Origin of the sequence: Pseudomonas sp. MOIL14HWK12:I1, from assembly GCF_000510705.1 — a bacterium.
Taxonomy (GTDB): domain Bacteria; phylum Pseudomonadota; class Gammaproteobacteria; order Pseudomonadales; family Pseudomonadaceae; genus Chryseomonas; species Chryseomonas oryzihabitans.
Genome location: NZ_AZNY01000009.1, coordinates 110,649 through 153,151 on the forward strand (window position 1 = coordinate 110,649; position 42,503 = coordinate 153,151).

36 protein-coding genes, 1 tRNA gene and 1 other RNA gene (1 of these 38 only partly in view) are annotated in these 42,503 nt (G+C 67.5%); 7 read left to right on the plus strand and 31 right to left on the minus strand.

The genetic code is table 11. The annotated features are described in order from the left end of the window. The 7 genes from PSEK12I1_RS0107815 to PSEK12I1_RS0107845 form a co-directional block, all read right to left on the minus strand. Positions 1-270: the start of a GTP-binding protein gene (locus PSEK12I1_RS0107815; protein WP_027601196.1), read on the minus strand. The gene continues 720 nt to the left of window position 1, outside the view; 270 of the gene's 990 nt are visible here — the first part of the coding sequence; it begins with the start codon at positions 268-270; the stop codon falls past the left edge of the window. Beyond that, positions 267-566 carry a hypothetical protein gene (locus PSEK12I1_RS0107820; RefSeq protein ID WP_027601197.1) on the minus strand — a complete coding sequence of 100 codons (300 nt, stop codon included), beginning with the start codon at positions 564-566 and terminating at the stop codon, positions 267-269. The genes PSEK12I1_RS0107815 and PSEK12I1_RS0107820 overlap by 4 nt, the downstream gene beginning before the upstream one ends. A gap of 9 nt (positions 567-575) precedes the next feature. Next, on the minus strand, positions 576-1,325 hold the full coding sequence (locus PSEK12I1_RS0107825) for an SDR family NAD(P)-dependent oxidoreductase (RefSeq protein WP_027601198.1): 750 nt from the start codon (positions 1,323-1,325) through the stop codon (positions 576-578). Positions 1,326-1,335: 10 nt separating this feature from the next. Further along, positions 1,336-2,106, minus strand: coding sequence for an SDR family NAD(P)-dependent oxidoreductase (locus tag PSEK12I1_RS0107830; protein ID WP_037006823.1), 771 nt, complete (start codon positions 2,104-2,106; stop codon positions 1,336-1,338). 11 nt (positions 2,107-2,117) lie between these two features. Further along, positions 2,118-3,476: an MFS transporter gene (locus PSEK12I1_RS0107835; RefSeq protein ID WP_027601200.1), complete on the minus strand. Its 1,359-nt coding sequence runs from the start codon at positions 3,474-3,476 to the stop codon at positions 2,118-2,120. A gap of 25 nt (positions 3,477-3,501) precedes the next feature. Then, a complete protein-coding gene (locus PSEK12I1_RS0107840; RefSeq protein ID WP_027601201.1) occupies positions 3,502-4,383 on the minus strand; it encodes a polysaccharide deacetylase in 882 nt (293 codons plus the stop codon). A 73-nt stretch (positions 4,384-4,456) separates the two neighbouring features. After that, positions 4,457-5,812: an amidase gene (locus PSEK12I1_RS0107845; protein ID WP_037006824.1), complete on the minus strand. Its 1,356-nt coding sequence runs from the start codon at positions 5,810-5,812 to the stop codon at positions 4,457-4,459. Positions 5,813-6,098: 286 nt separating this feature from the next. Here PSEK12I1_RS0107845 and PSEK12I1_RS0107850 point away from each other — a divergent pair, with 286 nt between their 5' ends. Further along, the gene (locus tag PSEK12I1_RS0107850) at positions 6,099-7,112 is read left to right on the plus strand and encodes a GntR family transcriptional regulator (protein WP_027601203.1); all 1,014 of its coding nucleotides are present in this window, start codon (positions 6,099-6,101) and stop codon (positions 7,110-7,112) included. A gap of 173 nt (positions 7,113-7,285) precedes the next feature. Here the strand turns inward: PSEK12I1_RS0107850 and PSEK12I1_RS0107855 are convergent, their stop codons facing one another. From PSEK12I1_RS0107855 to PSEK12I1_RS0107885, 7 genes are all read right to left on the minus strand, one after another. Then, positions 7,286-7,939, minus strand: coding sequence for a methionine ABC transporter permease (locus PSEK12I1_RS0107855; protein ID WP_027601204.1), 654 nt, complete (start codon positions 7,937-7,939; stop codon positions 7,286-7,288). Then, complete coding sequence (locus PSEK12I1_RS0107860) at positions 7,932-9,026, minus strand: methionine ABC transporter ATP-binding protein (RefSeq protein WP_027601205.1); 1,095 nt, start codon at positions 9,024-9,026, stop codon at positions 7,932-7,934. Before PSEK12I1_RS0107860 ends, PSEK12I1_RS0107855 begins: the two co-directional genes overlap by 8 nt. Then, positions 9,023-9,865: a MetQ/NlpA family ABC transporter substrate-binding protein gene (locus tag PSEK12I1_RS0107865; protein ID WP_027597733.1), complete on the minus strand. Its 843-nt coding sequence runs from the start codon at positions 9,863-9,865 to the stop codon at positions 9,023-9,025. The genes PSEK12I1_RS0107860 and PSEK12I1_RS0107865 overlap by 4 nt, the downstream gene beginning before the upstream one ends. 63 nt (positions 9,866-9,928) lie before the next feature. Then, positions 9,929-10,957 (minus strand): ABC transporter substrate-binding protein, encoded by a 1,029-nt coding sequence (locus tag PSEK12I1_RS0107870; protein WP_027601206.1) that lies wholly within the window; start codon positions 10,955-10,957, stop codon positions 9,929-9,931. A 204-nt stretch (positions 10,958-11,161) separates the two neighbouring features. Beyond that, positions 11,162-12,127 (minus strand): ABC transporter substrate-binding protein, encoded by a 966-nt coding sequence (locus tag PSEK12I1_RS0107875; RefSeq protein WP_027601207.1) that lies wholly within the window; start codon positions 12,125-12,127, stop codon positions 11,162-11,164. A gap of 5 nt (positions 12,128-12,132) precedes the next feature. Continuing rightward, complete coding sequence (locus tag PSEK12I1_RS0107880; protein WP_027601208.1) at positions 12,133-13,086, minus strand: ABC transporter substrate-binding protein; 954 nt, start codon at positions 13,084-13,086, stop codon at positions 12,133-12,135. Then, positions 13,083-13,862: a class II aldolase/adducin family protein gene (locus tag PSEK12I1_RS0107885; protein ID WP_027601209.1), complete on the minus strand. Its 780-nt coding sequence runs from the start codon at positions 13,860-13,862 to the stop codon at positions 13,083-13,085. Before PSEK12I1_RS0107885 ends, PSEK12I1_RS0107880 begins: the two co-directional genes overlap by 4 nt. A gap of 250 nt (positions 13,863-14,112) precedes the next feature. On the opposite strand from PSEK12I1_RS0107885, the gene PSEK12I1_RS0107890 reads away from it, so the two are divergent. Further along, the gene (locus PSEK12I1_RS0107890; RefSeq protein WP_027601210.1) at positions 14,113-14,715 is read left to right on the plus strand and encodes a cysteine dioxygenase; all 603 of its coding nucleotides are present in this window, start codon (positions 14,113-14,115) and stop codon (positions 14,713-14,715) included. After that, a complete protein-coding gene (locus PSEK12I1_RS0107895) occupies positions 14,712-16,280 on the plus strand; it encodes a rhodanese-related sulfurtransferase (protein ID WP_027601211.1) in 1,569 nt (522 codons plus the stop codon). The genes PSEK12I1_RS0107890 and PSEK12I1_RS0107895 overlap by 4 nt, the downstream gene beginning before the upstream one ends. On the opposite strand, the gene PSEK12I1_RS0107900 is transcribed toward PSEK12I1_RS0107895, so the two are convergent. Then, a complete protein-coding gene (locus tag PSEK12I1_RS0107900) occupies positions 16,277-16,924 on the minus strand; it encodes an alpha/beta family hydrolase (protein ID WP_027597726.1) in 648 nt (215 codons plus the stop codon). The genes PSEK12I1_RS0107895 and PSEK12I1_RS0107900 overlap by 4 nt on opposite strands. A 112-nt stretch (positions 16,925-17,036) precedes the next feature. Between PSEK12I1_RS0107900 and hemN the strand changes: the two genes are divergently transcribed. Together hemN and fnr are read left to right on the plus strand one after the other, a co-directional pair. Beyond that, complete coding sequence (gene hemN / locus PSEK12I1_RS0107905; RefSeq protein WP_027597725.1) at positions 17,037-18,419, plus strand: oxygen-independent coproporphyrinogen III oxidase; 1,383 nt, start codon at positions 17,037-17,039, stop codon at positions 18,417-18,419. A 63-nt stretch (positions 18,420-18,482) separates the two neighbouring features. Then, positions 18,483-19,214, plus strand: a complete 732-nt coding sequence (fnr, locus tag PSEK12I1_RS0107910) for a fumarate/nitrate reduction transcriptional regulator Fnr (protein ID WP_007162251.1) — start codon at positions 18,483-18,485, stop codon at positions 19,212-19,214. 38 nt (positions 19,215-19,252) lie between these two features. Here the strand turns inward: fnr and PSEK12I1_RS0107915 are convergent, their stop codons facing one another. From PSEK12I1_RS0107915 to PSEK12I1_RS0107965, 12 genes are all read right to left on the minus strand, one after another. After that, positions 19,253-21,670 carry a TonB-dependent siderophore receptor gene (locus PSEK12I1_RS0107915; protein ID WP_027601212.1) on the minus strand — a complete coding sequence of 806 codons (2,418 nt, stop codon included), beginning with the start codon at positions 21,668-21,670 and terminating at the stop codon, positions 19,253-19,255. 78 nt (positions 21,671-21,748) lie between these two features. After that, positions 21,749-22,678, minus strand: a complete 930-nt coding sequence (locus PSEK12I1_RS0107920; RefSeq protein ID WP_027601213.1) for a DUF4880 domain-containing protein — start codon at positions 22,676-22,678, stop codon at positions 21,749-21,751. Continuing rightward, positions 22,675-23,184 carry a sigma-70 family RNA polymerase sigma factor gene (locus PSEK12I1_RS0107925; RefSeq protein ID WP_027601214.1) on the minus strand — a complete coding sequence of 170 codons (510 nt, stop codon included), beginning with the start codon at positions 23,182-23,184 and terminating at the stop codon, positions 22,675-22,677. The genes PSEK12I1_RS0107920 and PSEK12I1_RS0107925 overlap by 4 nt, the downstream gene beginning before the upstream one ends. A 104-nt stretch (positions 23,185-23,288) precedes the next feature. Next, complete coding sequence (gene recR, locus PSEK12I1_RS0107930; RefSeq protein WP_027601215.1) at positions 23,289-23,888, minus strand: recombination mediator RecR; 600 nt, start codon at positions 23,886-23,888, stop codon at positions 23,289-23,291. Between the two features lie 62 nt (positions 23,889-23,950). After that, positions 23,951-24,277, minus strand: a complete 327-nt coding sequence (locus PSEK12I1_RS0107935) for a YbaB/EbfC family nucleoid-associated protein (RefSeq protein WP_007162246.1) — start codon at positions 24,275-24,277, stop codon at positions 23,951-23,953. A gap of 33 nt (positions 24,278-24,310) precedes the next feature. Next, the gene (gene dnaX, locus PSEK12I1_RS0107940) at positions 24,311-26,329 is read right to left on the minus strand and encodes a DNA polymerase III subunit gamma/tau (protein ID WP_081737533.1); all 2,019 of its coding nucleotides are present in this window, start codon (positions 26,327-26,329) and stop codon (positions 24,311-24,313) included. A 178-nt stretch (positions 26,330-26,507) separates the two neighbouring features. Then, positions 26,508-26,789, minus strand: a complete 282-nt coding sequence (locus PSEK12I1_RS0107945; RefSeq protein ID WP_027597719.1) for a hypothetical protein — start codon at positions 26,787-26,789, stop codon at positions 26,508-26,510. A gap of 186 nt (positions 26,790-26,975) precedes the next feature. Next, positions 26,976-27,072: signal recognition particle sRNA small type (gene ffs, locus PSEK12I1_RS24285), an RNA gene on the minus strand. A gap of 88 nt (positions 27,073-27,160) precedes the next feature. After that, positions 27,161-28,927, minus strand: coding sequence for an ABC transporter ATP-binding protein (locus tag PSEK12I1_RS0107950; protein WP_027597718.1), 1,767 nt, complete (start codon positions 28,925-28,927; stop codon positions 27,161-27,163). Next, a complete protein-coding gene (locus tag PSEK12I1_RS0107955) occupies positions 28,924-30,045 on the minus strand; it encodes a beta-glucosidase (RefSeq protein ID WP_027601217.1) in 1,122 nt (373 codons plus the stop codon). The genes PSEK12I1_RS0107950 and PSEK12I1_RS0107955 overlap by 4 nt, the downstream gene beginning before the upstream one ends. Before the next feature lie 8 nt (positions 30,046-30,053). Continuing rightward, entirely contained in the window at positions 30,054-31,232 is a 1,179-nt protein-coding gene (gene glf, locus PSEK12I1_RS0107960) for a UDP-galactopyranose mutase (protein ID WP_027601218.1), read from the minus strand. Further along, entirely contained in the window at positions 31,223-32,401 is a 1,179-nt protein-coding gene (locus tag PSEK12I1_RS0107965; RefSeq protein WP_027597715.1) for a glycosyltransferase family 1 protein, read from the minus strand. Before PSEK12I1_RS0107965 ends, glf begins: the two co-directional genes overlap by 10 nt. 359 nt (positions 32,402-32,760) lie before the next feature. Between PSEK12I1_RS0107965 and galE the strand changes: the two genes are divergently transcribed. Continuing rightward, positions 32,761-33,849: a UDP-glucose 4-epimerase GalE gene (gene galE / locus PSEK12I1_RS0107970; RefSeq protein ID WP_027601219.1), complete on the plus strand. Its 1,089-nt coding sequence runs from the start codon at positions 32,761-32,763 to the stop codon at positions 33,847-33,849. 214 nt (positions 33,850-34,063) lie between these two features. Here the strand turns inward: galE and ligA are convergent, their stop codons facing one another. The 3 genes from ligA to smc form a co-directional block, all read right to left on the minus strand. Then, a complete protein-coding gene (ligA, locus tag PSEK12I1_RS0107975; RefSeq protein ID WP_027601220.1) occupies positions 34,064-36,448 on the minus strand; it encodes an NAD-dependent DNA ligase LigA in 2,385 nt (794 codons plus the stop codon). A 116-nt stretch (positions 36,449-36,564) separates the two neighbouring features. Continuing rightward, positions 36,565-37,464 carry a cell division protein ZipA gene (gene zipA, locus PSEK12I1_RS0107980; protein WP_007162238.1) on the minus strand — a complete coding sequence of 300 codons (900 nt, stop codon included), beginning with the start codon at positions 37,462-37,464 and terminating at the stop codon, positions 36,565-36,567. Positions 37,465-37,669: 205 nt separating this feature from the next. Beyond that, positions 37,670-41,155: a chromosome segregation protein SMC gene (gene smc, locus PSEK12I1_RS0107985; RefSeq protein ID WP_027601221.1), complete on the minus strand. Its 3,486-nt coding sequence runs from the start codon at positions 41,153-41,155 to the stop codon at positions 37,670-37,672. A gap of 168 nt (positions 41,156-41,323) precedes the next feature. Between smc and PSEK12I1_RS0107990 the strand changes: the two genes are divergently transcribed. Continuing rightward, positions 41,324-42,319 (plus strand): sulfate ABC transporter substrate-binding protein, encoded by a 996-nt coding sequence (locus tag PSEK12I1_RS0107990; protein WP_027601222.1) that lies wholly within the window; start codon positions 41,324-41,326, stop codon positions 42,317-42,319. A gap of 91 nt (positions 42,320-42,410) precedes the next feature. On the opposite strand, the gene PSEK12I1_RS0107995 is transcribed toward PSEK12I1_RS0107990, so the two are convergent. Continuing rightward, positions 42,411-42,486 (minus strand) — tRNA-Gly (locus PSEK12I1_RS0107995). Positions 42,487-42,503: the final 17 nt, after the last annotated feature.

Below are 42,503 nucleotides of genomic sequence, written 5' to 3' on the forward strand. Positions count from 1 at the left end.
GGCCGGGATCTCGCCGCGACTGCGCCGCCCGTGCAGGGTCAGCAGCGCCGCCTTGAGATCGCCGCGCACCGAGCAGCAGACGCAGCCGCTGGGCAGCAGCACGGTGTCCGGGGCCACCTCTTCCACCAGCAGGTGGTCGATGCCGACCTCGCCGAATTCATTGATCAGCAGCGCCGTCTCGCCCAGGGCCTCCTGGGCCAGCAAGCGGCGCAGCAGGGTGGTCTTGCCGCTGCCGAGAAAACCGGTGATGACATTGACGGCGAGGCTCAAGACACTCCCTCCAGCGGCGCCAGCACCCGCAGATCCAGGGGATCGAGCGGTCGCCCCAGCACCGCTTCGGCCTGGCGCCAGAGGTCGTCCAGCCCTTCGGCCAGGGCCTGGCGCCCGGTCGGTCCCTGGATCAGGTAGGAGGCGCCCTGGACGTCGCTCACCGTCAGCCGGAACGGCGCCACCACCCGGTTGATGGCAGCGACCCGGCGCAGGCGCTCGCGCCGCCGGGGCAGGTCGTCGCCCAGCGGATCGCTCCAGTGGAGATCCGGCCCGAGCAGGCCGCACAGTCCGCACATAGCTACCTCCTAGGGCATGACGTCGCCGGAATTGGGGCCCAGGGTCTGGCCGACGAAGAGGTTGCCCCCCGGATCGCTGGCCAGCAGCAGCGCCACCGGCGCCACCTCCTCCGCCCGGCCGAAGCGGCCCAGCGGCAATTCGCGGGCCTTGGCCGCCTTCCAGTCGGCGCTGATGCCGTCCACCAGTGGGGTCTCGATGGGTCCGGGGGCGATGGCGTTGACCAGCACGTTGTCGCGGCCCACTTCCAGCGCCAGCGACTTGGTGAAGCCGATCACCCCGGCCTTGGCCGCGGCATAGTGGCAGAGTTCGGCGCCGCCCTTGATGCCGAGCTGGGAAGCGACGTTGATGATGCGTCCCCAGCGCTGCGCCTGCATGAACGGCAGGGCGCGCTGGCTGGCGAGAAAGACACTGGTGAGGTCGACGCGCAGCATGTCGTTCCACTGCGCCAGGGTCAGCTCGACGCAGGGCGCCTGGGTCAGCATCCCGGCATTGTTAACCAGGATGTCGATGCCGCCATGGGCCGCCACGCAGGCGTCCACTCCGGCCCAGGCACCCTCCGGCTCGCCGACGTCGGCGACGGTCTCGGTCACCACGGCCCCCAGGGCGCGGCATTCCGCGGCCACCTGCGCCAGGCGCTCGCTGTCGCGGTCGGCCAGCACCAGGCGCGCCCCCGCAGCGGCATAGCTGCGGGCGATGGCGGCGCCGATGCCGCTGGCCGCACCGGTCACCAGGGCGCGGCGGTCTGTCAGCTCGAACATCTTCTGCTCCTCAATCGGGCCAGCGGACAGTGAGACCGCCATCGACGATCAGACTCTGGCCGGTGATGTAGCTGGCTTCGGGGCTGGTCAGGAAACGCACCAGCGCCGCCACCTCCTCGGGTTTGCCGACCCGCCCCAGGGGAATGCTGCGGGCGGCCTTGGCCAGGCCCTCCGGCCCCAGGGAGTTCTTGGCGTCCAGCGACTGGGGCGTCTCGATCAAACCGGGGATCACCGCGTTGCAGCGGATGCCCCGCGGCGCCAGTTCGACGGCCAGCGAGCGGCACAGCCCGGGCACCCCGGCCTTGGCTGCGGCGTAGTGGGCATGGTCCTGCCAGCCGTAGACGCCGCCGGCGATGGAGGAGATGGCCACCAGGGCCCCGCCCTCCCCCAGGTGCCGCGCGGCGGCGCGAAAGGTGCGCATGACCCCGGTGAGGTCGACGTCGAGCATCTCCTGCCAGCGCGCGTCGCTCATTTCCAGCAGCGGCGCGGCGCGCAGGAGACCGGCATTGGCCACGGCGTAGTCGAGGCGGCCGAAGTGCGCCAGGGCGGCATCGGCCAGGGCGTCCACCGAGGCGCTGTCGCGGACGTCCAGGGGTTCGAGCAGGCAGTCGCCCCCCGCTGAAATCACCTTCTGGCGAGTCTCTTCCGGGTCATGGGGATCGCCGGGGTAGTAGCCACCGACCACCCGCACGCCCCGCTGGGCATAGGCCACGGCCAGGGCCTGGCCGATGCCGCTGGCGGCACCGGTGATCAGGGCGACGGGAGAGGTATGAGCTGTCATGGAGGCTCCTGTCATTTGAGACTGGTGGGTTCGACATGGCGCGCGGCCCACATCACCAGGCCGGAGAGAAAGCACGGCAGCGCCCCGAACCAGAGCGCGGCGCTGTGCCACTGGCCACCGCTGCCGAGCACGCTGGTGATGCCGAGACCGGCGAGGATGGCGCCGAGCGGCCCCATGGCGTGGACGATGGCGCCACCGGTGGCGCGGATGCTGGTGGGGAAGCTTTCGCCCATGAAGAACAACATGGCCGAATAGGGTCCGGTGAGAAAGAACAGTCCCAGGCTGTAGAGCGCCACCACCGGTACCAGCTGGCTGGGCGCCTGCAGCATGGCGAAGAAGGCCAGGCCGCCACACATCCAGCCGAGGGCCACGGTGTTGCGCCGACCGATGCGATCGCCCAGCCAGCCATGGAACAGGTAGCCGATGAAGCCGACGGCGTTGGACAGCACCAGGATCCACAGCGAATTCTCGAAGCTGAGCTTGTGCACGCTGACGATCACCGAGGTCCCCAGCACGCTGAACACCTGGATCGCCGACCAGTTGAGCAGGATGGCCAGGCTCAGCACCAGGGTCGGTCGCAGGGCCTGGCCCTTGAAGGCCATGGCCACGCCGGCCTTGGCGTGCTCTTCGTAGTCCACGCCGTATTCCCGCGCCAGGCTGCGGGCGTCCTGCTCCTGGCCTTCGCGGCGCAGGCGCTGGATCCGGGCATGCACCTGGAATTGCGGGCTTTCCTTGAGCTTGCGCGCCAGCACGGCGATGACGAAGGCCGGCACGGCGGCGAACACGAAGCAGCCCTGCCAGCCGATATGTGGCAGCAGCAAGGCGGTGAGGCCCGCGGCGATCAGCGCGCCGATCGGCCAGCCACTCTGCACCAGGCTGTAGATGAAGCCGCGGCGGCGGATCAACCGCGGATCGTCCGAGGCGGCATAGACCTCGGTCAGGTAGGTGGCGTTGACCCCCTCCTCCGCATAGCCCAGGCCGGCCACCGAACGCACCAGCACCAGCGGCACCTTGCCCATGCCGGCGCACAGCGCGGTCAGTGCCGAGCACAGGGCCGTGCCGCCGATGGTGACGATGATGCCGCCGCGGCGACCGATCCGGTCCACCAGCGGGCCGATGGCGAAGGCGATGATGGCCCCGCCCAGGGCTACCCAGGTGGCGAGTTCGGCCTGCTCGGCTTCGCTCCAGTTGAAGTGCCCGCCCATCACCGGCAGCAGGGTGCCGAACAGGATGAAGTCGTAGACGGCGAACACCCAGGCGAAGAAGGCGATCCAGGTGGCGTAGCGGACATCAGCGGAAGACAGCGGCTGCGGTTTCCAGGCAGCCGTGGGGGTTTCCGGGTGGAGCGAAGAGGCGGCAGGGAGGGTCATGATCCTGTACCTGTGGGCTGGGCGCTTAGCGCTGGCGCGGCTGGCGCCGCAGGAAGTCGTCGGCGATCTCGTCCATGGTGGCGAAGCGCACCCCGGCGTGACCCTGGATATGCTCGATCAGGCGTTCGAGCATCAGCAGCACCTGCGGCCGCCCCGAGACATCGGGGTGGATGGTGATGGGGAAGACGGCGTAGTCCAGCTCGCGATAGACCCAGTCGAACTGGTCGCGCCACATCTCTTCCAGGTGGCGCGGATTGACGAAGCCGTGGCTGTTGGGCGCCTTCTTGATGAACATCATCGGCGGCAGGTCGTCGAGGTACCAGTTGGCCGGAATCTCCACCAGATCGGTTTCCTGGCCGCGCACCAGCGGCTTCATCCAGCTCTCGGGCTGCTGGCTGTAGTCGATCTTGGTCCAGTTGTCGCCGACCCTCACGTAGTAGGGAGAGAAGTCGTTGTGCATCAGGCTGTGGTCGTACTTGATGCCCTTCTTCAGCAGCAGCTCGTTGGTCACCCGGCTGAATTCCCACCAGGGCGCGACATAGCCGGTCGGCCGCTTGCCGGCCAGGGCGGTGATCAGCTCGATGGACCGATCCAGCACCGCCTCCTCCTGCTCGGGGGTCATGGCGATGGGATTCTCGTGGCTGTAGCCATGGATGCCGATCTCGTGGCCCGCCGCGGCCACCGCCTGCATCTGCTCGGGAAAGGTCTCCACCGAATGGCCCGGAATGAACCAGGTGGTCTTGAGGCCGTAGCGCTCGAACAGCTTGAGCAGCCGGGGCGACCCCACCTCGCCGGCGAACAGGCCGCGGGAGATGTCATCGGGCGAATCCTCGCCGCCGTAGGAACCGAGCCAGCCCGCCACCGCGTCGACGTCGACGCCGATGGAAACGAAGATTTCTTTGGCCATCGTTGCACTCTCCAGTACCCGGAAGAAAGCCAGGTCGATGGCGGAGCCGGGCCCCCGCCACCGCCGCTTGAATTCAGGCGCTGACCAGGGCTTCCACGGCCGTGGCGGCATCGAGTAGGCGTTCGTCCGCGGCGGCGGGGGCCACCAGCAACAGCCCGGTGGGCAGGCCCTGGGCATCGCGACCGCTGGGTAGCGAGACACCCGGCGCGCCGAGCAGGCTGCCGGCCATGGTCAGGCGCAGCAGCTCCAGATTGGTGGCGGCGAAGAGGTCGGCGTCGGCTTCCAGAGGGGCCAGCGGCGGCGCCACCCGGCCGACCGTCGGCACCAGCAGCAGCGCCTCGGCGAATTCGGCGGCAAAGGCTGCCCGCAATCGGTCGCGGCGTTCATGCAGGACCGCCAGGTGACCGTCGGGCAAGGCCCGCGCTCGCTCCAGGCGCTGCCGCACCCGCGGATCCAGGCGTTCGGCCGCGGGACCGTCGAGCACTTCGCGGTGCAGGGCGAAGGCTTCCAGGGCCCCTGGCCAACCTTCTGCGGCGAGAACGTCCAGGGCCTCGGCAAAGACCGTGCGGGCGCGGCGCTCCACGTTCACTCCGCCGCGGGCCAGCCGCTCGGCAGCGGCCAGCAGATTGGCCCGCACCGCCGGCTCCACCCGGGCGTCGTCCAGCACGCTGAGGTCCAGCACCACCCGCAGTTCCGTTGGCGCCGGCAACGGGCGGGCAGCCGCGCCCGTAAGCAGGCGATCCAGGCACTGCACATCGCGCAGGCTGCGCGCCAGCGGACCCGGTACGTCATAGGACGCGGCCAGTGGAAAGATCCCGGTCGCCGGATAGCGCCCCAGGCTGGGCCGATACCCCACCAGTCCATTGAGGGCGGCCGGCAGGCGCACCGAACCGGCGGTGTCGGTACCGAACGCCAGGGGCACGATGTCGGCGGCGACGGCCACCGCCGAACCCGAGGAAGAGCCCCCCGGTATGCGCACCTCGCCCTGCGCCCGGGGATTGGCGGGCGTGCCGAAATGGGGATTCGACCCGACGCCGGAATAGGCGAATTCGCTGAGATTGACCTTGCCCAGACTGACCAGGCCGGCCTGGCTCAGGCGCTGCACCAGCACGGCATCGGTGGTGGCCGGTGGCGCCAGGCGGCGCAGCTCGGCGCCGCAGGTGGTGACCTCGCCCTGCAGGTCGAAGAGGTCCTTCCAGGCCAGCGGCACCCCATCCAGCGGCGACCGCGGCTGCCCGGCCTGCCAGCGCTCGCGCGCCGCCAGGGCTTCGGCGCGTCCGCGCTCGGCGGTCAGGGTGATTAATACGGCCGAGGATGCCTGGGCGCGCGCCAGTGCCGCCTCGAAGACCGCGACCGGATCGAGGGTGCCGGCGGCATAGGCCTCGCCAAGCGCGACGGCATCAAGGGACAGGGCGTGGGCGGGTTCCATCGGCGCTCCTTAAACGTACATTTTATAATTTGGTACGTTTAACAGAGCAGGCTTTGTGCCAGCTTGAAAAAACAGGACGCCGCAGACTCGAAACGCTGACCTCTAGCGGTCGCCTGGGCCTTTTCCCGGTATCACCCTATAAAATGTACTTAAATTAAATAGATCCATTTTTGTGCAGAACCGTAACGCCTGCCCCGTTACCGTGCGTGCACCTGGCCCAGCCGGTAACGCGCGAAAGGCCGTAGGCCTGTGCCACAATTCTCATCTCGTTTCCGGAAGGTCCCCGATGTCGGCAGCAGTCCCCGCCCCCCTCGATGACAGTCGTACCGCCGCGCGCTACGCGATGATCCGCAGTGCCCTGCGCGAAGCCATCCTGGCCGGTCGCGCGGCGCCAGGGCTGGTGCTGGTCGAGGCGCCGCTGGCGCAACTGTTCGGCACCAGCCGGGTGCCGGTGCGCCAGGCGCTGACGCTGTTGCAGGAGGAAGGCCTGATCCGCCGCTTCGAGGGGCGCGGCTATCTGATCGATCCGGGCGGCACCGCGGGCGAGCCGCAGCGCCAGCCACTGACCCGCCAATTGCTCGGGCTGGACAGCAGCGATGACCTGATCGATACGCGCTCCCTGGGCGAGCGCGTCGGCGACGAGATCGCCGCCTGTGTCAGCCACGCCCTGCTCTTCGGCCATTTCCGGCTGGACGAGCAACGGGCGGCCGACCACCTGGGCGTCAGCCGCGCCGTGGTGCGTGAAGCCCTGATGCGCCTGCGTGACCGCGGCCTGGTGGAAAAGGAACCCTATGGCCAGTGGCTGGCCGGTCCGCTCACCGCCCAGGCCATCCGCGACGACTACGAGATCCGCGCCCTGCTGGAACCCGAGGCGCTGTTACAGACCGCGCCGGGTCTGGCGCGTAGCGAGCTGCTGGCGATGCTGGAACGGCTGGAGCAACTGGCCGCCCACCCTGCCCCCACCTCCTGGGCGGCGGTGGAGCGCATCGAGGCGGATCTGCATGGGCGGTGCCTGGCCGGCCTGCGCAATCGCAAGCTGGCCCAGCTGATCGCCCACAGCCAGAGTCCACTGAACGTCTCGCGCATCTTCCACCAGTCGCTCGGCACGCCGCTGGACGAGGCGGTGCTGGTGGAGCATCGCCTGGTGCTGGAATCCCTGCTGGTGGGCAGTCCGGACTCGGCGGCCAGCCAGTTGCGCAATCACCTCCTGCGCGGCCGCGATCGCACCCTGCAGCGGCTCAAGGTGCTCTCGGTATTGCCCGACCCGGAATTGCCGGCCTACCTGGAGCGCCTCAGCTAGTGTGGTGTTTCAGACGTTATCTGCACAATTTTGGCGGCGCTTTTTAGGCCCCGGCGGCGTTCCCACTCCTCGCCATAGCCCTGCTATGACTCGTCGCGGCGCCTAGCCAGCTCGGAACGCCGAACCGCCAAAAATCACTCGCCAACTCTTGCGCGAACGTCTGAAACACCACACTAGCGTGCCCGCAGGTGCCGCACGTAGCGGTCGCCGATGAACTGGATGCCGCACACCAGCACCACCAGGATGACGATCACCACGGCCATCATCTGGGTGTCGTAGCGCTGGTAGCCATAGCGGATCGCCAGGTCGCCGAGACCCCCTGCGCCTATGGCACCGGCCATGGCCGAGGCGCCGATCATGGCCACCAGGGTCACGGTGAAGCCGCCGATGATGCCGGGTAGCGCCTCCGGCAGGAGCACGTTGAAGACGATGTGGCGCCGCTCGCAGCCCAGCGCCTGGGCCGCTTCTATCACCCCACCGCCGACCTCGCGCAGGCTGACCTCGGCGATCCGGGCAAAGAACGGCGTGGCGCTGAGGGTGATGGGTACCACCGCCGCCCAGACGCCGATGGTGGTCCCGGTGATCAGCCGCGTCAGCGGGATCAGGGCCACCAGCAGGATGATGAAGGGCGTGGCGCGAAAGGCGTTGATCAGGGTGCCCAGCACCCGGTTGAGGGTGGGCGCGGCAAAGATGGCGCCGCGCCCGGTGGTGACCAGCACCACTGCCAGGGCGATGCCGGCGAACCAGACGATGGCCGCCGACACGCTGACCATGGTCAGGGTATCGAGAAAGGCCTTCCACAGCGCCTTGAGCATGAAGTCAGACATAGCCCAGCACCTCCGCCCGGGCGAACAACCCGGTCTGGGTCAGGAAGCCTGCCAGCCGCCGCTCCGGTGCCGCGGTCGCCACCAGCAGGCGGCCCAGGGCGTGGCCCTGGATACGGTCGATACCGCCATGCAGCAGTTCGACCGGTGCGCCGAGGGCCTGGCCCAGCGCCTGGAAGTCGGGCTCCACGCCCTGGCCGTCGTAGCTGAGTTCCAGCACCGCGCGGGCACCCGGTTGCCGGGTGGCACCGAGCCGCCTGGCCAGATCCGCCGGCAGCTGCGCCGCCAGGGGTGCCAGCAGCGCCCGGGTGGCTTCGGCCTGGGGCGCGCCGAACAGCTGCCACACCGGGCCCTGTTCGACGATGCGGCCGTGTTCCAGCACCACCACCCGGTCGCAGATCTGGCGGATCACCGCCATCTCGTGGGTGATGAGCACGATGGTCAGTCCCAGGCGGCGATTGATGTCCTGCAACAGCGCCAGGATCGACTGGGTGGTCTCCGGATCCAGCGCCGAGGTGGCCTCGTCGCAGAGCAGCAGCTCGGGCCTCAGCATCAGCGCGCGGGCGATGCCCACCCGCTGCTTCTGGCCCCCGGACAGCCGCGAGGGATAGACCTGTTCCTTGCCCTGCAACCCGACCAGCTCGAGCAGTTCCCGCGCCCGGGCTTCGATCTCGTCGCGGCGAAAGCCGGCGGCCTTCAGCGGCAAGGCCAGATTCTCCAGCACCGTCTGCGAGGCCAGCAGATTGAAGTGCTGGAAGATCATGCCGATGCGCCGCCGCAGCGCCACCAGGCGATCCCCCTTCAGGGTGCCGATGTCGACGCCGTCGACCAGGACCTGACCGGCGCTGACGTCTTCCAGGCGATTGAGGGTGCGAATCAGACTGGACTTGCCGGCGCCACTGCGACCGATGATGCCGAAGATCTCGCCACGGGCGATGCTGAGGTCGATGTCCGCCAGGGCGGTCACCGGCAGCGCGCCGCCGGTGTAGATCTTTTGCACGCCGCTCAGGCGTAGATGCTCGCGCGCGGGAGCGGCCTGGGGTTCGGCGGGCGGCTGCGCCGGTGCGGTTCTGAGTAGTGCATTGCTCATCGGGCGGCCTCCTGCCGGTTCAGCCAGGCCAGGCTGTACAGCTGCGGATTGCCATAGGCCTGGGCGATGGCCTCGCGCACCCGCGGATCGTTCTGGAACACCTGGATGAAGGTGCGGATCGCCGGGTCATCGGCCTTGTCCGGCTTGGTCACGAATCTCAGGGCATAGAGGTGACCGCTGGCCTCGTCGTCGCTGAACAGCAGGGCGCTGTTGGGATCCGTGGTGCCGGCGGCGAGGATGTGCGAGGGATAGCTTTGCGCCAGGGTCACGTCGTCCAGCACCCGCGCCAGTTGCGGACCGGGCAGTTCGATGAATTTCAGGTGGCGCGGATTGGCGACGATGTCCTGCAGGCTGGCCTTGGGCCCGGTACCGGGCTTGAGCTGGATCAGGCCGGCCCGGGCATAGAGGTGCAGCCCGCGGCCCTGGTTGACCGGATCGTCGGCCACCGCCACGGTGGCGCCGTCCGGCACCTCGGCGAAGCTCTTCACCCGTTTGGAATAGAGACCGACCTTGTTTTCCACGCCATAGGCGATGGGCACCAGGCCATAGCCGTTCTGGGCATTGGCGTTTTCCAGGAAGGGTTGATGCTGGAAGTAGTTGACGTCGATGTCGCCGTGGGCAAGCGCCAGATTCGGCGTGTTCCAGTCACTGAAGGCGACGATTTCCACCTCCACACCCCGCTCCCGCGCCACCTCGGCGGCGCGCTCCAGGGCGGCGTTCTGCGGACTGTCGTTGATGCCGAGGCGGATCTTCTGCGGCTCGGCGGCCTGGGCGGACAGCGCCAGGGTGGTGCTCGCCAGGAGCAGCCCGAGGCGCTGGAAAAGTGGAGGAATAGCCATGGGAGACCTCGAGATGTCGAGGGCTCGTCCGGTGGTCCGGTGGAACCCGTAAGGGAAAGGGGATCAGCTGCCCTTCTGGTCGGGCGTGTCGACGAAGAAATAGTCCTGCCAGCTGCTGGGCTGGTTGCGGATGGCCCCGATGCGGTACATGAATTCCGCCAGCTTCAGGGTGTTCTGCGGCGCCGTGTCGAAGTTGACCTCGGGGCTTTCGATGATCTGCTGGATCAGCGCCGGATCGAGGCGCGAATTCTCGACCTTCACATAGGTACGGGCGGCGGCGGCCTTGTCCTTCTCGATGATCTGTCCGGCCTCGACCAGCGCCTCGCGGAAGGCCTTGTAGGTCTTGGGATTGTCCCGGCGGAATTTCTCGGTGACGAACACCAGGTTGGGCGAGACGGCCCCACCCAGCACGTCATAGGAACTGAGCACCTTGTGCACCTTGCCGCTGGCCAGTTCCTGCTCCTGGAACGGCGGATTGGCGAAGTGGCTGTTGATCTCGGTACCGCCGGAGATCACCGCCGCGGTGGCATCCGGATGCGGCACCGCTACCGTCAGGGGATCCAGGCGATTCCAGTTCTTCTCGCCAAAGGCCTGGGCGGCGGCGTACTGCAGGAAGCGCGACTGCACCGAGACGTTGACCGCCGGCACGGCGATGCGGTCCTTGGCGGTGAAGTCGGCCAGGGTCTTCACCTGCGGATTGTTGGTGACCAGGTAGTTGGGAAAGGCCCCCAGGCTGGCCACGGCCTTGACGTTCTGCCGACCATAGGTGCGGTCCCAGAGCGTGAACAGCGGCCCGAGCCCGGCGGAGCCGACGTCCACCGCCCCCGACAGCACCGCCTCGTTGACGGCCGCGCCACCGGACAGCTTTATCCAGTCGACCTTGATGTCGACGCCCTCTTGCTTGCCGTGCTTTTCGATCAGTTGCTGGTCACGCAGCACATGCAGGATCACATAGGACACCCCGAATTGTTCGGAGATGCGCAGGGTGCCCTCGGCCTGGGCTGCCTGGGGTGCGGCGACCAGTCCGGCGAGCAGGCTGGCGGCGAGCCCCAGGGCCAGGGGACGACGGGTGACGGGAAGACGTGGGGGCATCGGGGTGCGCTCATCCTTGGAAGTGGCTTATAGCCTACTCAAGCTGTTCAGCGTTTTTGAAATAAGGATGGGTTATATGGATAGGTCGAGGGGCGGTGTGGCTTTTCCCTCAACCCAACCCTCTCCCACAGGGAGAGGGGGCGCTCCACCGTAAGCAGGTTGGCGCTGAGCGAAGCGAAGCCCAACACCACGCCGCATCCCACCCTACTCCCGCGCCGCCTGCCGCGGCGCGTCCGGTTTGCTCACCTGGAATCCCTCGGCGAAGGTCGCCCGGGCCTCCAGGCGCTGCGGTATCAGGCCGCTGCGGTGGTAGAAATCCGCCGCCGCCTGCTGGTCGGCCACCACCTGCGGGTCGATGGGATCCCAGTGCAGCTGACGGCGCTCGAATTGCAGCCGGGCCACCGCCTCGGGAAAGCCGATGATCTGCGCCAGGGTCCTGGCATAGCCATCGAGGTGGGCATAGCCCCAGCGCTGGGCGGCGGCCAGACGGTCGAGATAGTCCTGCAGCGCCGCGCGCCGGGCCGGATCGGCCAGGGCCGTGTCGGTGGCCGCCAGGAAGCTGTTGCCCGCCCAGAGCCCGCGACCACTGACCAGCACCCGGGCGCCGTCGACCTGCTCGGCCTGGGCGGTGTAGGGCTCCCAGGTCGCCCAGGCGTCCACGGAGCCATTGGCCAGGGCCATCTTGGCGTCCACCGGGCCGAGGAAGCGAAAGCTCACGTCCTGGGCGGTCAGGCCCACCGAGTCCAGCGCCTTGAGGGCGATGTAATGACCGATGGAGCCACGCCCGGTGGCGATGCGCTTGCCCTTGAGATCGGCCGCCGTCCGCAGCGGCGAGTCACGCGGCACGATCACCGCCGTGCCATAGGGATCGGACTTGTCCACGGCGATGGCCTTGACCGGCGCGCCAGCGGCCAGGGCGAACAGCAGCGGCCCATCACCGATGATGCCGGCGTCCACCGCGCCGGCATTGAGCGCCTCGGCCAGGGGCGCGGCGGCGGGAAATTCCGCCCACTGGATGCGATAACCCGGCAGGTCGCGCAGGCCGTCGGCGGCCTCCAGCTGGGCGCGCATGTTGCCCTTCTGGTCGGCGATGCGCAGGGTCAGGGGCTCGGCGGCCAGGGCCGCGCTGGCGGCGAGCAGCAGCGGTAGCGCCAGCAGGGTACGGCGGATAAGGGTCATGGTTTGGCTTCCTGGGTAAAGACGGAGGCATCGGCCAGGGCGGCGACGTCGACCGGTTTGGGCAGCACCTGGAGTTCGCTGAACAGATCGGCCACCTGCTGCACCGCGGCGACGTCCGCCGGCTGCACCGGGCGCAGGCCACGGGAGGTGCGGGTGGAAATGGCCACCGCAGCGCCTTCCGGCAGGCGCGTCAGCTCGGCATAGACCCGCGCATAGTCCTGCGGATGGGCGACCGCCCAGGCCCGTGCCTGGGCCAGGCGCCCGGCGAAATCGGCGATGGCGGCGCGCTTGGCCGGGTCCTCCAGCGACGCCGGGGTGGCGGTGAGAAAGCCCAGGGCGGTGGTCAGCCCCTGGCCATCGCGCAGCAGCCGGGCGCCGTGTTGCTCGGCGATGCCGAGATAGGGATCGAAGGTCGCCCAGGCGTCGATCTGCCCGGCATTGAAGGCGGCACTGGCGTCGGTGGGCAGCACGAACTTGACCGTGACGTCCTCACGCTTGAGCCCGGCCTCTTCCAGGGCGGCATAGAGCAGGTGCTGGGAGATGCTGCCCTTGGCCGAGGACACCACCACGGTGCGCCCCTTGAGATCCCTCACCGAACGGATCGGTGAATCCTTCTGCACCAGCAGGCCGTTGGCCTGGGGGTAGCCGACATTGGTGGCGATGAGCTTGAGCGGCACGCCGCCGGACGCGGCCATCAGCACCGGCAGGTCACCGGCATAGGAGGTATCCACCGCGCCGACGCGCTGGGCCTCGAACAGTGGTGCGGCGCCCTGGAAGTTGGCCCAGCGATACTGGTAAGGCGCGCCTTCGAGGGTGCCGGCGGCTTCCATCATGGCGCGCAGACCGCGGGCCTGGTCGCCCAGTACCAGGGTCACGCCGGAGAGATCCGGCGCGGCCTGGGCCTGCCCCAGCAGCAAGGCCAGGCCAAGGGTGGCGAGCAGTCGCTTCATTGCGCGTACTCCCGGCCTTCGTGACGCTCCAGTTGGCGCACCGCCGCCTCCCAGTGACGGACATGGGCGCCGCGCGCCAGATTGCCGGGGATGAGGTCGCTGACCTTCTGCGCGACGGCGTCCGCAGCGATAACCAGCTCGGCGCCACCGCTCTGGGCCGCCAGTTGCGCGGCGCAGGAGCGCTCCAGGTAATAGAGGTGCCAGAAGGCCTCCTCCAGACTCGCGCCCACGGTGAGCAGGCCATGGTTGCAGAGGATCATCGCCGGGTGCGCCCCGAGGTCGGCCACCAGCCGACTCTGCTCGTCCAGGTCCAGGGCCACGCCCTCGTAGCCGTGATAGGCCAGGCGGCCGAAGAATCTCATGGCGTGCTGGGAAATCATCAGCAATCCATCGCGCTGGGCGGAGACGCCAATGCCGGCGGCGGTGTGGGTGTGCAGCACCGCATGGAGTTCCGGCTGGGCACGGTGGATGGCGCTGTGGATTACGTAGCCAGCCGGATTGATGCCCAGTCCGGTGGGGTCGAGGACGATCTCGCCATCGATGTCCACCTTCACCAGCGAAGAGGCGGTGATCTCGTCGAAGGTCTGGCCGAAGGGATTGATCAGGAAGTGCGCCTCCGGGCCTGGCACCCGCAGCGAGAAGTGGGTGTAGATATGGTCGGTCCAGCGTTCGCGGGCAGCCAGCCGATAGGCGGCGGCGAGTTTGACCCGCGCCTCCCATTCGGCGGCGGACACCTGGGCGCGGACGCTGGCGAGGGCGTTGTGGAAGGCGGTCATGCGGCGGCTCCGGAAGCAGAAGGGGCGCCAGGGCGACGGGCGTTGCCCTGGTCTGCTTAGAACCTAACGTTGGGAGTTGCCGAGACGGAAATATCGATTGCGCATAACCTAATATGCACAGCATGGATAACCCAAACAGATAGTTATGCGAATAATGGTTTCAGCACAGAACCAATCGATCTAAGGTGCTGGGCGCCGGCCTTGCTTTAATGGCCGTCATCGCCCACCCGGCTTACTCGTGGAGCCCTCCATGACCCTTAGGCTCGACCGCCTGCGCCTGTTCCTGCATGACCTCGCCACCCTGGTCGACGAACACCCTGCCGAGCCGCAGCTGCTGCAGCGCGGCGCCGCCCTGCTCGGCGAACTGGTCCGCCATGACGACTGGCTGCCCGAGGACTGCGCCCTGCCCCACCCCGAGCGCTATAGCCAGTACCTGCTCTATGCCGATGCCCGTCAGCGCTTCTCGGTGGTGAGCTTCGTCTGGGGGCCGGGCCAGGCCACGCCGGTGCATGACCACCGCACCTGGGGCCTGATCGGCATGCTGCGCGGCGCCGAGACCGCTCAGGACTTCGCCCGCGATCCCGCCGGCCGCCTGCAGCCGGAAGGCGCTCCCGTGCGTCTGGAGCCGGGCCAGGTGGAAGCGGTCTCGCCGCGGGTGGGCGACATCCACCAGGTCAGCAACGCCTATGCCGATCGCACCTCCATCAGCATCCACGTCTATGGCGGCAACATCGGCGCCGTGCGCCGCGCCGTCTATGCCGCCGATGGCCAGGAAAAGCCCTTCATCTCCGGCTACACCAATCGCCAGCTGCCCAACCTGTGGGACCTGTCCCAGGAGACCGCCACACCATGACCGCCATCCGCACCGCCGAGGACATCCGCCAGGCCCTCCTCGCCGGCACCGAAGTCGCCCTGCTCGACGTCCGCGAGGAGGATCCCTTCGCCGCCGGCCACCCGCTGTGGGCCGCCAATCTGCCGCTATCGCGCCTGGAACTGGAGGCCTGGTCGCGGCTGCCGCGGCGCGATGTGGCCATCACCCTCTATGACAATGGCGAAGGCCTGGCGGAACGCGCGGCCGAACGCCTGCACGCCCTGGGCTACACCGACGTGGCCCTGCTCGAGGGCGGCCTGGCGGGCTGGCGCGCCAGCGGCGGCGAACTCTTCATCGACGTCAACGTGCCGAGCAAGGCCTTCGGCGAGCTGGTGGAAGCGCGCCGCCATACCCCCTCGCTGCCCGCCGAGGAGGTCAAGGCGCTGCTGGATCAGGACGCCGACCTGGTGATCCTCGATGCGCGCCGCTTCGAGGAATACCAGACCATGAGCATTCCCGGTGGCGTCAGCGTGCCGGGCGCCGAACTGGTGCTGCGGGTCGCCGAGCTGGCACCCGATCCGCGGACCCGGGTCATCGTCAACTGCGCCGGCCGGACCCGCAGCCTGATCGGCGCCCAGTCGCTAATCAACGCCGGCATTCCCAATCCGGTGGCCGCCCTGCGCAACGGCACCATCGGCTGGACGCTGGCCGGCCAGACCCTGGAGCACGGCCAGCAACGCCGCTTCGGTGCGGTGAGTCCGGCGACCCAAGCGATCGCCGCGACCCGCGCGCGTCAGGTCGCCGATCGCGCCGGTGTCGCCCGGCTGGCCTTCGGCGAACTGGCGGCCTGGCGCACCGAGGCGCGGCGGACGAACTACCTGATCGATGTGCGCACCCCCGAGGAATTCGCCACCGGCCACCTGCCCGGCGCCCGCTCGACGCCGGGTGGCCAGCTGGTCCAGGAGACCGATCACAGCGCCCCGGTACGCGGTGCCCGCCTGGCCCTGGTGGACGACGACGGCGTGCGCGCCAACATGAGCGCCTCCTGGCTGGCGCAGATGGGCTGGGAGGTGGCGGTGGTCGACGCCATCCCGGCCGGCGCCCTGAGCGCCACCGGTCCCTGGCAGCCGCCCGCTCCCGTCCCCGGGCCGGTGGAGCGCATCTCGGTGACGCGCCTGCAGGAATTGCTGGCGGAGCCCGGCACCCTGGTGGTGGATGTCACCGCCAGCGCCAACTATGTCCAGAGGCACATCCCGGGCGCCGCCTGGGTGCTGCGCGCCGATCTGCCGGCAGCGCTGCCGCCGGCCGAGCGCTATGTCTTCACCTGCGGCAGTGGCCAACTGGCCGCCTTCGCCGCCGTCGATGTCCAGGCCATTACCGACCGGCCGGTCTTGCTGCTGGAGGGCGGTACCGCGGCCTGGCTGGCTGCGGGTCTGCCGGTGGAAGGCGGCGAAACACGGCTGCTGTCGACCCGGCGCGATCGCTACCGGCGCCCCTATGAAGGCACCGATGCCCCGCGCGCGGCCATGCAGGCCTACCTGGACTGGGAATTCGGCCTGGTCGAGCAGTTGCGGCGCGATGGCACCAGTGGCTTCCGGGTGATCTAGCCGCTGCTCCGCACGAAGGCCGCCACCCAGGCCGCCGTTTCCACCAGTGCCTGGGTCTGGCTCAGGCCGCTGCTCTTGAGCGGCTTGAGATCGTGGTCGGCGGTGGCGATCCACTGCACTTCGAGCGTGGGCGCCAGGGCATAGCCGGCCACCTCCGTACGGGTGCCCAGGGCATCCCGCTCGCCCTGGACGATCAGCGTCGGCGTGGCCAGGGTCGCCAGGTGCTCGGTGCGCAGCCGCTCGGGCTTGCCGGCCGGGTGGAAGGGATAGCCCAGGCAGACGAGGCCCGTCGCGCCCAGGTCGTCGGCCAGCAGACTGGCCATCCGCCCGCCCATGGACTTGCCCGCCAGCCACAACGGACCGCTTTCTGCCGCGCGCCAGGTGGCGACCATGGCCCGCCAGTGCTCCAGCAGGACCGGCGCCGGATTCGGCGGGCGGCGCCGGCCTTCGGCGCGGGCCCGCGCCATGTAGGGAAAGTCGAATCTCAGGGTGCGGATGTCGCGCCGCGCCAATGCCTCGGCCAGCTGCTCCATGAAGGGGCTGTCCATCCCTGCCCCCGCCCCATGGGCCAGCAACAGGGTCGCCAGCGGCGGACCCGCGGGTCGGCATTCGCGAAAGCTGTCGAGGTACAACTCGTCTGCCATGGGCTACTCCTCGTCCAAACGCCAAAGCTTAACCGGCTATCCATTGATCTGGATCAATAAAGCGCAGGCCGCGCCCCTCACACTGGGCACCTCGAAACCATTGGAGCCCGGCATGACAGCCGCTCTCGTCTGGGACGCCGACCTCATCGCCCGCTACGATCGCGCCGGCCCCCGCTATACCTCCTACCCCACCGCCGTGCAATTCCACGACGGCATCGGTCCCTTCGACCTGCTCGGCGCCCTGCGCCTGAGTCGCCAAGCCGGACGCCCGCTGTCGCTCTACCTGCACGTGCCCTTCTGCGCCAACATCTGCTACTACTGCGCCTGCAACAAGGTCATCACCAAGGACCGCAGCCGCAGCGTCGCCTACCTCCAGGCCCTGCGTCAGGAGATGGCCCTCACCAGCCGGCACCTGGACGGCGGGCAGCGGGTGGAGCAGCTGCACCTCGGCGGTGGCACCCCGACCTTTCTCAACCCCATGCAGCTGCGTGAGCTGATGGCCGACCTGCGCCGGCACTTCACCCTGGCCGACGGCGACCGGGGCGACTACTCCATCGAGATTGATCCGCGCGAAGCCGACTGGAGCACCATGGGGCTGCTCCGCGAGCTGGGTTTCAACCGCGTCAGCTTCGGCGTCCAGGACCTCGACCTACAGGTGCAGCTGGCGATCAATCGCCTGCAGCCCTTCGACGACACCCGTACCCTGGTGGAGGCCGCTCGCGCCCTCGACTATCGCTCCATCAACCTGGACCTCATCTACGGCTTGCCGCGGCAGACCCCGGCCAGCTTCGCCCACACCGTGGAGCGGGTGCTGGAATTGCAGCCGCATCGCCTGTCGGTGTTCAACTACGCCCATCTGCCGCAGCGCTTTCCGCCGCAACGGCGCATCGAAGCCAGCGAACTGCCGGACCCCGCGGCCAAGCTGGAGATGCTGCAGCGCACCGTGGAACAGCTGCTGGCCGCCGGCTATCGCTACATCGGCATGGACCACTTCGCCCTGCCCGACGACGACCTGGCCATCGCCCAGGAAGACGGCACCCTGCAGCGCAACTTCCAGGGCTACACCACCCACGGCCACTGCGACCTGCTGGGCCTCGGGGTCTCCGCCATCAGCCAGGTCGGCGAGGTGCTCTGCCAGAACACCCCCGATCTCGCCCGCTACCAGGACCGCCTGGGCCAGGGCGAACTGGCGGTGGCCCGCGGCCTGCGCCGTTCGCGGGACGACCGCATCCGCGGCGCGGTGATCGCCCAGCTGATCTGCCATTTCCAGCTGGATTTCGCCGCCATCGAGCGCAGCTGCGAGCTGGATTTCCGCCAGTATTTCGCCGACGCCTGGCCGCACCTCGAGGCCATGGCCGCCGACGGCCTGATCCGCCTCGATGCGCGCGGCCTGCAGGTGCTGGCGCCGGGCCGCCTGCTGATCCGCGCCCTGTGCATGCTGTTCGACCGCTATCTGCCAGGCCACGACAACCAGCGCTTTTCCCGGGTGATATGACCCATGCCTGCCACGACTGCTAAAGTTAGACTTTTGGAACCAGACGAGAAGCGACCCGCCCCCATGACCGAGCCCCTCAAGCTGCGCAACGCCCAGGCCCATTGCAAGGATTGCAGCCTCGCCTCGCTGTGCCTGCCGCTGTCGCTCGATCTGAAAGACCTGGACGCCCTCGACCAGATCGTCAAGCGCGGCCGGCCGCTGGCCAAGGGTGACCACCTGTTCCGCCAGGGCGATACCTTCGGCTCGGTCTACGCGGTGCGTTCCGGCGCCCTGCGCACCAGCAGCCTGAGCGATGCCGGCGAGGAGCAGATCACCGGCTTCCACCTGCCCAGCGAACTGGTCGGCCTGTCGGGCATGGACACCGAGCGCTATCCGGTCTCGGCCCGGGCGCTGGAGACCACCACCGTCTGCGAGATCCCCTTCGAGCGCCTGGACGAACTCTCCGAGCAGCTGCCGCAACTGCGCCGCCAGCTGTTGCGGGTGATGAGCCGGGAGATCCGCGATGACCAGCAGATGATGGTGCTCTTGTCGAAGAAGAGCGCCGACGAGCGCATCGCCACCTTCCTGGTCAATCTCTCCGCGCGCTTCCATGCCCGCGGCTTCTCCGCCCAGCAATTCCGCCTGAGCATGTCGCGCAACGAGATCGGCAACTTCCTCGGCCTGGCGGTGGAAACCGTGTCGCGCGTCTTCACCCGCTTCCAGCAGAGCGGAGTGCTGGCGGCGGAAGGCAAGGAGGTGCGCATCCTCGATTCCGCCCGCCTCTGCGCCCTGGCCGGCGGTCAGCTGGAAGGTTGAGGCCAGAGGTCCTGCCTGAGTGGCAGGACCCCGAGCCCCTAGAAGCTGTAGCTGACCGTCGCGGTCACGTTGCGCTCCTCGCCGAAGTAGCAGAAGTCCAGGCTGTAGCAGGACGCCACATAGTCCTTGCCCAGCACGTTGTTGGCATTGACCCGTGCCGTGAGCCCCGGCAGTCCCAGGCGGGTGAAGTCATAGGCGAGCATGGCGTCCACCAGGGTGTAGGCCGGTACCTTGCGCGTATTGGCCTTGTCCGCCCAGCTGGTGCCCACGTAGCGGGCACCGGCGCCGACGCTGAAGCCCGCCAGGGGCCCCGCCAGTTCGTATTGCCCCCACAGCGAAGCCTGGTGCCGCGGCGCCTGATTCGGCGTATTGCCCTGGGTGCCGTCCAGCGCCTGGGTGTACTCGATATCGGTGAAGGTGTAGCTGCCCAGCAGCTTAAGCCGCTCGGCCATTTGCAGATGGCCCTCCAGCTCCAGGCCCCGGGAGCGGATCTCGCCCACCGAGGAATAGAAGTCTTCCTGGGGCAGCTTGGTCGCCACGTTTTCCTGGGTGATGTGGAACAGCGAGGCGGTGTAGAAGCTGGCGCTGCCCGGCGGCTGGTATTTCAGGCCCAGCTCCCACTGCTTGCCCTCGGTGGGCTCCAGCGGATTGCCTGCGGCGTCGTTGTAGGCATTGGGATTGAAGGAGGTGGAATAGCTCAGGTAGGGCGCCAGGCCGTTGTCGAACAGATAGAGCGCCCCGGCGCGCCCGCTGGCCTGGCCGCGGCGCGCGCTGCTGCGGGTCCCCGCCTGGCGATCCTCGATGCCGATCTCCACCCAGTCCTGGCGCAGGCCGAGCGAAAAGCGCCAGCGATCCAGTTCGATCAGATCCTGCAGGTAGATACCGGTCTGCTCCAGTTCGCGGCGGTATTCGCTGCCCGGGTAGACGGTCACCTGGCCACCGTAGCTGGGCTCGAAGGCGTCCAGCGGATCCGCCGTGCCACTGGGCCAGTCGACGTGGGTCCAGCGGCGCTGGTAGTCCAGGCCGGCCAGCAAGGTATGGCGACTGCCCGCCCAGTCGAAGTCCGCCTGCACCAGGTTGTCCAGGGTATAGGCGTGCAGATTCTCGCGGCCGCCGGAGTAGTAGCGATTGAGCAGGTCGCTGCTGCCGACATAGCCGTAGCCATAGACCTGCTCCAGCTCGACCCGCGACTTGGCATAGCGGAAATTCTGCCGCGCGCTCCAGACGTCGTTGAATCTGTGCTCGAACTGATAGCCGACCATCTGCTGGGTCCGCTCGAACTTGTCGTGATCGGGCTCGCCGTCGAAGAAGTGGTTGCTGATGTAGCGGCCATTGCGGCGATAGAGGCTGCCTTCGGCGGGGACGCCACTGTGGTAGCCGCCATCCGGATCCTTTTGCAGATAGGCCTGCAGGGTCAGGGTGGTGTCGTCGCTCAGGTCGATGGCCAGACTGGGCGCCAGCGCATAGCGCTCTTCCTCCACGTGATCGAACTGGGTGTCGCTGTGCTGGGCCAGCCCCACCAGGCGATAGGCGATATGCCCCTCCTCGTCCAGCGGTCCGCCGAAATCGAAACCGGCGCCGCGCTGGCCGAGATTGCCCAGGGTGGCCTGGACCTGGTGGTAGGGCTGGTACAGCGGCTTCTTGCTGGTCAGGGCCACCAGGCCGCCCGGCAGGCTGCGGCCATAGAGCACCGAGGCCGGTCCCTTCACCACGTCGATGCGTTCGAGGAAATAGGGATCGACCTGCAGCGAGCTGAAGGTGCCGCTGTCGCCCATGGTCTTGAGGCCGTCGAGAAAGACGTTGTCGACGCTGTTGTCGGCGAAGCCGCGCATCACCACGTAGTCGTAGCGATTGGAGGCGCCGATCTGGCCGGTGAAGATCCCCGGGGTGTACCTCATGGCCTGCTGCACGGTCTTGGCGCCCTGGTCATCGATCTGTTCGCGGGTCACCACCGAGACCGACTGGGAGGTTTCCAGCAGTCCCTTGCTGGTCTTGGTGGCCACGTCGCTGTGGGTCGCCAGGTAGCCATCGGTCTCGCCCAGGGCATTGCCCAGGGCGAAGCCGGTCACCGTGGTCTCGCTGAGGGAGGTCACACCGCTCGCGGGTATAGCCTCTAGGCGATAGCTGTCATCCGGCTGGCGCACCGCCTGCAGGCCACTGCCCTGGAGGATCTGCTGGAAGCCCTCGGCCGGCGTGTAGCGACCCTGCAGGCCCGGACTGCGCCGACCTTCCAGCCCCTGGGCGGGGGCCGACAGCAGTACACCGCTCTGGGCGGCGAAGGTGCTCACCACCGTGGCCAGACTGCCCGCCTCGATGCGGTATTCCTGCGCCAGGGGCACCGCCTGGGCCAGGCCCTGGGACGTGGCCAGGCCGGTGATGCCCAGTGGCATGGCCAGGGCGAAGACGCGCAGGGCGCGGCGCAACGGATGCAGGGTGAAACGGGTTTGGCGATGCATGAGGGGCCTCGAAGCGGAGATCGTTTCCCCCAAGCCCCGCGAGCGCGCCAAAGGGGAACCGCTCGCCGCAATTTTTTTTCAGGCGGGTACGATCTGCACCCACCAGGGCAGGCGCCGCTCCACCCGCACCGGCAGGCTGTCGGCCAGCGCGGCCAAGGCGCGGTCGGTGTCAGCCAGGGGATAGCTGCCCACCACCCGCAGTTGCGCGACCGTGGCGGTGCAGGTCAGCAGGCCTGGGCGATAGCGCCCCAGCTCCGCCACCAGCGCCGCCAGCGACCAGTCGTCCACCACCAGCCGCCCCTGGCGCCAAAGTTGCCGTCCCGGATCGACCGGCCCCAGTGGCCGCACCGCGGTCGTGGTCATGAGGGCCTGGTGGCCCTGGGTCAGGACCTGAGCACGGGCCTGGAGTGGCGCCAGCTGCAGGGCGCCGTCATAGGCCGCGACCTCCAGCCCGTCGTCACGCAAGCGCACTGAGCAGCAGCCCGGACCGGATCTGACCTGACCGAACGCCGTGTCCAGTCGCAGCGGCGCCGCCCCGTTCCGGCCTTCCAGCAGCACCTCGCCGCGCAGCAGCCGCCAGCGGTCTGCGGCCTCCTGCGCCAACCGGCTGTCGGTGTTGAGCCAGACGCGCACCCCGGCGGTCAGGTCGAGGGCACGGATCTCGCCGACCGCCGTGCTCAGGGTGGCGCCCTCCCCCAACCGCCAGTCGTCCGGCCGCGCCCAGCCCAGGGCCAGTCCGCCCACCGCCAGACCCAGCACCCTGAGCGCCCGCCGCCGGCCCAGGGATTCGCGCCGCGCCAGGGCCAGGCGCCCGGACGGCGGCAGACCGGTGAAGCGCGCACTGATTTCCTCCACCCGTGCCCAGGCCACCGCGTGGCGGCTATCCGCCTGTAGCCAGCGCTCCCAGGCCCGCTCGGTGGCCGGATCCACCTCGTCGGCAGCCAGTTCGGCGAACCAGTCCGCCGCTTCTGCCAGAGGTCCGCCACCGCCAGGCGTCAGCGCATTCAAGACACCAGTTCCAGGCAGTGCAGCATGGCCTGGGCCATGTACTTCTTGACCATCCGCTCCGACACGCCCAGGCGCTCGGCGATGACGGCATAGGTGAGGCCTTCCAGCTGCGCCAGCAGAAAGGCCTGGCGCACCCGAGCAGGCAGGCGGTCGAGCAGCGCATCGAGTTCGGTCAGGGTTTCCAGGATCAGCGCCTGGGCTTCCGGTGAGGGCTGCACGGCCTGAGGTCGGGCCGCGAGCGCCTCGAGATAGGCGCGCTCCACGGCCTGGCGCCGCCAGTGGTTGGCCAGCAGGCCCTGGGCGACGGTCGCGAGAAAGGCGCGAGGTTCGCGCAGGCGCTCCAGTTCCCCTTCCCGGGCCAGCAGCCGCACGAAGGTGTCCTGGGCCAGATCGGCCGCCTGCCCCAGGCAACCCAGTCGCCGCTGCAGCCGCTCGCGCAGCCAGCCGTGATGATCCTGGTAGAGGGTCCGGATGTGTCCATACCGGTCGGACTCGAGCGTCTGCATCACCATCCTCGGAAGCCGCTGATTTCCGATAATGATAATGCTTCTCGATCACAAGATACAGCCGTGTCGTGCGCCCGAGGTGCGCAGACGGCCAAGGTAGAGCGCTAGAGACTGATCGGCTTGCGCCCGGCGAAGGCGTGGGTCAGGGTGCCGCCATCGACCAGGTCCAGTTCGCCACCCAGGGGCACGCCATGGGCGATACGCGAGATGGTCAGGCCCTTGGGCGCCAGCAGCTGGGCGATGTAATAGGCGGTCGCCTCGCCTTCCACCGTGGGGTTGGTGGCGATGATCATTTCGGTGAAGCCGCCCTCGCTGACGCGCCGCTCGAGTTCGGGTACGCCGATGGCGTCCGGACCCAGGCCGTCGATGGGCGACAGGTGTCCCTTGAGCACGAAGTAGCGCCCGCGATAGCCGGTCTGTTCGACGGCGAAGACGTCCATGGGCCCCTCCACCACGCAGAGCAGACTGTCGTCACGCCGGGTGTCGGCGCAAAATCCGCAGATCTGTTCTTCGCTGAGGGTACGGCAGCGCTGGCAGTAACCGACCCCTTCCATGGCGGCGCTGAGGGCAGAGGCCAGGCGCTGGCCACCCTGGCGTTCGCGCTCGAGCAGTTGCAGGGCCATGCGCTGGGCGGACTTCTGGCCGACACCGGGCAGGACCCGGAGCGCATCGATCAATTGGCGAATCAGGGGACTGAAGCTCATGGACTACCGTACTGGAAGGCGGGAGAGACGGGTGCCCGCTGGACACCCGCAGCTGGAACAACCTAGAAAGGCATCTTGAAGCCGGGCGGCAGCTGCATCCCGGAGGTCATGCCGGACATCTTGTCCTGGCTGTTCTGCTCGATCTTGCGCACGGCGTCGTTCACCGCGGCGGCGATCAGGTCTTCGAGGATTTCCTTGTCTTCCTGCATCAGGCTGTCGTCCAGGCTGACGCGCTTGACGTCGTGTCTGCCGGTCATGACGACGCTGACCAGGCCGGCGCCGGATTGACCGGTCACTTCGGCGTTCGCCAGCTCTTCCTGCATCTTCTGCATCTTTTCCTGCATCTGCTGGGCCTGCTTCATCAGGCCGGCCATGCCACCTTTCATCATGTCTGCTACCTCGAACTATGAATGGAAAACCGGTCAGGCTTGGGTGTCGACCGGCTCGATGGTACCCGCGCGCACCGTGGCGGCGAACTGTTGCATCATCTGGCGGATCAACGGATCGTCCTGGATGGACTGCTCCGCCTGCCGCTGACGCTCCGCCCGGCGCCGGGCGGCGGCCTGGGCGGGCGTCTCCTGCTCGGGGGTCTGGATGGTGACCTCGAGCGTGATGGGACGTCCCTGCTGCTGGTTCAGCGCATCGTTGAGCCGGCGCTGCTGGTTGGCGTTGAACAGGGCGCTCTGCGCCGGATCCAGGTGCAGGTGCCAGCGATCGCCGTCCACCGCCACCAGGGTGCAGTTGGCCGCGATGCTGGCGGTCAACCCGCCCAGCTTGAGGTCGGGGAACAGGGTCTGCCAATCGGCTGCCAGACCGGTCGCCGGTTGCACCGCCGGCGCCGGCGCCGCGGTCACCGCTTCGGCAGCCGGCTCACCCAGGCTGTCGAGATAGTCGTCCAGCCCTACCTCGTAGTAATCCTCGGCCGGCGGCGGCTCTTCGTCACCGTCCAGTTCGTCACCGGAGGTGTCCGCGGGCAATTCGGCGATCACCGTGGCCTCAGGGGTCGCCTCGACCTGGGGAGTCGGTAGCGCCCTGGGGGCGACCGGCGCACCAGCCGCTTCGACCGGAGTTTGAGCCGGAGCCGGAGCCGGAGCTGGAGCTGGAGCTGCAGTCGGAGCCGCCTTGACCGCCACGGGCGCAGGATCCTCCCAGGGGAGATCCACCGGCTCTTCTACAGGGGTGGTATTACTGGAGACAGGCGTTGCCGGCACCGGCGTAGGTGCTGCCTCGGGTGGCGACGGGCGCGCAAGCGCAGCCGCTGCCGGAACCGCCGCGGCCACCGGACGGGGGTTGGAGTCAGCCGTGGCCGGGCTGGCTCCCGTCGTCTTTAGTGCCGGTCGCTCGGCAACCACCGCACCGGCGGGCCGGAAGGCCAGCATGCGCAGCAGGACCATCTCGAAGCCGTGGCGCGGATCCGGTGCCAGCGGCAGATCGCGCCGCCCGACCAGACCCAGCTGATAGTAGTACTGGACATCTTCCGCCGGCAGCGTCTGCGCCAGGCTCAGCACCCGCTCACGATCACCCTGGCCATTGTCCACCGCATCGGGCAGCACCTGGGCGATGGCCACGCGGTGCAGCACATTGAGCAGCTCGGCCAGCACGCCGCCCCAGTCGGGGCCCTGCTCGGCCAGATGGCGAACCGCGTCCAGCACCGCGCGACCGTCACCGTCCAGCAAGGCCTGGAGTATATCGTAGACCTGGCCATGATCGAGGGTCCCAAGCATGGCGCGCACGTCGGCGGCCAGTACCTTGCCCTCGCCAAAGGCGATCGCCTGGTCGGTCAGGCTCATGGCGTCACGCATGGAGCCATCGGCCGCACGACCCAGCAGCCAGAGCGCATCGTCCTCGAAGGGAATGCTTTCCGCGGCGAGCACCTGCTGCAGGTGGGAGACGACCCGCTCCGGCGGCATGTTCTTCAGCGAGAACTGCAGGCAGCGCGAGAGGATGGTGACCGGCAGCTTCTGCGGATCGGTGGTGGCGAGCAGGAACTTGACGTGGGGTGGTGGCTCTTCCAGCGTCTTGAGCAGGGCATTGAAGCTGTGGGTGGAGAGCATGTGCACCTCGTCGATGAGGTACACCTTGTAGCGACCGCGGGACGGCGCGTACTGCACGTTCTCCAGCAGCTCGCGGGTGTCTTCCACCTTGGTGCGGCTGGCGGCGTCCACTTCGATGAGATCGACGAAGCGGCCTTCATCGATCTCGCGACACACCGAGCAGCTGCCACAGGGCGTGGAGCTGATGCCGGTCTCGCAATTCAGGCACTTGGCCAGGATCCGCGCGATGGTGGTCTTGCCCACCCCGCGGGTACCGGTGAACAGATAGGCGTGGTGCAGCCGCTCGTTGTCCAGCGCATTGATCAGCGCCTTGAGCACATGGGTCTGGCCGACCATTTCGCGGAATGACCGCGGGCGCCATTTGCGCGCAAGAACCTGGTAACTCATCGAGACCTGATCAGGAGAAGACGTGGGGGGCGCCCATGCTAACGAAGAGGGGCCGCGAATGCATCCCGCGGTGTGGCATCGGGGCGACGCCGGGCGGGCTGTGGCTACCTCCCTAGATGGAGGCAGCCTGGCGGATTTTCAAGCGATCAGGAGGGAAAACGGCGGGTAAAAAGCCGCTTCAGGCACGCCGGCAGTGGTCCTCACCATCGGCCAGGACCACGCTTGCGACATAGGCTGCCAGGGCATCCAGCTGGCTGCGCAGGCGGGTCACGGTGGCGTTCATCTTGAAGGGATTGATCGCCTCTTCGTTGGTCAGGTCGATCCTGATCAGCAGCAGGGGCTCGCTGGGGTGGTAGATCTGCGCAACCAGCGTCGTCTCGGTGTCGCGTCGGCAGTCGACACGATAGGGATGGAGGCCATTGCTCAGGGCGCGTCCTGCGCATTCGAGTCCGTTCTTCACAAGAGATCCTTGGACATCTGTCCAGTGGTGAGGGTACGGCGCGCATGATGGCACAGAGCCATGAACCAAAACAGTGCATTTCGTCACGAAAGCCCTGTGGCGTGGTTCGCGGAGCGCTGGGAGACGAGGCGGAAAAAGAGCAGGGAAACGCGGAAGAGGAAAAGCGCGGGGCAGAAATGGAGGTGGCCCCGCCAGCCACACCCCGGCACACGACATCACCGCTGCGGCTGCTCCCTTCCGGGCCTGACCGGGTTCACGGTTGATCGTTGCGGGGGGACCGACAGAGCCACCATAACGCCTCACCCTGAGGTGAGGTGCGTCATTCTACGCGGTTGGGGCGAAGTTGCAAGCCATACAAGGACTTAGGTTCGCTAGGGTGCTGCCTGCAGGTCCCAGAGCGCAGCGAAACTGCCCTCCCCCTCGCGCAGCCGCTGCGGAGGGCCGTCCTCGACGATGACGCCCTGCTCCAGCACCAGGATGCGGTCGAAGCCGGTCAGGGTGGAGAGCCGATGGGCCACCGCCACCACGGTGCGGCCTTCCATCAACTCCAGCAGGGCTCGCTGGATGACCGTCTCGGAGTGGCTGTCCAGCGCCGAGGTGGCTTCGTCGAGGATGAGAATGGGCGCATCCTTGAGAAAGGCCCGGGCGATGCCCAGACGCTGGCGCTGACCACCGGAAAGCAGCACGCCGCGCTCGCCCACCGGGGTGTCGTAGCCCAGCGGCAACTCGCGGATGAAGTCGTCGCAATAGGCGTGACGAGCCGCCGCCTCCACCTCTGCGTCGCTGGCTTCCGGCCGGCCATAGCGGATGTTCTCGCGAATGCTGCGATTGAACAGCGCGGTCTCCTGGGGCACCACGGCGATGCGCTGGCGCAGGCTGTCCTGACTGACCGTGCGGATGTCCTCGCCATCTATGCAGATCCTCCCCCGCTGGATATCGTCGAGGCGCTGCAACAGGCCGATCAGGGTCGACTTGCCGGCGCCCGACGGCCCCACCAGCCCGATCTTCTGGCCGGCCGGCACCTCCAGATCGAAACCCTGGAACACCTGCCGACCATCGGGATAGCGATAGTGCACGCCCGTAAAGCTCAGGGCGCCGCGCGCCTGGGTCAGGGGCCGTTCGACGTCGCTCTGGCCGTGGGGCTGGATAAGGATGCGCAGGGTCTCGCCGATGGCGCCCAGTTGCTGAGTGGTGTCCACCAGCGCCAGGGCCAGGTCACGGGAGCCGTGCAGGATGCGAAAGGTCAGGGCACTGACCATGACCACGTCGCCGGCGGTGATGCTGCCGCGGCTCCACAGGGCGATGGCCCAGGCCAGCATGCCGCCGGCCATCAGCGACAGGCAGGTGTCGTGGAGTACCCGGGCCTGCTCCAGATGCATCCAGCTGCTGCGCTGGGCACGCGCCTCTACGCCGATGGCCTGGGCCAGTCGCTGCACCTCGCGCTCCCGGGCGGAAAAGGCCTTGATGGTCCAGACGTTCTGCACCAGGTCCACCAGCTCGCCGCCGACATGGGCCGACTGAGCGGCGAAGCGCTGGTGTCGCGCCCGCCCGCGAATGCCGAAGGCGGTGATCACCAGCGCCACGATCAGCACGAAGGCCACCAGCGCCCCGGCCATGCGCAGGTCCACGGTGCAGAGCACCACCACCGCGCCGATGAAGTCGACGCAGGGCGGCATGATCTTCCAGGCCAGGCCGCCGTAGATGGCCCCCGCGGCCGCTCCGGTGGCGGAGATGCGATTGCCCAGGGCCCCGGCGAAATGCTGGGAGAAGTAGTGCATCGGATGGCCGGTGAGATAGCGGAACAGATCGACGCGCAGATCGGCGCAGCTGGCCACCACCGTGCGGCAACCCAGCCAGCCACCGCTACGCCAGAACAGGTTCTCCAGCACGATCAGCGAGATGAACAGCCAGAACGGCCCCCACACCGCCGCCCGGCGTGCCGGATCGGCCATGGCATCGACCAGCAGCTTCATGCCGTATTGCACTGCCACCGCACAGGTCGCCGCGCCGACCACCAGCAACAGCAGGCCGCCGAAGTGCCAGGGTCGCAGGCGGACATAGCGCCAGAGAAAGGCGCCGACCCGTTCCGGCAGGGGCCATTCGGCGCGCCGCCGCTCGCGCCGCCGAGCTGCGCTCATCGCCCCTCTCCGCCGGCCCAGAGCTGGCGTTGGCGCTGCAGGACCTCGGCCAGAGGCTCGTGCAGCGCCCGGCGCCCTGCCTCGTCGGCCACGCCGAACAGCCCCGTGGGACAGAGGCGGTCATCGTCCCAGCCGGGATAGTCGAGTACCGGATACAGGCAGATGCCCTGCACCGGCACGCCCTGGCGCAGCGCCCGCCCGACCTGATCGGCCACGTGTTCCAGCCAGGCGGCGCGCGCCGGGCCTTCGGCCCCCGTCTCGGCGATCAGCAACGGCCGGCCATAGCGCTGGTGGACTTCGGCCAGCATGCCCTGCAAGGGTCGATAGGCCGGATCCTCCGCCGCCAGGGTACCGCCGTCCAGATACCACTGGTTGTCGGAGTAGTAGTTCAGACCCAGGATGTCCAGGTAATCGGGGCGCCCGCCCAGCCCTGGCCACTGGCGCCCGCTGAGCAGGTCCCAGGCCTCGAACTGGGCCTGGCGATAGGCCTCCGCGGCCTCGCGCTGTTCGGGGCGGCGCGCGACCACATGGATCAGCGGATCGATGGCCAGGAAGCGCGCCGCGGGCAACTCGGCCCGAATCGCCTCGATGGCGGCGATGCTGGCGCGCACCAGTTGATGCTTGAGCTCCTGACCGCGGCCGCGAGCGCCGGGATTGAACAGACCCTGATCGCCGCCAGCCCAGGCCCAGTAGGAGATCTCGTTGATCGGCGCCAGGCACGGACGGGTCTCGCCCTCCTCCCGCAACAGCCGGGCAAAGGCGGCGGCATAACGGGCGAAGGCATCGACGAAGGCCGGCCGCCAGATATCCAGGTGATCGGGCCAGCCATAGTGGCAGAGGTCCCAGATCACCTGGACGCCGGCCGCCCGCGCGACTCGCACCTGCGGCAGGACACTCGACCAGTCATGGTGCCCGGCCTGGGCCTCCACCCGGTGCCAGCGGACGCCATCGCGCACGGTGCGCAGGCCCTGGGCGGCCACCGCGCCATAGTCTTCCGCGGCCCAGCGGTCATGGCCGGTGCTGGCGAGCAGATCCAGGCGTCGGCCATCGGCGCGTCTGTGGCTGGAGCATTCGAAGCCGGCCATGAAGAAACTCTGGAAGGGCGAGCCTTCGGCCATCACGTCTCTCATGGGGCCTGCCTTGCCAGGCTTTCGTGGTGTTCGGCGCTCTCCCCTGCCGCCGGCCCGAGCTCCGCCTCCTCAATGCGCTTGTAGGCGGCCAGCGCCTGGCCCACCACCTGGTCCATGTTGTAGTAGCGATAGGTCCCCAGACGGCCGATGAAGATGACATTAGGGGTCGCCTCGGCCAGGTGCTGGTAGCGCCGGTACAGCTCGGCGTTTTCCGGGCGTGGAATCGGATAATAGGGCTCGCCGTCAGCGCTGGGATATTCGTAGGTCAGGCTGGTGCGCTCGTGGGTCTGGCCGGTGAGGTGCTTGTACTCAGTGATGCGGGTGTAGGGCACCGCTTCGCTGGGATAGTTGACCACCGCCACCGGCTGGAAGCGCGGCGTATCGCGCGTCTCGTGCTTGAAGGTCAGCGAACGATACGGCAGGCGACCGAAGCGATAGTCGAAGAATTCGTCGATCGGGCCGCTGTAGACCAGGTGCTCATGGGGGATCAGTTCGCGGATCTCGCGGTAGTCGGTGTTGACCATTACCTTGATGTTGGGGTGATCCAGCATCCGTTCGAACATCCGGGTGAAGCCATGCAGGGGCATCTGCTGGAAGGTGTCGCCGAAGTAGCGATCGTCGGTGGTGGTCCGGGTCGGCACCCGCGCCGTCACCGAGCGGTCCAGTTGCGACGGATCCAGTCCCCACTGCTTGCGGGTATAGCCGCGAAAGAAGGTCTCGTAGAGTTCGTGCCCGACCTGGTTGATCACCACGTCCTCGGAGGTGCGGATGTCTTCGACCGGCTCGGCGCGGGCGGCGAGAAAGGCTTCGGCGCCCTGCTCGTCCAGCTCCAGGCCATAGAGGCGATTGAGCGTGGTCAGGTTGATCGGGATGGGCACCTGCTGACCCGCGACGTCGGCCAGGACCCGGTGCTCGTAGGGCCGCCACTCGGTGAAGCGCGAGAGGTAGTCGACGATGCGCTGGGAATTGGTGTGGAAGATGTGCGGACCATAGCGGTGCACCAGCACCCCGGCATCGTCATAGTGATCAAAGGCATTGCCGCCAATGTGCGGGCGCCGATCCACCACCAGCACGCGCTTGCCCAGCCCCGCGGCCAGCCGTTCCGCCAGCACGCTGCCGGCGAAACCGGCCCCCACGATCAGATAGTCGAAACGCTCAAGCGCCGTTACCGCCATTGGATCTTCTCCCGCATCAGGTCACAGGTGCTGTCCCAGGACATCCCGGTCAGCAGGGCATCGGCGCGCGCCAGAAAGGCTTCGCGCTGATCTTGACTGGCCAGGGCCGCCTCGCAGGCAGCGACGAAGGCCTCGGCGCCTTCGGCGATCCAGACCACGCCGCTGTCGCCGTAGGTGCGCACCACATCGGTGATGGGCGTCGACACCACCGGACAGCCGCCGGCCAGGTATTCGGGCGTCTTGGTGGGGCTGATGAAACGCGTCGCCTCGTTGAGGGCAAAGGGCATCAGGGCCACGTCCCAGCCCGCCAGATAGGCCGGCAACTCGTCATAGGTCTTGCCGCCCAGGTAATGCAGATTGGGCAGCTGCGGCAGGCTGGCCGGATCGATCTTGACCACCGGGCCCAGGATCACCCACTGCCACTGGGGACGCAGCCGCGCCACCGCGGCCAGCAGGTCGAGATCCAGGCGCTCGTCGATCACGCCATAGAAGCCCAGCCGCGGCCGCGCCAGACCGGCCTGGTCTGCAGGCTCCGGCAGGGCCGCGCGAGCCTGACCGAAGTGCGCCACGTCCACGCTGCTGGGAAAGGGAAAGACCCGCGGATGGCGGTCACGCTTGGCCTCGTAGAGGCTGTAGCCCCCGGTAAACACCAGGTCGGCGCGCTGCAGCAATTCCCGCTCCCGCTGCAGCAGGGCCGGGGGCGCGCCGCGAAAGGCCGAGAGTTCGTCCATGCAGTCGTAGACCAGGGTCTGCGCCGGGATCTCGCCGGCATAGTCCAGCGCCATGGGCGTGAAATACCAGGCCACCGCCACCGGTTGGCGCAACTCCTGCAGATAGGTCTGCAGCAGTTCCTGCTGGGCGCAGGCTCGGGCTTCCGCGGACAGGCAGCGAGGCAGATGAGGCACCAGTACCCGCACGCCGTTCTCTTCCACACGCACCTCGAGGTGCGACCGGCCATCCGTGGCATCCAGGGGCTCTTCGCAATAGAGCACGTTGTAGTGCTCGGCGAAGCGCACCATCTCGTGCTGCGGGCGCTGGTAGACGAAGCTCCAGCGCAAATGGGCCAGGCATAACAGCAGAGGCCTGGCGGGATCCAGGGGGCGCTCCGCAACGCGTGCGGGCTGTTTGGTCTTGCCGATCGTTTCGGTATGGGGGCCGGCCCAACTCATGGTGTGCTCCTGTGAGATCGGACGCCTGGCCGAAGGCGGCACAACAGCCGCGCCTCGGCCGGCGCCTTGGCAACTTGCAAAACGTCCAGAGACCGTCCCGAAGGTATCGGCAGTCTGACTGCGCGATATCGAGCAACGTTATCGACTTATCCAATTGGCAAGGGTTCATAACTTTGTCGATGAACTTCCGCTTCGCTAGAACCAATATCCTCATTCAACTTCAGAACAACGTCTGCTCGATGAATTGGCATAACTAACGCTTCGCTCGAAAATAATTGAAGCGAAGCGTTAGTTGCACTCGAGTCTGCACGAAACAGTTATTCCGAATTAATGGCTACAGGTTTGGTGAGGACGGTTGCATGTTGATGATCACGGGCGGCGCAGGCTACATAGGTTCTCATACGACGCTGGAGCTGCTCCGTGCGGGCCACGAGGTGGTGATACTGGACAACCTGGTCAACAGCCGGGTGGAGGCCGTGCAGCGCCTTACCACGCTCGCCGGGCGGGCGCCTGTCTTCGTGCGCGGGGACGTCCGGGATCGCGCCCTCCTGGATCGGCTGTTTCTAGAGCTGCCGATCACCGGGGTCCTGCATTTCGCCGGACTCAAGGCGGTCGGCGAGAGCGTGCAGCATCCCCTGCGCTATTTCGACAACAACGTCGGCGGCACCCTGGTGCTCTGCCAGGCCATGGCCGCCGCCGGGGTGCACCAGCTGGTCTTCAGCTCTTCCGCCACCGTCTACGGTCACTGCATTCCACCCATCAGCGAAAGCTGCCCGACTGCCGAGCCGACCAACCCCTATGGCCAGTCGAAACTCATGGCCGAGCAGGTGCTGCGCGGGCTGGCCGGGGCCGATCCGCGCTGGTCCATCGCCGTGCTGCGCTACTTCAATCCCATCGGCGCCCATCCCTCCGGCCTGATCGGCGAAGACCCCCAGGGCACGCCCAACAACCTGGTGCCCTATCTGCTGCAGGTGGCCAATGGTCGTCGGCCCTGGCTGGATGTCTACGGCGACAACTACCCGACACCCGATGGCACCGGCGTCCGCGACTACATCCATGTCCAGGACCTGGCCCGCGGTCATCTGGCGGCGCTCAACGCCCTGGCCGAGCGCCCCGGGGTTTCGACTTGGAACCTGGGCACCGGACGCGGACATTCGGTCAAGGAGGTGGTGGCGACCCTAGAACAGCAACTGGGCCGCGACATCCCCTGTCACTTCGCCCCGCGACGCGCGGGGGACGTGGCCCAGTGCTGGGCCGATCCGGAAAAGGCTTGGCAGGAACTGGGTTGGCGCGCCGAACGCAGCCTCGCCACCATGCTGGAAGATGCCTGGCGCTGGCAGTCGCTCAATCCCCATGGCTATCGCCAGACGGCCAAGGCGGCTATCGCCGTGGAAGAAGTTCTCGAAAAAGAACAACGTGCGAGCGAACCCGCCACGCGTTTCGCTTGAACCTGGAAATTATTATGGCCGATAAATAAGGCTTCGCTTAAACCAAACGAAGCCTTATTTTTTCAGTTATTGCCTTGGCACTGCCTTGAAGCAGTTTTTAAACGAAGCGACAACTATGGGTACGTCTTTATTACCGCTTCGTTATAACCAGCAACGCCTGCAGTTATTGGCAGAAGGAGTGAAGATCAGACCCTTGCGGGCCTGATCCCTGGCGCTAGCGGACGCCTTGCGCCTCGAGGATCTGCAGGAAGGCATCCTCGTCCAGCACCTTGACCCCCAGTTCGTTCGCCTTGGTCAGCTTGGAACCCGCCCCTGGCCCTGCGACCACCACGGCGGTCTTGGCCGACACCGACCCCGACACCTTGGCACCCAGGGCTTCCAGGCGCTCCTTGGCCTCGTCGCGACTCATGGCCTCCAGGGTTCCGGTGAGCACCCAGGTCTGGCCGGCGAACGGCAAACCCTGCACCGCCTGCCGGGTACTTTCCCAATGCATGCCGAAGGCCTTGAGCTGCGCCTCGATGGCCAGCGCCTGGGCAACGTGGTCCGCCTCGGCGAAGTACTCGCGCAGCCCCTGCTTGGCTCGCTCGTTGAGGCCGGACAGGGTCTTGAAGGTCAGCCAGTCCTGCGAGCCTTCGATCAGGGCCGCCAGGCTGGGAAAGGCCGCGGCCAGGGTCTTGGCCCCGGTCTTGCCCAGGTAGGGAATGTGCAACTGGTCGAGGAAATCGGCAAAGGCCGCGTAGCCGGAAAATTCGGCATGCACCTCCCCCTCGTCGGCCAGCTCGATGCCGTTGGCCAGCAGCGCCTCCAGCACGTCGCGGTTGTGCGCGGACTGGAAGAAGTTGTGAATCTCGAAGGCCACCTCGGGCCCGATGTCCGGCAGATAGACCAGCACCTCCGGCAGGGCCTCGCGGATGCGCTGCAGACTGCCCAGGGCGCGTGCCAGGCGCTTGGCGGTCTCCTCCCCCACCTCGGGGATGCCCAGGGCGAAGATGAAGCGCGCCAGCGCTGGCCGGCGGCTGGCCTCGATGGCGGCCAGCAGGTTGCGACTGGACACCTCGGCGAAGCCTTCCAGTTCGACCACCTGCTCGTAGGTCAGGGTGTAGAGATCCGCCGGCGACTTCACCAGCGCGCGATCCACCAGTTGCTCGACGATACGATCGCCCAGGCCGTCGATGTCCATGGCCCGCCGCGAGGCGAAATGGATGATCGCCTGCTTGAGTTGCGCCTGGCAGGCCAGCCGGCCGACGCAGCGATAGACCGCGCCCTCGCTCACCGACTCCTTGCCCTTGCCGCGCTTGATCAGCTGGGTACGCTCCACCGCCGACCCGCACACCGGACAGTGGGTGGGGATCTCCACCGGGCGGGCATCCGCCGGCCGCCGCTCCGGCACCACCTGCATGATCTGCGGAATGACGTCCCCGGCGCGACGCACGATGACGCTGTCGCCGATCATCACGCCCAGCCGGGCAATCTCGTCCATGTTGTGCAGGGTGGCATTGGTCACGGTGACGCCGGCCACCTGTACCGGCTTGAGGCGGGCTACCGGGGTGATGGCACCGGTGCGCCCCACCTGGAATTCGACGTTGAGCAATTCGGTCAGCTCTTCGCGCGCCGGAAACTTGTGCGCCAGGGCCCAGCGCGGCTCGCGCGCGCGGAAACCCAGCTCGCCCTGCCAGTCCAGGCGGTTGACCTTGTAGACCACGCCGTCGATTTCGTAGGCCAGGGTATCGCGGCGCTGGCCGATGTCCTGGTAGTAGGCGCGGCAGCCTTCCGCGCCCTGCACCCTGCGCAACTCGCGGCTGATGGGAATGCCCCAGTCACGCAGCCGCTGCAGGATGTCGTACTGGGTCTCCGGCAGTGTCCCGCCCTCGACCCGCCCGAAACCGTAGCAGCAGAACTCCAGCGGCCGCTGGGCGGTGATCCGCGAATCCAGCTGACGCAGGCTGCCAGCCGCGGCGTTGCGCGGATTGGCGAAGGTCTTGCCGCCGCTCTCCATGGCCCGGGCATTGAGCGCCTCGAAGCCGGCGCGGGACATGAACACCTCGCCGCGCACCTCCAGCACCGTCGGCCAGCCCTCGCCCTGCAGACGCAGCGGGATGTTGCGGATGGTGCGCACATTGGCGGTGATGTCCTCCCCGGTGGTGCCGTCGCCGCGGGTGGCGCCGCGGGTCAGCACCCCTGCCTCGTACAGCAGGCTGACCGCCAGGCCATCGAGCTTGGGCTCGCAGGTGTACTCGACGCCGGAGTCCGGCCCGGCGAAGTCGGTCTCGCCGAACTCCTCGCGCAGGCGTTTGCCGACGCTGCGGTCGAAGTCCTGCAGATTCTCGTCGGCGAAGGCATTGCCCAGGCTGAGCATGGGCACCTCGTGGCGGATGGTGCCAAAGGCGGCCAGGGCCGAGCCGCTGACCCTCTGGGTGGGCGAGTCGGGCGTCACCAGTTCGGGATGCTCGGCCTCCAGCGTCTTGAGTTCGCCGAACAGCCGGTCGTACTCGGCATCGGGCACGCTCGGCTCGTCCAGCACATAGTAGCGGTAGTTGTGGGCGTCGATCTCGCTGCGCAGGGCGGCAATGCGGGTGACAGCATCTTGGGCGTCGGTCATGGCGGTCTCTCACTGTCGCCACCCCAGGGGGTGGCCCTGACGGCACCAGCGGCGCCGCGACAAAACTTACAAACAAAAAGAGCAGCCGAGGCTGCTCTTGGTTCGCTCCGGCGCGATCAACGCTTGAGCATCAGGCTCTTGCGTTCGAAGTCGACGATCCGCTGGCGGTAGTGTTCGATGGTCTGGGCGGTCATCACGCTGCGCTGCTCGTCCTTCAGCTCGCCATTGAGCTCCGAGGACAGCTTGCGCGCGGCGGCGACCATCAGGTCGAAGGCCTGCTTGGGATGACGCGGACCGGGCAGACCCAGGAAGAAGCTCACCGCCGGGGTGTGGAAGTCGTCGATGGCATCCAGGTCGAAGGTGCCCGGACGCACGGCGTTGGCCATGGAGAACAGCACCTCGCCATTGCCCGACATGCTCTCGTGGCGATGGAAGATGTCCATGTCACCGAATCGCAGCCCGCTTTCGAGGATGTTCTGCAGTAGTGCCGGACCAGAGAAGCCCTTTTCGTCGCGGGAGATGACATTGATCACCAGCACCTCGTCCACCGGCGCCATGGCGGCCTGACTGCTGCCGCTGCCGACGGGCTCGCTGACCGGCTCGCGCTCGGGCGCCTTGCTGCTCAGCGGCTTTTCCTTGCGCGGCTTGTCGCGACCCCGGGTCGCCACCTCGTCGGAATCGACCGCCAGGCCCGCCAGACCTTCATCGCCCGCGGACAGATCGAAGCTGTCGGCACTGGGTTCTTCACGCCGTTCTTCGCGACGCTTGCGCTGGGTGGAGCGTGGCGGTGTCGGCTCGCCCGGATCGTCCAGCGACGGCTCCTTGGGCTCTACCACCCGCGTCGGACCGACGATTTCCGGATCCTCGTCCTCGTGATCCGGATGATTGCTCAGCGACTGGTCAAGCTTGAACTTGAGCTTGCCCTTGCCGCTCATGCGACGCCAACCATCGAACAGAATACCGGCGATGACGATGACGCCGATGATGATCAGCCACTCGCGCAGACCCATATCCATGAAAAAGACATACCCCTGTGAAAATAATGGACCGACAGCCGTCGGGAAACTTTGGAAAGTCGACGCTTGCGAGGTCTTTCCAAAACCTCCGAAACCTACGCCAAGTCAGTGTTCTTCTTAGCTTTTTCCACTTACCGCTAGCGCGGCCATAAGCTAGCACGACTGCTGCCAACTTTACACCGCCAAGCCACGAGGCTGTGGGGTACTAGGCATCGACCATGGCCACGGCCTCTTCCACATCCACCGCCACCAGCCGCGAACAGCCCGGTTCGTGCATGGTCACACCCAGCAACTGATCGGCCATCTCCATGGCGATCTTGTTGTGCGTGATGTAAATGAATTGCACCTTCTCCGACATGCTCTTGACCAAGCGGGCATAACGGCCGACGTTGGCGTCATCGAGAGGAGCATCCACTTCATCGAGCATGCAGAACGGCGCCGGATTCAACTGGAAGATGGCAAATACCAGCGCCAGTGCCGTCAGGGCCTTTTCGCCGCCCGACAGCAAATGGATGGTGCTGTTCTTCTTGCCCGGCGGGCGCGCCATGATCGCAACCCCGGTATCGAGTAAATCTTCTCCAGTAAGTTCCAGGTAGGCGCTGCCGCCACCGAAAACTTTTGGGAACAGCGCCTGCAGGCCGTGATTGATCTGGTCGAAGGTGTCCTTGAAGCGATTGCGGGTTTCCCGATCGATCTTGCGGATGACGCTTTCCAGCGTCTCCAGCGCCTCCACCAGATCGGCGTTCTGGGCGTCCAGATAGGTCTTGCGCTCGGCCTGCTGCTGATATTCGTCGATGGCCGCCAGGTTGATCGGTCCGAGTCGCGCGATCCGCGCTGCGACCGCTTCCAGCTGCTCTTCCCAGGCGGCCTCGCTGGCCTCGGCGGGCAGGGTCGCGATCACCGTCGGCAGGTCGTAGCCATCGGCCGCCAGCTGCTCGGCGAAGCCGCTGCGCCGCGTCGCCAACCCCTGCCATTCCAGGCGATGCTGCTCCAACTGACCGCGCAGCAGGGTCCCCTGCTGCTCCGCCTGCAGACGCCGCCGCTCGAAATCGCGCAATTCCCGATCGGCGTCTTCCAGGGCCAGGCGCGCCGTGCGCATCTCCTCGTCCACCTGCAGGCGCCGCTCCAGCAACTCCTCCAGACGCAGCCGCACCTCGTCGAGGGGCTCGCCGCCCTCTTCCAGGTTGAGCGAGAGCTGCTCGCAACGCTCGCCGAGGCGCGCGGTCTGCAATTCCAGTCGTTCCAGGGCCTGGAGGGTCGACTGGCGCTGGGCTCTCAGGGTGGTCAGCCGCACCGTCAGCTGATGGAGTTGTTCTTGGGCCTGGCGCTGACGCTGCCGCGCCGAATCCACCGCCTGGCGATGCCGGTCGCGCTGCTCCTGCAGCTGCGCGCGCTGCTCGGTATCCACGGCCATGGCATCGAGAGCGTCCTGCAGCCGCAACCGGCATTCGCCCAACTCTTCCTGCTCACGCGCCACCTGCTGCTCGACATCCCTGAGCTCCGCCTCCAGCTGCCGGCGACGAATGCTCAACTGCTCGGCCCGCGCCTGCTGCGCGGAAAGCTGGGCGCGGGATTCGGCCAGGCGCAGCTGCTCCTGCTGCTGGCGCCGCCGCGCCTCTTCGCGTTCGCTTTCCAACCGCTGCTGGGCAGCGCGACGGTCCTCCAGTCGCTCTTCCTGCATGGCGAGCGCCTCGCCGAGTTCCAGGCGGCGTGCCTGCAATTCCTCCAGTTCACGCCCACGCGCCAGCACACTGCCCTCGGCCGTCTGGGCGCGGCGCACGCGCAAGAAGTGCCGGGAGAGCCAGTAGCCTTCCGGGGTGATGAGACTCTGGCCCGGTGCGAGGGCCGCCCGGCGCGCCAGGGCTTCGTCGTAGCTGTGGGCGATCAGCACCTGACCCAGCCAGGGTGACAGGTCGCGCGGGGCCTGCACCTGCTCGAGCAGGCTGCCCGCGGCGACCGGCACCGCGCCGGGCAGTGCCAGATTCAGGGCGCCACTGGCGAAGCTGTCGAGACGCAGGGCCTCCAGATCATCCAGGCAGACCGCCTGCAGGTCGCTGCCGAGGACGGTTTCCACCGCCAGCTCCCAGCCGGGAGTGACCTGGACTTCGTCCGCCAGCTGCGGCGCCGCGGCGAGCCCCTCGGCTTCGAGCCACTGAGCCGCGCCGGTATCGGGGGCCAGCGCCGCCTGCTGCAAGGCCTCCAGCGAGGCGATGCGGCCTTCCAGCCGCTGCAATTCGCCCTGACGCTGACTCTGCTCATTGGCCAGTCCCAGCAATTCTTCCCGCAGTCGCTGCAAGCCCTCGGCGACCTGCAATTCCTGCTCGGCCAGGCCTTCCAGCAGCAGTTCGTCTTCGGCGATCTGCTCTTCCAGCATGACCAGCCGCTCGGAGGGACCATCCTCGCCCAGCAGGGTGCGCTCGTCGCGCAGCCGGCGCTGCCGCTCCATGCCGCGCTCCAGGCTCTGCTCCAGGGAGCGAATGCGCGCCTGCTGCACATCGGCCTCCCGTTGCGGCTCGACGCTGGCGGCGCTGAGCGTTTCCCAGCGTTGCTGCCAGTCCGCCAGCGCCAGCTCCGCCTCTTCCAGCGCGGCGCCGCCCTCCTCGCCCAGCTCCCGGGCCGCCTCTTCTTCCGGTTCGAGCATCGCCAGCTCTTCTTCGAAGGTGGCGAGCAGCACCCGGTCGTGCTCCAGGTGGGACTCGGCTTCGCTGCGGGCCTGTTCGGCTTCGCGCAGATCGTCCTGCAACTGGCGCTGACGCTGCTGACCATGCTGGATGGTCTGCTCCAGGCGGGCGATGTCACCCCCCAGGGAGTAGAAGCGCCCCTGCACCAGGTTGAAGGCTTCGCTCAGCTCATGATGACCGTCGCGCAGCCGCTCGATGCCGGCGTCCGCCTGGCGCTGCTCGGCGGTCAGGGCTTCGAGAGCGGTCTCCTGGTCGCGGATCACCTTTTCGCGCTGCTCGACACGGCCATCCAGCTCGCGCCAGCGCACCGCCTGCAATTGCGCCTTGAGCTGCCGCTCTTCCTGCTTGAACGCCTGGAAGCGTTCGGCCGATTGCGCCTGGCGGTGCAGCCGTTCCAGCTGGCGCTCCAGCTCTTCGCGCAGGTCGGTCAGGCGGGCGAGATTCTCCTGGGTGCGGCGGATGCGATTCTCGGTCTCGCGCCGCCGCTCCTTGTACTTGGAGATGCCGGCGGCTTCCTCGATGTAGTGCCGCAGGTCCTCGGGCCGCGCCTCGATCAGCTTGGAGATCATTCCCTGCTCGATGATCGAATAGCTGCGCGGCCCCAGGCCGGTGCCGAGGAAGATGTCGGTGATGTCGCGCCGGCGGCACTTGGTGCCGTTGAGGAAATAGGTGTTCTGACCTTCGCGGGTCACCCGCCGGCGGATGGAGATTTCCGCGTAGCTGGCGTATTCGCCCACCAGGGTGTGGTCGGAGTTGTCGAAGATCAGTTCAATGGAGGCCTGGGACACCGGCTTGCGGCTGTTGGAGCCGTTGAAGATGACGTCGGTCATCGACTCGCCGCGCAGATTCTTGGCCGAGCTCTCGCCCATCACCCAGCGCACGGCGTCGATGATGTTCGACTTGCCGCAACCGTTGGGGCCGACCACCGCTGCCATGTTGCTCGGGAAATTCACCGTCGTCGGATCGACGAAGGATTTGAATCCCGCCAGCTTGATCGACCTCAACCGCATATCAGGAGCCCTTGTTCACCGCGCCGTGCCCAACCGCAGGCGAAAGGGCGAAAGTCTACCATTGGCGGCCCGCCTGCCGTTGCCGCGCATGAGCTTATTTCCAGGCGTTCTGCACGCTACCGGGCCGACAGGCTATAGTCCTGCACCCCCCAATCGCAGGATGCCCCCATGAAGATCCTTCGCTTCACCCTGCTCGCCGCCGCCCTGGCGGCCAGCGCCCAGGTCCTGGCCGCGCCGCCGCTACTCAACGTCTCCTACGACGTCATGCGCGACTTCTACAAGGACTACAACCCGGCCTTCCAGGCGCACTGGAAAGCCGAGCACGGCGACACCCCGGTGATCCAGATGTCCCATGGCGGCTCCAGCAAGCAGGCGCGTGCGGTCATCGACGGCCTGCAGGCCGACGTCATCACCATGAACCAGGCTACCGACATCCAGGCCCTGGCCGATCGCGGCCTGGTGCCCAAGGACTGGGAAACCCGCCTGCCCGATCGCAGCGCGCCCTTCACCTCGGCCACGGTGCTCATCGTCCGCCAGGGCAACCCCAAGGGCATCCATGACTGGTCCGATCTGCTCAAGGACGGCGTCCAGGTGATCGTGCCCAATCCCAAGACCTCCGGGAACGGTCGCTACACCTACCTCTCCGCCTGGACCTATGCGCTGCGTCAACCGGGCGGGGACGAGCAGAAGGCCCGCACCTTCGTCGCCGACCTGTTCAAGCACGTGCCCATCCTGGACACCGGCGGTCGCGCCGCCACCACCACCTTCATGAAGAACCAGCAGGGCGATGTCCTGGTGACCTTCGAGAACGAAGCCGAGATGATCGCCCGGGAATTCGGTCGCGGCGGCTTCGAGGTGGTCTATCCGAGCATCTCGGTGCAGGCCGAGCCGCCGGTGAGCGTGGTCGACAGCGTCGTCGACAAGAAGGGCACCCGCGCCGAGGCCGAGGACTACCTCAAGTATCTCTGGTCCGACCAGGGCCAGAAGATCGCCGCGGACAACTTCCTGCGCCCGCGCAACGCCCAGATCCTGGCGCAGTACGCCGATCGCTTTCCCAAGCTGGAACTGATCGATGCGCAGAAGGAATTCGGCCCCTGGAGCGGCATCCAGAAGACCCACTTCGCCGATGGCGGGGTCTTCGAACAGATCTATACGCCCCAGTGACGGGCTCGCGCCCGGCCAGGTGCCGGGCGTCCGGCGGGCATGAATGACGCGCACACAAAAACACCGCCCGGAGGCGGTGTCTTTGTTTATTTGGAGCGGGAAACGAGACTCGAACTCGCGACCCCGACCTTGGCAAGGTCGTGCTCTACCAACTGAGCTATTCCCGCAATATGGCGTCCCCTAG

Excerpts from the sequence above, each read along its gene's own strand:
- ligA (WP_027601220.1), bottom strand. The coding sequence starts at position 36,448 with ATGACCGACGCCCAAGATGCTGTCACCCGCATTGCCGCCCTGCGCAGC.
- PSEK12I1_RS0107900 (WP_027597726.1), bottom strand. The coding sequence starts at position 16,924 with ATGGCAGACGAGTTGTACCTCGACAGCTTTCGCGAATGCCGACCCGCG.
- zipA (WP_007162238.1), bottom strand. The coding sequence starts at position 37,464 with ATGGATATGGGTCTGCGCGAGTGGCTGATCATCATCGGCGTCATCGTC.
- PSEK12I1_RS0107825 (WP_027601198.1), bottom strand. The coding sequence starts at position 1,325 with ATGTTCGAGCTGACAGACCGCCGCGCCCTGGTGACCGGTGCGGCCAGC.
- PSEK12I1_RS0107990 (WP_027601222.1), top strand. The coding sequence starts at position 41,324 with ATGAAGATCCTTCGCTTCACCCTGCTCGCCGCCGCCCTGGCGGCCAGC.
- PSEK12I1_RS0107895 (WP_027601211.1), top strand. The coding sequence starts at position 14,712 with ATGACCGCCATCCGCACCGCCGAGGACATCCGCCAGGCCCTCCTCGCC.
- recR (WP_027601215.1), bottom strand. The coding sequence starts at position 23,888 with ATGAGCTTCAGTCCCCTGATTCGCCAATTGATCGATGCGCTCCGGGTC.
- PSEK12I1_RS0107830 (WP_037006823.1), bottom strand. The coding sequence starts at position 2,106 with ATGACAGCTCATACCTCTCCCGTCGCCCTGATCACCGGTGCCGCCAGC.
- PSEK12I1_RS0107955 (WP_027601217.1), bottom strand. The coding sequence starts at position 30,045 with ATGGCCGAAGGCTCGCCCTTCCAGAGTTTCTTCATGGCCGGCTTCGAA.
- PSEK12I1_RS0107835 (WP_027601200.1), bottom strand. The coding sequence starts at position 3,476 with ATGACCCTCCCTGCCGCCTCTTCGCTCCACCCGGAAACCCCCACGGCT.
- PSEK12I1_RS0107965 (WP_027597715.1), bottom strand. The coding sequence starts at position 32,401 with ATGAGTTGGGCCGGCCCCCATACCGAAACGATCGGCAAGACCAAACAG.
- PSEK12I1_RS0107935 (WP_007162246.1), bottom strand. The coding sequence starts at position 24,277 with ATGATGAAAGGTGGCATGGCCGGCCTGATGAAGCAGGCCCAGCAGATG.
- PSEK12I1_RS0107845 (WP_037006824.1), bottom strand. The coding sequence starts at position 5,812 with ATGGAACCCGCCCACGCCCTGTCCCTTGATGCCGTCGCGCTTGGCGAG.
- fnr (WP_007162251.1), top strand. The coding sequence starts at position 18,483 with ATGACCGAGCCCCTCAAGCTGCGCAACGCCCAGGCCCATTGCAAGGAT.
- PSEK12I1_RS0107850 (WP_027601203.1), top strand. The coding sequence starts at position 6,099 with ATGTCGGCAGCAGTCCCCGCCCCCCTCGATGACAGTCGTACCGCCGCG.
- smc (WP_027601221.1), bottom strand. The coding sequence starts at position 41,155 with ATGCGGTTGAGGTCGATCAAGCTGGCGGGATTCAAATCCTTCGTCGAT.
- galE (WP_027601219.1), top strand. The coding sequence starts at position 32,761 with ATGTTGATGATCACGGGCGGCGCAGGCTACATAGGTTCTCATACGACG.
- PSEK12I1_RS0107820 (WP_027601197.1), bottom strand. The coding sequence starts at position 566 with ATGTGCGGACTGTGCGGCCTGCTCGGGCCGGATCTCCACTGGAGCGAT.
- dnaX (WP_081737533.1), bottom strand. The coding sequence starts at position 26,329 with ATGAGTTACCAGGTTCTTGCGCGCAAATGGCGCCCGCGGTCATTCCGC.
- PSEK12I1_RS0107880 (WP_027601208.1), bottom strand. The coding sequence starts at position 13,086 with ATGAAGCGACTGCTCGCCACCCTTGGCCTGGCCTTGCTGCTGGGGCAG.
- PSEK12I1_RS0107870 (WP_027601206.1), bottom strand. The coding sequence starts at position 10,957 with ATGCCCCCACGTCTTCCCGTCACCCGTCGTCCCCTGGCCCTGGGGCTC.
- PSEK12I1_RS0107885 (WP_027601209.1), bottom strand. The coding sequence starts at position 13,862 with ATGACCGCCTTCCACAACGCCCTCGCCAGCGTCCGCGCCCAGGTGTCC.
- hemN (WP_027597725.1), top strand. The coding sequence starts at position 17,037 with ATGACAGCCGCTCTCGTCTGGGACGCCGACCTCATCGCCCGCTACGAT.
- PSEK12I1_RS0107840 (WP_027601201.1), bottom strand. The coding sequence starts at position 4,383 with ATGGCCAAAGAAATCTTCGTTTCCATCGGCGTCGACGTCGACGCGGTG.
- glf (WP_027601218.1), bottom strand. The coding sequence starts at position 31,232 with ATGGCGGTAACGGCGCTTGAGCGTTTCGACTATCTGATCGTGGGGGCC.
- PSEK12I1_RS0107860 (WP_027601205.1), bottom strand. The coding sequence starts at position 9,026 with ATGAGCAATGCACTACTCAGAACCGCACCGGCGCAGCCGCCCGCCGAA.
- PSEK12I1_RS0107925 (WP_027601214.1), bottom strand. The coding sequence starts at position 23,184 with ATGCAGACGCTCGAGTCCGACCGGTATGGACACATCCGGACCCTCTAC.
- PSEK12I1_RS0107890 (WP_027601210.1), top strand. The coding sequence starts at position 14,113 with ATGACCCTTAGGCTCGACCGCCTGCGCCTGTTCCTGCATGACCTCGCC.
- PSEK12I1_RS0107915 (WP_027601212.1), bottom strand. The coding sequence starts at position 21,670 with ATGCATCGCCAAACCCGTTTCACCCTGCATCCGTTGCGCCGCGCCCTG.
- PSEK12I1_RS0107950 (WP_027597718.1), bottom strand. The coding sequence starts at position 28,927 with ATGAGCGCAGCTCGGCGGCGCGAGCGGCGGCGCGCCGAATGGCCCCTG.
- PSEK12I1_RS0107855 (WP_027601204.1), bottom strand. The coding sequence starts at position 7,939 with ATGTCTGACTTCATGCTCAAGGCGCTGTGGAAGGCCTTTCTCGATACC.
- PSEK12I1_RS0107865 (WP_027597733.1), bottom strand. The coding sequence starts at position 9,865 with ATGGCTATTCCTCCACTTTTCCAGCGCCTCGGGCTGCTCCTGGCGAGC.